General features: G+C 37.0%; 47 protein-coding genes, 2 rRNA genes and 2 pseudogenes (1 of these 51 running past the window's edge). 35 read left to right on the forward strand and 16 right to left on the reverse strand.

Going from position 1 to position 57,671, the window contains the following annotated elements; all coding sequences use genetic code 11:
- Positions 1 to 127: ribosomal RNA gene (locus J7Q84_RS15825) — 23S ribosomal RNA — on the forward strand; the annotation flags it as partial.
- Positions 128 to 175: 48 nt separating this feature from the next.
- A 5S ribosomal RNA gene (rrf, locus tag J7Q84_RS15830) occupies positions 176 to 291 on the forward strand.
- Between the two features lie 111 nt (positions 292 to 402).
- Here the strand turns inward: rrf and J7Q84_RS15835 are convergent.
- Entirely contained in the window at positions 403 to 2,052 is a 1,650-nt protein-coding gene (locus J7Q84_RS15835) for a glutamine--tRNA ligase/YqeY domain fusion protein (protein WP_209095872.1), read from the reverse strand.
- 288 nt (positions 2,053 to 2,340) lie between these two features.
- Between J7Q84_RS15835 and J7Q84_RS15840 the strand changes: the two genes are divergently transcribed.
- Positions 2,341 to 2,790 carry a hypothetical protein gene (locus J7Q84_RS15840; RefSeq protein WP_209095874.1) on the forward strand — a complete coding sequence of 150 codons (450 nt, stop codon included), beginning with the start codon at positions 2,341 to 2,343 and terminating at the stop codon, positions 2,788 to 2,790.
- Positions 2,791 to 3,085: 295 nt separating this feature from the next.
- Here the strand turns inward: J7Q84_RS15840 and J7Q84_RS15845 are convergent, their stop codons facing one another.
- Both J7Q84_RS15845 and J7Q84_RS15850 read right to left on the reverse strand, forming a co-directional pair.
- On the reverse strand, positions 3,086 to 3,919 hold the full coding sequence (locus J7Q84_RS15845; protein ID WP_247739317.1) for a thermonuclease family protein: 834 nt from the start codon (positions 3,917 to 3,919) through the stop codon (positions 3,086 to 3,088).
- A 176-nt stretch (positions 3,920 to 4,095) separates the two neighbouring features.
- Positions 4,096 to 4,386 (reverse strand): SAV0927 family protein, encoded by a 291-nt coding sequence (locus J7Q84_RS15850; protein WP_209095876.1) that lies wholly within the window; start codon positions 4,384 to 4,386, stop codon positions 4,096 to 4,098.
- A 258-nt stretch (positions 4,387 to 4,644) separates the two neighbouring features.
- On the opposite strand from J7Q84_RS15850, the gene J7Q84_RS15855 reads away from it, so the two are divergent.
- The 3 genes from J7Q84_RS15855 to J7Q84_RS15865 all read left to right on the forward strand — a co-directional run bounded on the left by J7Q84_RS15855 (position 4,645) and on the right by J7Q84_RS15865 (position 6,791).
- Entirely contained in the window at positions 4,645 to 4,815 is a 171-nt protein-coding gene (locus J7Q84_RS15855) for a hypothetical protein (RefSeq protein ID WP_209095878.1), read from the forward strand.
- 203 nt (positions 4,816 to 5,018) lie between these two features.
- A complete protein-coding gene (locus J7Q84_RS15860) occupies positions 5,019 to 6,071 on the forward strand; it encodes a M42 family metallopeptidase (RefSeq protein ID WP_209095880.1) in 1,053 nt (350 codons plus the stop codon).
- Positions 6,072 to 6,176: 105 nt separating this feature from the next.
- Positions 6,177 to 6,791, forward strand: a complete 615-nt coding sequence (locus tag J7Q84_RS15865) for an NAD(P)-dependent oxidoreductase (RefSeq protein WP_209095882.1) — start codon at positions 6,177 to 6,179, stop codon at positions 6,789 to 6,791.
- A 40-nt stretch (positions 6,792 to 6,831) separates the two neighbouring features.
- Here J7Q84_RS15865 and speB read toward each other — a convergent pair whose 3' ends face one another.
- Positions 6,832 to 7,770, reverse strand: a complete 939-nt coding sequence (gene speB / locus J7Q84_RS15870; protein ID WP_209095884.1) for an agmatinase — start codon at positions 7,768 to 7,770, stop codon at positions 6,832 to 6,834.
- Positions 7,771 to 8,310: 540 nt separating this feature from the next.
- Here speB and J7Q84_RS15875 point away from each other — a divergent pair.
- From J7Q84_RS15875 to J7Q84_RS15965, 19 genes and pseudogenes are all read left to right on the forward strand, one after another.
- Positions 8,311 to 9,657 carry an APC family permease gene (locus J7Q84_RS15875; RefSeq protein ID WP_209095886.1) on the forward strand — a complete coding sequence of 449 codons (1,347 nt, stop codon included), beginning with the start codon at positions 8,311 to 8,313 and terminating at the stop codon, positions 9,655 to 9,657.
- Between the two features lie 172 nt (positions 9,658 to 9,829).
- The gene (locus tag J7Q84_RS15880; RefSeq protein WP_209095888.1) at positions 9,830 to 11,179 is read left to right on the forward strand and encodes an APC family permease; all 1,350 of its coding nucleotides are present in this window, start codon (positions 9,830 to 9,832) and stop codon (positions 11,177 to 11,179) included.
- A gap of 243 nt (positions 11,180 to 11,422) precedes the next feature.
- Entirely contained in the window at positions 11,423 to 12,700 is a 1,278-nt protein-coding gene (locus tag J7Q84_RS15885) for a Glu/Leu/Phe/Val family dehydrogenase (protein ID WP_348519868.1), read from the forward strand.
- A 193-nt stretch (positions 12,701 to 12,893) separates the two neighbouring features.
- Positions 12,894 to 13,184 carry an SAV0927 family protein gene (locus J7Q84_RS15890; protein ID WP_209095892.1) on the forward strand — a complete coding sequence of 97 codons (291 nt, stop codon included), beginning with the start codon at positions 12,894 to 12,896 and terminating at the stop codon, positions 13,182 to 13,184.
- A 26-nt stretch (positions 13,185 to 13,210) separates the two neighbouring features.
- Positions 13,211 to 13,459: a biotin/lipoyl attachment domain-containing protein gene (locus J7Q84_RS15895; RefSeq protein WP_209095894.1), complete on the forward strand. Its 249-nt coding sequence runs from the start codon at positions 13,211 to 13,213 to the stop codon at positions 13,457 to 13,459.
- Positions 13,460 to 13,578: 119 nt separating this feature from the next.
- Positions 13,579 to 15,699 carry a sigma 54-interacting transcriptional regulator gene (locus J7Q84_RS15900; RefSeq protein ID WP_209095902.1) on the forward strand — a complete coding sequence of 707 codons (2,121 nt, stop codon included), beginning with the start codon at positions 13,579 to 13,581 and terminating at the stop codon, positions 15,697 to 15,699.
- A 272-nt stretch (positions 15,700 to 15,971) separates the two neighbouring features.
- A pseudogene (locus J7Q84_RS15905) lies at positions 15,972 to 17,463 on the forward strand (aldehyde dehydrogenase family protein); the annotation flags it as partial.
- A 3-nt stretch (positions 17,464 to 17,466) separates the two neighbouring features.
- Complete coding sequence (locus J7Q84_RS15910; protein ID WP_209095904.1) at positions 17,467 to 18,846, forward strand: putrescine aminotransferase; 1,380 nt, start codon at positions 17,467 to 17,469, stop codon at positions 18,844 to 18,846.
- A gap of 65 nt (positions 18,847 to 18,911) precedes the next feature.
- Positions 18,912 to 20,276 (forward strand): 4-aminobutyrate--2-oxoglutarate transaminase, encoded by a 1,365-nt coding sequence (gene gabT / locus J7Q84_RS15915; RefSeq protein ID WP_209095906.1) that lies wholly within the window; start codon positions 18,912 to 18,914, stop codon positions 20,274 to 20,276.
- 46 nt (positions 20,277 to 20,322) lie between these two features.
- A complete protein-coding gene (locus tag J7Q84_RS15920; protein ID WP_247739323.1) occupies positions 20,323 to 21,747 on the forward strand; it encodes an NAD-dependent succinate-semialdehyde dehydrogenase in 1,425 nt (474 codons plus the stop codon).
- Between the two features lie 245 nt (positions 21,748 to 21,992).
- On the forward strand, positions 21,993 to 23,180 hold the full coding sequence (locus tag J7Q84_RS15925; RefSeq protein WP_209095910.1) for a CaiB/BaiF CoA transferase family protein: 1,188 nt from the start codon (positions 21,993 to 21,995) through the stop codon (positions 23,178 to 23,180).
- Between the two features lie 13 nt (positions 23,181 to 23,193).
- Positions 23,194 to 24,402 carry an acyl-CoA dehydrogenase family protein gene (locus tag J7Q84_RS15930; protein WP_209095913.1) on the forward strand — a complete coding sequence of 403 codons (1,209 nt, stop codon included), beginning with the start codon at positions 23,194 to 23,196 and terminating at the stop codon, positions 24,400 to 24,402.
- Positions 24,403 to 24,475: 73 nt separating this feature from the next.
- Complete coding sequence (locus J7Q84_RS15935; protein WP_209095915.1) at positions 24,476 to 24,787, forward strand: DUF3870 domain-containing protein; 312 nt, start codon at positions 24,476 to 24,478, stop codon at positions 24,785 to 24,787.
- A gap of 699 nt (positions 24,788 to 25,486) precedes the next feature.
- Positions 25,487 to 26,929 carry a GntP family permease gene (locus tag J7Q84_RS15940; RefSeq protein ID WP_209095917.1) on the forward strand — a complete coding sequence of 481 codons (1,443 nt, stop codon included), beginning with the start codon at positions 25,487 to 25,489 and terminating at the stop codon, positions 26,927 to 26,929.
- A 77-nt stretch (positions 26,930 to 27,006) separates the two neighbouring features.
- Positions 27,007 to 27,708 carry a CoA transferase subunit A gene (locus tag J7Q84_RS15945; protein ID WP_209095919.1) on the forward strand — a complete coding sequence of 234 codons (702 nt, stop codon included), beginning with the start codon at positions 27,007 to 27,009 and terminating at the stop codon, positions 27,706 to 27,708.
- A gap of 19 nt (positions 27,709 to 27,727) precedes the next feature.
- Positions 27,728 to 28,384 (forward strand): 3-oxoacid CoA-transferase subunit B, encoded by a 657-nt coding sequence (locus J7Q84_RS15950; RefSeq protein ID WP_209095921.1) that lies wholly within the window; start codon positions 27,728 to 27,730, stop codon positions 28,382 to 28,384.
- A 21-nt stretch (positions 28,385 to 28,405) separates the two neighbouring features.
- Positions 28,406 to 29,224, forward strand: a complete 819-nt coding sequence (locus J7Q84_RS15955) for a 3-hydroxybutyrate dehydrogenase (protein ID WP_481747561.1) — start codon at positions 28,406 to 28,408, stop codon at positions 29,222 to 29,224.
- A gap of 552 nt (positions 29,225 to 29,776) precedes the next feature.
- A complete protein-coding gene (locus J7Q84_RS15960) occupies positions 29,777 to 30,967 on the forward strand; it encodes an acetyl-CoA C-acetyltransferase (protein ID WP_209095923.1) in 1,191 nt (396 codons plus the stop codon).
- Positions 30,968 to 31,189: 222 nt separating this feature from the next.
- Positions 31,190 to 32,602 (forward strand): sigma-54 interaction domain-containing protein, encoded by a 1,413-nt coding sequence (locus J7Q84_RS15965; protein ID WP_209095931.1) that lies wholly within the window; start codon positions 31,190 to 31,192, stop codon positions 32,600 to 32,602.
- Between the two features lie 61 nt (positions 32,603 to 32,663).
- On the opposite strand, the gene J7Q84_RS15970 is transcribed toward J7Q84_RS15965, so the two are convergent.
- Entirely contained in the window at positions 32,664 to 32,957 is a 294-nt protein-coding gene (locus J7Q84_RS15970) for a DUF3817 domain-containing protein (RefSeq protein WP_209095933.1), read from the reverse strand.
- Between the two features lie 348 nt (positions 32,958 to 33,305).
- Between J7Q84_RS15970 and J7Q84_RS15975 the strand changes: the two genes are divergently transcribed.
- From J7Q84_RS15975 to J7Q84_RS15985, 3 genes and pseudogenes are all read left to right on the forward strand, one after another.
- Complete coding sequence (locus tag J7Q84_RS15975; RefSeq protein ID WP_209095935.1) at positions 33,306 to 34,949, forward strand: PAS domain S-box protein; 1,644 nt, start codon at positions 33,306 to 33,308, stop codon at positions 34,947 to 34,949.
- Positions 34,950 to 35,695: 746 nt separating this feature from the next.
- Positions 35,696 to 37,015: a hemolysin family protein gene (locus tag J7Q84_RS15980; RefSeq protein ID WP_209095937.1), complete on the forward strand. Its 1,320-nt coding sequence runs from the start codon at positions 35,696 to 35,698 to the stop codon at positions 37,013 to 37,015.
- A gap of 276 nt (positions 37,016 to 37,291) precedes the next feature.
- Positions 37,292 to 37,448 (forward strand): annotated as a pseudogene (locus J7Q84_RS15985) (FAD-binding protein); the annotation flags it as partial.
- 39 nt (positions 37,449 to 37,487) lie between these two features.
- Here the strand turns inward: J7Q84_RS15985 and J7Q84_RS15990 are convergent.
- From J7Q84_RS15990 to J7Q84_RS16000, 3 genes are all read right to left on the reverse strand, one after another.
- Positions 37,488 to 38,978, reverse strand: a complete 1,491-nt coding sequence (locus J7Q84_RS15990) for a peptide MFS transporter (protein WP_209095939.1) — start codon at positions 38,976 to 38,978, stop codon at positions 37,488 to 37,490.
- A gap of 435 nt (positions 38,979 to 39,413) precedes the next feature.
- A complete protein-coding gene (locus J7Q84_RS15995) occupies positions 39,414 to 39,605 on the reverse strand; it encodes a cold-inducible protein YdjO-related protein (RefSeq protein WP_209095940.1) in 192 nt (63 codons plus the stop codon).
- 71 nt (positions 39,606 to 39,676) lie between these two features.
- Positions 39,677 to 39,880, reverse strand: a complete 204-nt coding sequence (locus J7Q84_RS16000; RefSeq protein ID WP_209095941.1) for a cold-shock protein — start codon at positions 39,878 to 39,880, stop codon at positions 39,677 to 39,679.
- A 463-nt stretch (positions 39,881 to 40,343) separates the two neighbouring features.
- Between J7Q84_RS16000 and J7Q84_RS16005 the strand changes: the two genes are divergently transcribed.
- From J7Q84_RS16005 to J7Q84_RS16015, 3 genes are read left to right on the forward strand one after another with little or no spacing between them, the layout of a single operon-like run.
- A complete protein-coding gene (locus J7Q84_RS16005; RefSeq protein ID WP_348519867.1) occupies positions 40,344 to 40,874 on the forward strand; it encodes a class I SAM-dependent methyltransferase in 531 nt (176 codons plus the stop codon).
- A gap of 15 nt (positions 40,875 to 40,889) precedes the next feature.
- On the forward strand, positions 40,890 to 41,576 hold the full coding sequence (locus J7Q84_RS16010; protein ID WP_209095942.1) for a response regulator transcription factor: 687 nt from the start codon (positions 40,890 to 40,892) through the stop codon (positions 41,574 to 41,576).
- The gene (locus tag J7Q84_RS16015; RefSeq protein ID WP_209095943.1) at positions 41,573 to 42,997 is read left to right on the forward strand and encodes a HAMP domain-containing sensor histidine kinase; all 1,425 of its coding nucleotides are present in this window, start codon (positions 41,573 to 41,575) and stop codon (positions 42,995 to 42,997) included. The genes J7Q84_RS16010 and J7Q84_RS16015 overlap by 4 nt, the downstream gene beginning before the upstream one ends.
- Before the next feature lie 27 nt (positions 42,998 to 43,024).
- On the opposite strand, the gene J7Q84_RS16020 is transcribed toward J7Q84_RS16015, so the two are convergent.
- The 5 genes from J7Q84_RS16020 to qoxA all read right to left on the reverse strand — a co-directional run bounded on the left by J7Q84_RS16020 (position 43,025) and on the right by qoxA (position 48,971).
- Entirely contained in the window at positions 43,025 to 44,893 is a 1,869-nt protein-coding gene (locus J7Q84_RS16020) for a hypothetical protein (protein ID WP_209095944.1), read from the reverse strand.
- Positions 44,894 to 45,219: 326 nt separating this feature from the next.
- Complete coding sequence (gene qoxD, locus J7Q84_RS16025) at positions 45,220 to 45,519, reverse strand: cytochrome aa3 quinol oxidase subunit IV (protein ID WP_209095946.1); 300 nt, start codon at positions 45,517 to 45,519, stop codon at positions 45,220 to 45,222.
- Positions 45,519 to 46,124, reverse strand: a complete 606-nt coding sequence (gene qoxC, locus J7Q84_RS16030; RefSeq protein WP_209095948.1) for a cytochrome aa3 quinol oxidase subunit III — start codon at positions 46,122 to 46,124, stop codon at positions 45,519 to 45,521. The genes qoxD and qoxC overlap by 1 nt, the downstream gene beginning before the upstream one ends.
- A 13-nt stretch (positions 46,125 to 46,137) precedes the next feature.
- On the reverse strand, positions 46,138 to 48,072 hold the full coding sequence (gene qoxB, locus J7Q84_RS16035) for a cytochrome aa3 quinol oxidase subunit I (RefSeq protein ID WP_209095950.1): 1,935 nt from the start codon (positions 48,070 to 48,072) through the stop codon (positions 46,138 to 46,140).
- 17 nt (positions 48,073 to 48,089) lie between these two features.
- Entirely contained in the window at positions 48,090 to 48,971 is an 882-nt protein-coding gene (qoxA, locus tag J7Q84_RS16040; protein ID WP_247739324.1) for a cytochrome aa3 quinol oxidase subunit II, read from the reverse strand.
- Positions 48,972 to 49,489: 518 nt separating this feature from the next.
- On the opposite strand from qoxA, the gene J7Q84_RS16045 reads away from it, so the two are divergent.
- Positions 49,490 to 50,329: a PIG-L deacetylase family protein gene (locus tag J7Q84_RS16045; RefSeq protein ID WP_209095954.1), complete on the forward strand. Its 840-nt coding sequence runs from the start codon at positions 49,490 to 49,492 to the stop codon at positions 50,327 to 50,329.
- A gap of 386 nt (positions 50,330 to 50,715) precedes the next feature.
- Here J7Q84_RS16045 and J7Q84_RS16050 read toward each other — a convergent pair whose 3' ends face one another.
- The 3 genes from J7Q84_RS16050 to J7Q84_RS16060 form a co-directional block, all read right to left on the reverse strand.
- A complete protein-coding gene (locus J7Q84_RS16050; protein WP_209095956.1) occupies positions 50,716 to 51,024 on the reverse strand; it encodes a 4a-hydroxytetrahydrobiopterin dehydratase in 309 nt (102 codons plus the stop codon).
- 4 nt (positions 51,025 to 51,028) lie between these two features.
- Entirely contained in the window at positions 51,029 to 52,771 is a 1,743-nt protein-coding gene (locus tag J7Q84_RS16055) for an aromatic amino acid hydroxylase (protein ID WP_209095958.1), read from the reverse strand.
- A 399-nt stretch (positions 52,772 to 53,170) separates the two neighbouring features.
- The gene (locus J7Q84_RS16060; RefSeq protein ID WP_247739318.1) at positions 53,171 to 54,088 is read right to left on the reverse strand and encodes an alpha/beta hydrolase; all 918 of its coding nucleotides are present in this window, start codon (positions 54,086 to 54,088) and stop codon (positions 53,171 to 53,173) included.
- A gap of 884 nt (positions 54,089 to 54,972) precedes the next feature.
- Between J7Q84_RS16060 and J7Q84_RS16065 the strand changes: the two genes are divergently transcribed.
- The 3 genes from J7Q84_RS16065 to J7Q84_RS16075 form a co-directional block, all read left to right on the forward strand.
- Complete coding sequence (locus tag J7Q84_RS16065; RefSeq protein ID WP_209095962.1) at positions 54,973 to 56,334, forward strand: PTS transporter subunit EIIC; 1,362 nt, start codon at positions 54,973 to 54,975, stop codon at positions 56,332 to 56,334.
- Positions 56,331 to 57,347: a MupG family TIM beta-alpha barrel fold protein gene (locus tag J7Q84_RS16070; protein ID WP_209095964.1), complete on the forward strand. Its 1,017-nt coding sequence runs from the start codon at positions 56,331 to 56,333 to the stop codon at positions 57,345 to 57,347. The genes J7Q84_RS16065 and J7Q84_RS16070 overlap by 4 nt, the downstream gene beginning before the upstream one ends.
- 145 nt (positions 57,348 to 57,492) lie before the next feature.
- A protein-coding gene (locus J7Q84_RS16075; protein WP_209095966.1) for an N-acetylglucosamine kinase crosses the window boundary here: on the forward strand, positions 57,493 to 57,671 show its beginning. The gene runs 718 nt beyond the window's last position; the window shows 179 of its 897 coding nt (coding positions 1-179); the start codon lies at positions 57,493 to 57,495; the stop codon falls past the right edge of the window.

Here is a 57,671-nt window from a genome sequence, read left to right on the forward strand (position 1 = left end):
CAAGATGAGATTTCCCATAGCGTCAAGCTAGTAAGATCCCTGAAAGATGATCAGGTTGATAGGTCCGAGGTGGAAGTGCGGCGACGTATGGAGCTGACGGATACTAATCGATCGAGGACTTAACCAAGATGATGACGTTATCTAGTTTTGAGAGAACGAAGTTTTCTCTAATAGGTCTAGTGATGATGGCGAAGAGGTCACACCCGTTCCCATTCCGAACACGGAAGTTAAGCTCTTCAGCGCCGATGGTAGTTGGGACCTTGTCCCTGTGAGAGTAGGACGTCGCTAGGCGAGCAAAAACCAGTCAAATCGACTGGTTTTTTTGTGTTGTAAACAAATACTCACATATCAGGGTAAACAAATAAAGACCTAAGACATGGTTAATCTTAGGTCTTTATTTGTTTATAATTTAAAAGAGCTCTTTAGTGAAACGATACGGTTAAAGACAATGTTGTCTTGTGTTGTAAATTTAGAATCAACATTAAAATAGCCATGTCTGAAGAATTGAAACTTATCCTGAGGCTGTACTTCTTTCATATTAGGTTCAACAAATCCTTGTAAGATTTCTAAAGAATTTGGATTTACTTGATCGAGAAAAGTTTTTCCTTCCTCTTCAATCTCTTCATCTAAAATAAGTGGTTCATATAAACGGAATTCTGCTGGTACTGCATGCTTTGCATCTACCCAGTGAATAGTTCCTTTTACTTTACGTCCTGTAAAGCCTGTACCGCTTTTTGTTTCTGGATCATATGTGCAATGAAGCTCAATTACATTGCCGTTTTCATCCTTAATGACTTCTTCACATTTAATGAAGTAAGCATGTTTTAAGCGCACCTCGTTACCAGGGAACAAACGGAAATATTTTTTTGGTGGGTTTTCCATAAAGTCATCTTGTTCAATATAAATTTCCTTTGAGAATGGAATTTGTCTTACTCCCATTTCCGGATTCTCTGGGTTGATTTCCGCATCTAGCATTTCTACTTGGTCTTCAGGATAATTTGTAATCACAACTTTTAGAGGTTTAACGACACCCATTGTACGAGGTACTTTTAATTTTAAGTCTTCTCTGACAAAATGCTCAAGCATTTGAGAATCCACGACACCTGTTGTTTTGGCTACCCCGATTTCACGGCAAAATGAACGAATAGACTCAGGTGTATATCCCTTCCTTCTTAACCCTGAAATAGTGGGCATACGAGGATCGTCCCAACCATCTACAAGCCCTTCATCCACTAATTGCTTCAATTTCCGCTTACTCATAACAGTATTTGTTACATTTAAACGACCGAACTCAATTTGTTGAGGCTTGCTTTCCATTTCACATTGTTCGATGATCCAATCATATAACGGACGTTGATCTTCAAATTCTAACGTACAAATGGAATGTGTAACATCTTCAATCGCATCCTCAATTGGATGAGCAAAAGCATACATAGGATAAATGCACCATTTATCTCCCGTATTATGATGAGTTGCATGGGCAATTCGGTAGACTACAGGATCTCGTAAGTTAATGTTTGGAGATGACATATCGATTTTAGCGCGCAATACTTTTTGGCCATTTTCAAATTCACCGTTACGCATACGTTCAAACAAGTCAAGGTTTTCTTCTACAGAGCGATTACGATAAGGGCTTTCTTTTCCTGGTGCTGTCAAAGTTCCACGGTATTCACGAATTTCATCTGCGGATAGATCGTCTACATATGCTAGTCCTTTGTTAATTAATAAGACTGCTCGCTCGTACATTTCCTCGAAATAGTCGGAAGCAAAGAATAAACCGTCCCAATCATATCCCAGCCATTTTACATCTTCTTTAATGGAGTTGACGTATTCAATATCTTCTTTTAAAGGATTTGTGTCATCAAAACGTAAATTCGTTTTTCCCTTAAACTCATCAGCTAACTCAAAATTTAATACGATGGATTTGGCATGGCCGATATGTAAATATCCATTTGGCTCTGGAGGAAAGCGAGTAATTACGTAATCACGTTTACCTGTTTCTAAATCTTCCTTCACAATGTTTCTAATAAAATTAGAATGGTTAGATTCCACTTGCTTCAATTCCTTTCTTATTCAAAAATCATTATTTATCATATAACATAAGTATAGATGATTTTGCAATTCACGTTAAGAATTGCAGCAAAATAAGAGTATATGATTTTTATTTAAATAATTTCTATTATCACCGAATTTACGAGATATGACAACTATATTGACGATAGTTTTCATAGAATAATTACAAATGTCAGAAATAAAAGGGTTCTTAGCTGTTTTATTAGTATTAAAATAATACATAAAATTACACTAAGCAGAAATATTTTTGAAAGGAGGTAATGCCAAATGAGTTTTTTTGCCATCATTATTGTCATTCTATTGGTACATTTTCTTATTATCCGTCCCCTTACTAATCGAAATCGTCCTTATTATAACCACAGATATGAATCAAGAGGATATAATAAGTCCTTACCTAGTGTTGGAGGGTTTGGGAAGTTTGGAGCAGTTGCTGGGGGAGCTATGACTGGAGTTATACTAACATATCTTTTGGATCAAGGGAGAATTGATTTAGATCAATATAGTTATTTTCAACAGTTGGGAGATCATCAAGCGATTCAAGAGCTGATGGATCAAAACATTATTCAGGAACACGAGATTAACGATTTAGAGGAAGAGTTAACCGAGCAGGATTCGTATATGAATGATGATTGGGATGATGACAATCAAGATAATTTTGAAAGTAATGATCAGGATTTCGGAGGTTCAGATGATTTTACGGGCGGCGGTGATGACTAGATCTGATAAATAAGATTAGGTGCAACCGACAGAAAATAGTTAAGAAGAAGTTGAGAACATCCACGTTAGTATAGGTTTTTGATGAAGGACCCGAATAAATCGTTTGTATATGATTTGTAGGCGTTAATATTAAGCTAAAGCTACTATCAGAGTAAGCAGATAGTAGCCTTATTTGATAGATAGCCCCCATTTCAACATTGAAGGCAAGAAATGGGGAAGCTATTTGTAAAATATAATGAGATTCATTATTTATCCATAGAGCAAGGAGAAAGCCAGTACTAATAAGAGTGACATTTTATTTCATGCTAGGACGATAACCTGCAGCTTCCGCCTCTGCACGTGAGCAGAACATCTCTTCTGGCTTTGTTATATTGTAAAATTGCTGATTGGGCATATGATAAATCTTTTCCCCTTTGCTGGAAATATTCCCTTTTATGTTACACTCACTAGACGGTACAGAAGGACTTGATGAAGAATTCTGCGCTGCCTCTGGATTGAATCCATTCTCAGTCGCATAATTTTCAATAGACCATATTCCTTTTTTTCTCGTTTGGGCTTGTTGTTGTATACTGTAAAATTGATCAACGTAACGGGTATTGGGGACGTATACATAAGCAACACGAGCTAATCCTTTTTCCAACAACAATTCGTTAAACATTTTCCCCTCAACATATAGATAACAAAGTAAACGTCCGTATTTATCTCTTTCACTGCTATCCAGTTCGATTTCTACTTTTGTTCCTGGTGTTAAAGTCTGTTTTGCCAAATTAGAGGCTTCTGGGCCAAATGGTTGGACAGGCTTAGAAGGGTGTTTGGTTTCTGGAGTATCTACTAGTAACAACCGAATTGTTTCCTCTTTTCCATTCAAGTTAATATGCATTGTATCGCCGTCAACAACTCTAACGATAACAGCAGGTAACACTTTTCCACGGGGGATTCCTGTATAATACTGGTTTGATGAATTTTCTTTAGACTGACTATCTAAGGATATAGCTTGTTGTGTATTGCTTTGACTAACTTGTACAGGTGCGGAGATTGAATCCTTCTCGTTGTGGTAATTGACTGAGCATCCTGTTGACAATGTCATAGTCAATGTTAAGAGGATCAATAGCCTTAATGATTTCATCATAAATTTATCTCCTTTAAATACAATGCTTTATTAGTGCATGGCTTCACTATAAACCTGCTTGTTATATTATAAACTGCACATGTCATATGTAAAGGAGAAAATATAACATAAAATAGCCAGCCCTTATGTAAAGGAACTGGCTATTTTTATAAAGAAATATTAAATTAATAGCTAATTTAATACTGATCGGTGAAAAGTTTCTGCTCTAACCGTCCGTGCAGAAAATGTTCTATGTCAGGCACATCCTCAGGTTTAATATCAAGTTTAGGTGCCCAGTAGCTCGTATTCGCAATATCTTCTTGACAAAGCAGTACCATACGTTCGCTTTGAATAGAAATGACCATAGCCTTCCCTAAAAACTTTGCTGAATAAATTACGGTTAAATCATAGCGATGATTATTTGTTGCAATACAGTAATAATAAATATTTTGTTTTTCTTGCTCCTCTAATAAAATTTCAAAGTTCATTTTTTATCACTCCTTGTTATACGATCTATTCTATTAGAAAGGGATATTATAAAGAGTGTTGCTGTTTATCAGCACCTGTCTAAAAGAGGAAAAGCAAGTAATTTCATGGTACATATATTATTCGGCATCTTCTATAGAAAACTCCTTCTTTGTAACATATTTGGAATAAAGTAATAAAAAATTTCAAGATTTGGTTGTATGAAGGCTCTCTAATATGGAAATTCTATGGAGAAAGAGTGTGCATAGGAGTGTATGGAGATGAGAGAAGAGTTTGTAGATAATCGTTATTTAACAGATATGTTGTCAGTTGTCTTATCCTTTGATAAGGAAAGCATTAAACAACTGTCTCCTGAGCAGCAAATAGAAGTGTTCAGACAACTAGAAAGTATTAATAATGAATTCAATAGGGTACATGATCAAATAGGATGAAAATTTGATCTTTATATGTAAGAAAGGACAAACATTCGTTTGTCCTTTCTTTTTAAGGTTCTCTCATGTTTGTTTAACACTTTCTTAGGCCAAAAACTTCTGCTGTTTTACAGCAGGTATGATACTATATTAAAGAACTTGTAATATAGGATACGATAAGTAAAAATAAAAAGTTTGATTACTTTAAGGCAGGAGCGGAGAAAATGGGTTCATTCATTCGAGAAGAAGAAATTGTACAGTACATAAAAGAGCTTGTCTCTATTCCAAGCCCTTCTGGTTATACAGAAGAGGTAATGTCACATGTTGCTACGTTTATGGAAGAGAACGGTATATCTTTTCAGCGAACAAATAAAGGGGCTCTTTTGGCTACAATCAAAGGAAAAGATGACAGCAAACATCGATTGTTAACAGCTCATGTAGATACTTTAGGGGCGATGGTAAAAGAAATTAAAGGAAGCGGCCGTTTAAAGTTAACTATGGTGGGAGGGTTCCGCTGGAATTCAGTTGAAGGGGAATACTGTAAAATTCATACGGCTGATGGTAAAACCTATACAGGAACTATTCTTATTCATCAAACATCTATCCATGTTTATAAAAATATGGGTGAAATAAAACGTGATGAAGATAATATCGAGGTAAGAATCGACGAGATTGTGAAATCAAAAGCAGATACAGAAAAATTAGGTGTTTCTGTTGGAGATTTCGTCTCATTCGAGCCAAGAGTAGAAGTAACAGAAAGCGGATTTATCAAATCCAGACATTTAGATGATAAAGCAAGTGTAGGTATATTAATGCATCTTATCAAGCTAATAAAACAGCAAAACATTACACTTCCATACACAACACATTTCCTTATCTCAAATAATGAGGAAATTGGATACGGAGGTAATTCTAATATTCCTCAAGAAACTATGGAATATATTGCTGTAGATATGGGAGCGATGGGAGACGGGCAAGCGACAGATGAGTATAGTGTATCAATTTGTGCGAAGGATTCAAGCGGCCCGTATCATTATAAGCTTCGACAGCATTTAGTAGAACTATGTAAAAGGAACGATATTGATTATCGTGTGGATATTTATCCATACTATGGTTCTGATGCTTCTGCTGCAATTCGAGCAGGCTATGATATTATACACGGTCTAGTTGGACCGGGAATTGAATCGTCTCATGCGTTTGAACGTACCCATATCAGTTCGTTAAAGCATACAGCCAATTTATTATGGCTGTACTTACAGTCAGAGTTAATTAAATAAGTTTGATGTCCCCCGTTCTTTATAGATTGGGGGATTTTATAAATATATACAATTTAAGGGTTGAGAATATATTTTTAATACAAAAATATAGAGAGGATGAAAGGTATGAAAATCATTGTCTTCGGAGCAGCGGGAAGGACAGGAAAACAGTTTGTGCAGCAGGCATTAGATATGGGATATATTGTTACCGCATTTGTGCGTACGCCTTCAAAATTGGGAATTATTCATGAGAATTTGAAAGTAGTGCAAGGAGATGCTTTAAATCAAGAATCAGTCGTGAAGGCGATTAGTTCACATGATGCAGTGATTTCTTGTCTTGGGGGGCAAGGACTAGGGCCCACAACTGAATTAGAAGAAATGACGGCAAATATTGTGGCAGGGATGAAACAGCATAATGTAGAGCGTGTTTTGTATGTAGCATCAGCTGGAATCTATAAAGAGATTTCAGGAATTGTCGGATGGTTAGCACAGCGGTTTTTAAAGAATGTACTGGCAGACCACCGCCATGCAGTAAACTTGCTAGAGCAAAGTGAATTAGCATGGACTATCGCGCGGCCTATGGGGCTAATTGATAAGCCTGTTACAGGTCAGTATCGTATTACACAAGAAGGTGTACCAAAAAGAGGAAGACAAATTGCTCGTGCTGACGTCGCTCATTTTTTACTTTATGCATTGAGTAAGCAGGAATATATAAAAGAATCTATTGGATTAGCCTACTAGTAAAATGCCTTCCTTTTTCAAAAGGAAGGCATTTTACTTTTTATTTTTCTTGATTTACTTTTAATGCTACTAAGCTCGCGAAATCATGAACAATAGTTGCCGCTAATAATGATGTAATTTGGGCTGGATCGTAAGGAGGAAGAACTTCTACTAAATCAAATCCTACAAAATTAAAATCTGTTAATAAACGGATCATTTGCAATGTTTCGAAGCTGTTTAAACCGCCAACCTCTAACGTACCGGTCCCCGGCGCACAGGAAGGATCTACAAAATCAATATCAAAGCTTAGGAAGCAAGGAGTATCTCCAATTGTTTGCCTTACTTGCTGCAGTACATCAGCTATGCCTCGTTCTTTCAGCTCAGGGGTTGTAATAACGTGATATCCTAGCTCTGTACTGGAATCAATATCACCAGGATGATTCAATGTGCCTCGAATTCCGATTTGGAATACTTTATCTGATTGCAAAAGACCTTCTTCGTAGGCGCGGATAAAAGGCGATCCGTGCCAATATTTTTCTTCATAGTATGTATCCCATGTATCTGTGTGAGAGTCGAAGTGAATTAATGCCACCGGACCATATACCTTTGCAGCTGCGCGAAGATTGGCAAGTGTTACAGAATGATCGCCGCCTAGGCCAATTGGAGTTATACCTTTTGCCATTAAATCATGAACCGCACATTCAATTAATTCATAGCTTCGGTGAATGTTGTGAGGAATAACAGGTACATCTCCAATATCAATTGCGTTGCAATCATCAAAAGGATACACCTTATGGATGGGATGGTATGGAAATAGTGTCATCGATGCTTGTCGGATTGCTTGTGGTGCGAATCGAGCACCTACACGAAAGGATGCTGCCGTATCAAATGGCATTCCTACAATAGCTATCTTTGCATTTTCACGTGAAGATGGTAAACGCATAAAAGAACCAGTTGTACAAAATTCAGGTTTTACATCAGGTGATAGCGGATACTGCATATTTAATTCCTCCATTTTTTATATATTTCTTATTAAAAATGCAAGATATGTGCCAAGTAAATATATTGCCAGAATAGCTGATTTTACTGATAAGAATTGAGTTCAAATTATGAAAAAGAGAATAACGTATGCGGTTTTGCATAATGTTCTATTTTATTTGAAACCTATCATTTTTATATAAAGCTTTATATTAATGATAAAAAAATCAGAGAATGTGTGAATTTTTATTCGTATGTTGTAATTATGCTGCTATTGCCGTATATCAAATTGATTGAGAATGGAAGCTTACGTCTCGATTTTTAAAATAAAGGGGATGTGTTTTATAAAACTTAATTATATTTTTAAAAAATGAATTGAGTATACACTCCTTAAGGTAAATATAGTAGAGGTCATATTTTTATAATTCTTCTGTCGCATTTTGTGTGGATGGCACGTAAATTGCAAGAATATATTTATGAATTGTTAAGTTTTCGTAAAGAAAGGAGGCTTAGTCAGCAGATTCTTTTAGTATTTAAAGAATGATTCGAGGAGGTAGGATACGTGAGTAATGGTGTACAGTTGAAGAAATCTTTAAAGCTATGGCAAGTTGTCATGATGGGGTTGGCCTATATGACCCCGATGGTTGTATTTGATACGTTTGGTATTGTGTCTGGTATAACAGAGGGACATGTTCCAACAGCATATATCATTGCATTAGCGGGGATGCTGTTTACCGCTGCAAGCTATGGAAAGCTAGTAAAGGTGTACCCAACTGCAGGGTCAGCTTATACGTACACACAAAAAGCGATCAATCCGCATCTTGGTTTTCTGGTTGGATGGTCTTCATTACTAGATTACTTATTTTTACCTATGATTAATGCGTTACTGACAAAAATTTACCTTTCCGCGCTGTTTCCTGAAGTGCCATCTTGGATTTGGGTAATTGGTTTTGTCGCACTTGTAACGTTTCTTAATTTACGAAGTGTAAATGTACTCGCAAACTTTAACACATTATTCGTTATTATACAGCTTGTGATTATGGTTGTTTTTGTTATTTTAGTAGTCAAAGGGCTTCAACAGGGAGAGGGGACGGGAGAGGTGTTTACGCTTCAGCCGTTTGCTTCAGATAATATGCAAATTTCAGCATTGATAGCTGGTGCCACTGTTCTTTGTTTTTCATTTCTTGGGTTTGATGCTGTTACTACACTTTCTGAAGAAACACCAAATGCAGTGAAAACAATTCCTCGTGCTATTTTTCTTACTGCGCTTTGGGGAGGAGTTATTTTTATTTCAGCATCATTCTTTATTCAACTATTTTTTCCTGACATGTCTCGGTTTAAAGAACCGGATGCAGCTTTGCCGGAAATTGCTCTTTATGTCGGTGGAAAGTTATTTCAATCGATTTTCTTATGTACAACTTTTATCAATACCCTCGCTTCCGGACTAGCTTCGCATGCAAGTGTATCTCGCTTGTTGTATGTAATGGGGCGGGATAATGTATTTCCTCAAAAATGGTTTGGTTACGTACATCCAAAATGGAAAACTCCTGCATTCAATGCTATTCTCGTGGGGGCTGTATCCCTATCAGCAATCTTTTTTGATTTAGTAACTGCAGCCTCTTTAATTAATTTTGGTGCCTTGATTGCTTTTACCTTTGTTAATTTATCTGTAATTAGTCACTTTGTCATTCGAAAAAAGCAGTACAAAACTGTAAAAGATTTCTTTAAATATCTTATCATGCCATTACTTGGTGCAGGTTCAGTAGCTGTGCTGTGGATCAACCTTGAATTTAGCTCTTTTATAATGGGTCTTGTGTGGGCTGTATTTGGGTTTTGCTACCTTCTGTATATTACAAAAACATTTCGTTCGGTTCCTCCTAAATATAAGGTAGAAGAAGTACAGATGTAAGAAATACACTTTTTATATTCTGAATATTCTATGAAGTTAAAAAATATTAAAAATAATTTGGTATAGTAAATATATTGAAACAATTCCTTACTTTTGTAACATGGTCCACCGAGGAGAAAATAAACTGATAAAAGTATTATTCTATAAAGGTCTTCATATGGAGGTATGATACGTGGGGCAAACGGTTCGTTTGAAAAGGTCGTTAGGGCTTTGGTCAATTGTAATGCTTGGTCTAGGATATATGACACCTATGGTAGTATTCGATACGTTTGGAATTGTATCTGAAGAAACTGGTGGACATGTTCCGACTTCTTATTTAATTGCATTGACAGGAATGCTATTTACAGCAGCAAGCTATGGAAAAATGGTGAAGGTGTTCCCAATGGCAGGTTCGGCTTACACATATACGCAAAAAACAATCGGTTCAAAAATAGGTTTTATAGTCGGTTGGTCAGCATTATTAGACTATTTATTTTTGCCTATGATTAATGCTTTATTAACAAAAATCTATTTTTCTGCTTTGTTTCCCAATGTACCTTCTTGGATTTGGGTAATTGGGTTTGTTGCACTGATTACATTGGTGAATATTGTAAGTGTAAATGTCACTGCGAACTTTAATACGTTTTTGGTGCTTTTTCAGATGATGGTAATCGTCATTTTTATTGTTCTTGTAATAAAAGGCTTACTTCAAGGAGAAGGGACTGGAGAGGTAGCTTCTATTGCACCATTCTTTCAAGTAGATATGCATATTTCACCATTGGTGGCTGGAGCAACTGTTCTATGTTTTTCTTTTTTAGGATTTGACGCAGTTACTACCTTTTCTGAAGAAACACCAAATGCAACTAAAACTATCCCGCGAGCGATTTTTCTTACGGCTCTTCTTGGGGGGATACTATTTATTGCGACCTCATATTTTACGCAGTCTTTCTTTCCAGATATATCGAGATTTAAGCATCCGGATGCAGCCTCGCCTGAAATTGCTTTATATGTAGGAGGCAAATTATTTCAAGCCTTCTTTTTAGCAGGGACATTTACCGGAACATTAGCTTCAGGATTAGCCTCTCATACGAGTGTGTCTCGCCTGCTGTATGTAATGGGACGAGATAACGTCATTCCAGAAAAGCTGTTTGGCTACATACACCCGCGTTGGAGAACACCAGTTTATAATGTCTTATTAGTTGGAGTTATCGGTCTGTCAGCTGTTTTTCTTGACTTGGGAACTGCGACGTCTTTAATAAACTTTGGAGCATTGATTGCTTTTACTTTTGTAAACTTATCTGTAGTTGCTTACTATGCTGGAAAGAAAAAGAGATATAAGACTGTAAAAGACCTTTTTAATTATGTTATCACTCCTGTTATTGGGGCCTCGATAGTAGCGGTACTATGGATTAATTTGGATATCCATTCTCTTATTCTCGGACTAGTGTGGGCGCTTATTGGAGCAGGATATTTATTGTATATTACAAATATGTTCCGTGTTGCTCCTCCTCAAATTCATTTTGACGAAGTACAAGAGTTATAGAGATTGCCGGATAAATATCCGGCAATTTTTTGTTATTCACGAAAAAATATAAAGTTTTAGAAGTAGACCAGACTAAGTTTGTTTCTGTTAAAAAACATGCAAACTTGAATACATCATGCATCTATTCATAGAAGAAGGTATATTCTGATGCTAGAAATAGCTGAAAAATCAACAATAGTAATCTTGGCACAGATATTGCTTAATTACATAAGTAAAATCATTTAATGAGGTGTTAATGTGAGCATAGAATCTATTCGTTCAGTGCAAGAAGATACAGTTGTTGATAATCCCTTGGAGGAATTTCAAGCAACATTAAAAGAGGCAGTAGAAATTTTACATTATCCAGATGAAGTATTCGAATTTTTAAAGAAGCCTATGCGATTTCTCGAGGTTAGTATCCCTGTTCAGATGGATAATGGCAAAACAAAAGTATTTCAAGGATATCGTGCGCAGCATAATGATGCAACAGGACCGACAAAAGGAGGTATTCGATTTCATCCAGATGTAACGCCTGACGAAGTAAAAGCATTAGCAGGATGGATGAGCTTAAAATGCGGTATCACTGATTTGCCGTATGGAGGGGCAAAAGGAGGCATTGTTTGTGATCCCCGAACAATGAGCTTTGGGGAACTAGAGAGGCTAAGCCGAGGATATGTAAGGGCAGTTAGTCAAATTGTAGGCCCAACAAAAGATATCCCTGCTCCCGATATGTATACAAATTCTCAAATTATGGCATGGATGCTTGATGAATACGATCATATTCGAGAATTTGACTCTCCTGGTTTTATTACAGGCAAGCCGCTGGTTCTGGGGGGATCACAGGGAAGAGAAACAGCTACGTCAAAAGGAGTGCTCTATTCACTGCAAATGCTGAGTGAATTAAAAAATATTCCAATTGAGAAAATGAGTGTCATCGTGCAAGGGTTTGGAAATGTAGGAAGCTATTTAGCTCAATATTTGTATGAATTAGGAGTCAAAGTAGTGGGAGTATCTGATGTTCTTGGAGGAATTTACGATGCGGATGGATTGGATATTCCTTACTTGCTGGAAAATAGAGATTCTTTTGGAGTAGTATCTAATTTATTTACAAATACCATTTCTAATCAAGAGCTGTTAGAAAAAGAATGTGATGTACTAATACCGGCGGCAATTGGAGGAGTTATTACTAAAAAGAATGCTAGTCGTCTTAACTGTAAAATTGTCATTGAGGCTGCGAACGGTCCCACGACAAAAGAAGCCCTTACCATTCTAGACGAGCGAGATATAGTAGTGGTGCCAGATATTCTTGCAAATGCAGGAGGTGTGATCGTTTCATACTTTGAATGGTGTCAAAATAATCAAGGATTCTATTGGAGTGAAGAGCTTGTAGATGAGCGACTAAAAGAGAAGATTACATCTAGCTTTTTAAATGTTTATCATACATCTCAAAATTACGGAGTAAGCATGAAGGTTGCGGCGTATATTGAAGGAATTCGTAAGCTTGCGGAAGCTGCCCGCTTGCGTGGATGGCTTCGATTTTAATTGAATATGGTGTTGTCAATGAATAAGGTTGCAAGTAAATTGAGGACATTTAACATATAGGGAGCTTTTGCTAGATTAATGGATTATTAATATAAGTATAGCAAAGATAACTATTAGCAAGAAGATACGTGTAACCTTCCCATATATTATATTCTGAAGAAATGTAAATAAAGTGAAGATAGGAGGAGATTGCATGACATTAGATATTTTATTAGAACAAACAGAAAAGCAGATAACTCAGTATTACTGTATTGTATCTAATAATCATCGCTATGATTTAGTGATTAACCATTCAGAGCAATTTTTTGGAAAAGCCATGGTAACCTCTATTCAAAGCGGTAGAATGGTACTTTTATGCCCGGAAGATATTGAAGAACATCAATACTGGGCGCTAAAGCTTGGGATTGAGCAGGATGATCTACATGACATTAAACATTTTTTTTACGATGTGTTACAACCGAAAGTACTGAGTGATCAATACTAATTTGATAAAAGAAAGGATGAATGGCATTGTATTATGAGATTATTACAAGTCCTTGTCATGGAACAATAGAAAAGGTAGCTATTCATGAGGAGGCTAGAATTTATGAATGGGAAACCCTCTTTTCAATTCAAACCTCTTACGGAGACAAAAGAATTATCCGTACAAGCTGCAGCGGTGAAATTCAATCTGTAGAAGTACAAGAAGGAGACAAAGTGATTCCAGGAATGGTTTTAGCTTACGTAAAAGAAGATCTATTTGTGAGCGGAAGTGATTAATAAGAAAAAGAAGATGAATTGTTCATCTTCTTTTTCTGTGCGAGGGATCAATATAATTTTTTAATTAATTAAAAAATTCTGTCGAAAGTGATACAATACACTTTAAAGGGGGCGACACAATGTTTTCCATTGCTAACGAAAAGATTAGACCCATTATTACGGTATCTGTCAATGAAGAACATACGGTAGATGTAAGCGGAATCAAAGAGCCGTTTATCTTTTTGAAAAAAGAAAATGAATTATTTGCATATGTGAACTTGAAAGAATCCCTGTTTGGAAGTGAAGTGGTGGGTACTCACCAGCTGCTGTCTAAAGCAGTTCCTATAGATAATGTATGTCAGTTAAGTCAGCATATTTCTCTTCCTTCGCTATTCCAAATTATTGGGGAGCCCATTGCCATTATAAAAGATGAAACACGGGAATCAGGTGGTTACATACGAAGAGAAGATGTAATGGCTGAGCTGTTTAAACAAGAGAATAAAAGCTTGGATTTATTGAAAGTCATTTTAGCTTCCATTCCAATGGGGATGTTTGTTGTAGACCGTGAAAAAAAAATAGTCAACTGTAACGATGCCGGGTTAAAAATGATTAAGGCTGAGAGAGAGCAGGTGATAAATACTCCTGCTGCAAATATCTTTCATGCAAAGCATATTGAAAATGTCTTTGCAACGGGAAAAACGATTTTAAATCAGCTGCAAATTACAGATGAAATGGGAGTGTTAGTTGACTACAGCCCTATTACAAACTTTGAACAGCAAGTTGAAGGAATCGCCATTGTTGTACAAGATTTGCCGATGGTGGAAGAAATGGCGATGGAAATAGAATATATTAAGGATTTAAATAAGGACTTAAATGCTATTTTATCAAGTATTTATGACGAAATCCTTGTCGTCAATCATAAAGGTGAACTTATCCGTTTTAGCGACAGCGTTATTCCAGGTTTTTGGGATGTGGACTTGAAAGAGCTCATTGGTAAGAATATATTAGAGCTTGAAGATAAAGGATTGTTTAATCCATCTGTCACAAGATTAGTGATGGAAAAAAAGAAAAAGGTATCGATTGTACAAGAGACGAAAAATGGGCGTAAAATTTTGGCTGTTGGAAATCCTGTATTCAATGAAGAGGGGGGTATTGATCGTATCATTGTAGCGTCAAGGGATATTACAGAAGCGGCGCGTTTGAAAACTGAGCTGAAAGCCATGAAAGAAATATCGGAAAAGTACAAGCAAGAGTTGGATACGTTCAAAAATAAGGACCGAATTTTAAAAAAAATGATTTATGCCAGCCCAAAAATGGAGCAAATTATAAATCAAGCTAAGAAAATTGCTGATTTTTCGTCCAATGTGCTCATTTATGGTGAATCGGGTGTGGGAAAAGAAGTTATTGCACAAGCTATTCATCAATTAGGGAATAGATCTGCAGGACCATTCTTGAAATTAAATTGCGGTGCAATTCCAGAAAATCTTCTTGAGAGTGAGTTGTTTGGGTATATAAAGGGAGCATTTACCGGAGCAGATAAGAATGGAAAGGATGGTTATTTTAAACAAGCAGATAAGGGTATTTTATTTTTAGATGAAATTGGTGAAATGCCCCTGCACCTTCAAGTAAAATTACTTCGAGTATTACAAGAGCAGGAAGTAATACCGATTGGAAGTACTATGCCTATTAAAATAAATGTTCAGATTATAGCTGCAACGAATAAAAAGCTGGAAAAGATGGTAGAGAAGGGTGTGTTTCGCGAGGATTTATTTTACCGCTTAAATGTTATTCCAATCCATATACCTGCGTTGAGAGAACGGCCAGAGGATATTTCAGTACTAGCTTTTCATTTTCTTCAGCAACTTAACGAAAAGTATAATAAACATTATCATTTTACTTCGGATGCCCTTAATTTGCTTGAATTTCATTCATGGCCGGGAAATGTAAGAGAATTACAAAATATGATTGAGAGGTTAGTAGTGTCAGCTGACGATGATACTCTTGATGCTGAATTTGTCAGTCAATTTTTGACTGCAGGATATGATTTTAAAAAGGCAAAACCCATTATCACAAGGGTCATACCGCTTCAAGAAGCACTTGATCATGTAGAAGAGCAGTTGATTCTTTTAGCAATGAAGCAGCATAAAACAACCACTAAAGCCGCAAAGGTGCTGGGAATCAGTCAGTCTTCTGTTAGTAGAAAGTATCAAAAAATATTGAGCGAAAAAGAAATGCATGCAGATGCTATTTCTTTTTCGTAACAGCCGCCGCACTAGGAAACCTAGTGCGTTTTTTTTACTTTGAGAACAAGCAGCTTTAAGTGTATGCGTAAATTAATAATCTATGCAAAACTGCATAGATTCTTTACAGTTGTATGTCCCAGTGCGTGATTTTTATGCAGATTTTAAGAGTTTTGGATGTTGGCACACATCTTGCATTTATAAATAAGTGAAAGGTTCGAATAAAGGAGGATGCAATAGGGATGATCGATGTGCAAAACAAAGGTGACATGAATAAAGAGGAACAAGATAGAATCTTCGAATTAAAGATGTATGTCAATGGTGAATGGTGCGAAGCCAGTACTTTAGAAAAAAGAACCATTGTAAATCCTGCGACCGGTAAAGTCATTGCGTATGCTCCCGAGGGAACCGTAGCTGATGCGAGAGAGGCAATAGATGCAGCGAAATCAGCATTTGAAAGCGGTATTTGGTCTGAGCTATCTGCACAAGAAAGAGCAGCTTACTTATTTAAAATTGCAGATAAAATTGAAGAATATGGTGAGGAGTTAACCCGCCTTGAAACGATGGATAATGGAAAAACACTCCGGGAAGCTGGATTTGATGTAAGTGATGCAGCAGCTTGTTTCCGTTATTATGCAGGATTGATTACAAAACCAGATGGCTACACTTATCATGTTGCAGATCCAATGCAAGCGATGGTTGTGCGTGAGCCTGTAGGGGTTTGTGGTTTGATTGTACCGTGGAATTATCCTCTATTGATGAGTGTATGGAAAATCGCACCTGCATTGGCAGCTGGGAACTCCATTGTGTTTAAGCCGTCGGAAGTAACACCAGTTACTCCAACAAAGCTGTTCCAAATCTTAGACGAAGTAGGATTGCCAAAGGGCGTTGCCAATCTGGTTATGGGCGTAGGTCCCGTTGTTGGGAATGAAATTGCAGAAAGTGCTTATGTAGATATGGTTTCTTTTACAGGAGGTACAAAAACCGGAAAGCATATTATGAGAGTAGCAGCAGGTAATATGAAAAAAATCTCTTTGGAGCTTGGAGGAAAATCACCAAACATTATTTTTGCAGATGCTGATTTTGAGACAGCTGTAGATTACGCATTGTTTGGAATTTATGCAGGTGCTGGACAAGTTTGTTCTGCAGGTTCACGAATTTTAGTTGAAGAAAGCATATACGACAAGTTTGTAGAACGATTTGTAGAACGTGCAAAGCAAATTAATGTAGGTCCTGGGAATGAGGAAGGATCAGAAATGGGACCGCTCGTCAGTCAAGAGCACTTAGAAAAAGTATTAGGCTATATTGAAATTGGGAAAGCAGAAGGAGCTCGTCTTGCTTGCGGAGGAAACCGTATCATCAAAAAAGGATATGAAAAGGGATACTTTGTCGAGCCAACCGTTTTCGTTGATGTAACACCAGATATGCGCATAGTGCAAGAAGAAATTTTCGGACCGGTTGTTGTCATTCAGAAATTCAAGGATGAGGCAGAAGCTATTAAACTTGCAAACTATACGGATTATGGTCTTGCTGGTGGTGTCTTCACTGTTGATGGTGCAAAAGCGATGCGTGTCATTCGCAAGCTTCGTGCAGGAATTACATGGGTCAATTCCTATCATCCAACATATAACGAAGCACCTTGGGGCGGATATAAGCAAAGTGGAATTGGACGCAGTCTAGGGACCTTTGGTTTAGAAGAATTCCAAGAAATTAAACAAATTAACATTAATCTGCAAGTAGAGCCAATCGGTTGGTTTTCAAAATAAAACAAATATAGGAGTGAAAAATATGAGTACAAATACGAAGCATGAGATCCAAACAGTAAAAAGCTATAGTGAAATCAATGAGTATATTAAAAAGGTGCTTGCTTTAATAGAAAAAGAGGAAGTAACAGAAGAAGATGCAAAATGGATTACAACAGAAACAGTAGAAGGCTTTCGTGAACACGTCAATCCAGGATTCCTTGCTTACAGGAAAACGGTAACAAAGGATGGCCAGTTCGCAGCTGTAGAATGGTCTGATGAAGGCTCTTGTTTTACAGACGTGCATGGCAAGAAGTATATTGATTGCTTAGGTGGTTTCGGAATTTATAATGTCGGCCACCGTAATCCTAAGGTAGTTAAAGCCGTTACAGATCAATTAAAGCGTCAAGCGTTACATAGTCAAGATTTACTCGATCCGCTGCGTGCCATTCTAGCAAAAATTTTGGCAGATATTACACCTGGAGATTTAAAGTATGCCTTTTTTACAAATAGCGGAACGGAAAGTGTAGAAGCGGCATTGAAGCTTGCGAAAATGTACAGTGAACGTACAACATTCATTTCAACAACACGCGCATTCCATGGTAAGAGCTTAGGTTCCCTATCCGGAACAGCAAAAGGAATGTTCCGTAAACCATTTCTTCCGTTAATCCCAGGGTTCCGTCATGTACCATTTGGCGATATAGAGATGATGAGGAAGACATTTGAAACGTGTGCACTAGTAGGAGAAGATGTAGCAGCTGTTATTTTGGAACCGATTCAAGGTGAAGGTGGTATCATCCTCCCTCCTGAAGGCTATTTAAAGCAGGTAAGAGAATTGTGCGATGAATACGAGGCATTATTGATCTTTGATGAAGTACAAACGGGTATGGGACGTACAGGTAAAATGTTTGCTGCAGATTTATATGACGTTGTTCCAGATATCATTTGTTTAGCGAAAGCGTTTGGCGGTGGGGTTATGCCTGCTGGTGCGATTGTTGCAAAGGAAAAGGTGTTTAAAAGCTGGTTCCCAAATCCATTTATGCATACGACAACATTTGGAGGTAACCCACTTGCGTGTGCGGCTGCCATTGCGACAATTAATGTTTTAATTGAAGAAAATCTACCTGCGAGGGCAGCAGAAGTAGGTGAATATTTCTTACAGGGACTACGAGAAGCAGCAGAAGGGCATGAGGACAAAGTCCTTGAAATTCGCGGACAAGGCTTGATGATTGGAATTGAGTTTCATAAAGATGAAATTGGATATGAAGTTTCCAAAGCGATGTTTGATCGAGGGATTCTAGTTGCGGGTACACTGATTAATTCGAAAACGATTCGTATTGAACCTTCTTTAACAATAAGCCTTGATGAGGTTAATGTAGTTATCAACGCATTTAAAGAAGTGTTATCACAAGTAAATTGTAAATAATGAGGTTGCAGCGTGGCAAACAGGTTTGTTTGCTGCGCTGACCAATATAGGATGGTGCCTTTAAGATGACTAAGAAATTTGTAATGTTAAATACAGCTGTTCCAGGACCGAAGTCTGATAGATTATTAGAAAGACGACAAAGGGTCGTACCAAAAGGGATCAGCAATAATTGTACCGCCTTTGTCAAAAGAGCACAGGGTGCTCTTGTAGAGGACGTAGATGATAATATTTATATTGATTTTGCGGGAGCAATCGGAACATTAAATGTAGGGCATTCTCATCCTCAGGTGGTGCAAGCACTTAAAGAGCAGGCGGAAGCATTTGTTCATACAGGATTCAATGTCATGATGTATGAATCCTATATAGAATTAGCAGAAAAGTTGACAAAGCTTGCCCCTGGAGCGTTTCCGAAGCAAGCTGCCTTTTTCAACAGCGGAGCAGAAGCGGTAGAAAATGCAGTGAAAATTGCTCGTAAGTATACAAAGCGTCAAGGTATTGTTTCTTTTACAAGAGGTTTTCACGGAAGAACTCTTATGACGATGACGATGACAAGTAAAGTAAAGCCATATAAATATGGATTTGGTCCATTTGCTCCAGAAGTATATAAAGCGCCTTATCCGTATGTATATAGACGTCCTGAAGAGATGAGTGAAATACAATATAGTAAATTTATGATTGAGCAATTTGAACAATTTTTGATTTCTGAGGTTGCACCAGAAACGATTGCAGCTGTTGTGATGGAACCGGTCCAAGGCGAAGGTGGCTTTATCATTCCAGATCAATCATTCGTCCAACGCGTATATGAAATTTGTAAACAATACGGTATTTTGTTTGTGGCTGATGAAATTCAAACAGGATTCTCCAGAACAGGAAAATACTTTGCTATCGAACATTTTGGGGTAGAACCAGATTTAATCACAATTTCAAAGTCGATGGGAGCAGGAGTACCGATCAGTGGTGTGATTGGCCGAACTGAGATTATGAATGCAGCTGATGTAGGAGAGCTTGGGGGGACGTATGCAGGAAGTCCTCTCGGGTGTCGGGCTGCATTAGCTGTATTGGAAATTATTGAAAAAGAACAACTAAATACACGTGCAGAACAGCTAGGTGAGAGAGTAAGAGAAAAAATGCAGCAAATTGCCGGACGGTTTGATCAAGTAGGAGATGTTCGAGGCCTCGGTGCGATGTGTGCGATGGAGATTGTCAAAGATACAAATAGTAAAACACCGGATAAAGAAACTACCAGCCGGATTATAAAAGAAGCAAATAAGCGGGGGCTGCTGCTATTAAGTGCAGGAATTTTTGGCAATGTGATTCGTGTATTGATGCCTCTCACTATTACCGATGAGCAGCTAGAGGAAGGATTAATCATTTTAGAAGAATCTATTGAAGCGGTCATGGCTCCACAATATATGGAAATCGAGAGGTGAAAACATGCAGACGAGTAAAATTGCACATAAATATGAATTATTTCCTATGTATATAGATGGAAAATGGATAGGGAATGAGTATGAATCCTTTACCAAAGTTATAAATCCTGCAACAAGTGAAGTAGTAGGAGCCGTGCCTGTAGGAGGAACATTAGAAGCCAAGCAGGCAGTAGACGCCGCTTATCGAGCTTTCAAGGCTTGGTCAAAAAAACCAGCGGAAGAGCGCTACGCTATTTTGATGAAATGGCATTATTTAATAGAAGAACAGAAAGAAGAAATTGCTAAAATCATGACGCTTGAGCAAGGCAAACCATTCAAAGAAGCTATAGGCGAGGTAACGTATGCCAATGGTTTTATATCGTGGTATGCAGAGGAAGGAAAGCGAGTATATGGAGAAACCATTCCAGCATCGCATCCTAATAAACGCATTCTTGTCCGAAAAGAACCTATAGGGGTAGTAGCTGCAATTACTCCATGGAATTTTCCAGCGGCTATGATTACCAGAAAGGTAGCACCTGCTCTTGCAGCTGGATGCACGGCAGTGGTAAAGCCGGCAACTCAAACTCCATTAACTGCTTTGAAGCTAGCAGAACTGGCAGAAAAAGCTGGAGTGCCAAAAGGAGTATTAAATATTGTGACAGGCAAGTCCAGTGAAATCGGTGATGCTTGGTTAAAGGATTCACGCGTGACAAAAATTACATTTACAGGGTCTACAGAAGTAGGGAAAGTATTAATGAGAGGTGCTGCTGAAACGGTTAAAAAGGTGTCTCTAGAATTAGGAGGAAATGCACCGTTCATCGTGATGGATGATGCAGATTTGGAAAAAGCGGCTAAAGGATTGGTACAATCAAAGTTTCGCAATGCAGGACAAACTTGTATTTGTACAAATCGTGTATACGTACATGAAGCAGTTAAGGATCAATTTATTAATGTGTTCCAAAAAGAACTTGCTAAGCTTAAGGTAGGGAACGGATTGGAAGAGGGAGTAGATGTTGGCCCATTGATTGATAAAGCAGCGCTAGAAAAAGTAGACACTCTCGTTGAAGATGCTTTGCAAAAGGGAGCAAAGATTATTTACAGAGGACAAAAGCCAAACACTGAAACAGGCTTTTATTATCCGCCTGCTATTTTATCTGATACAAATGATGACATGCTCTGCATGAAAGAAGAAATCTTTGGTCCTATCGCTCCTATTTCAACATTTAAATCAGAGCAAGAGGTCATTCAGCGTGCTAACCATTCGAACTTCGGATTGGCTGCCTATGTATATACTGAAAATCTAAGCCGCTCTTTTAGAATTACAGAAGAGTTAGAATATGGAATTATAGGATTAAATGACGCTCTTCCATCAGCAGTACAAGTTCCGTTTGGGGGATATAAAGAAAGTGGGCTTGGCAGAGAGGGTGGACATTACGGTATCGAAGAATTTTTAGAAGTTAAATATATTTCAATTGGGCTGGATGAATGTTAAAAACAACAATTTTACTTTCAAATAGTAGTAAGTAATTCTGTAGATCTCGGTAATTGGAATCTATTTTGCTGCTGAGGGATAAAGGTTAATTTAAGAGAGCGAAAGCATTAATAGGATAAAGGATACTGACTGTATTTGTTTGATTTTCCTGTCCGGAAAACAAGACACAAGTATAGGCCAGTAAAACAATTGGTATAATTACTAATTGTTTTACTGGCTTTTTGTGTAGAAGGGAGGGCTTTTAGTTGGAGGGTATTTTGCATGGCGTGAAAATTATAGATTTATCTCGTGTACTTGCCGGTCCATTTTGCACTATGATTCTTGGGGATTTGGGTGCTGAAGTTATAAAAATTGAGAATCTATCGAATGGAGATGATACGAGAGGATGGGGACCGCCTTTTATAGAAGGAGAAAGTGCTTATTATCTATGTGCCAACCGTAATAAGAAAGGAATGACTATAAACCTCAAGTCAGAAAAAGGAAAAGAGATTTTGAAAAAGCTCATTTCGACCGCTGATATTGTTGTGCAAAATTTTAAACCGGGAACGCTAGATAGAATGGGATTAGGATATTCACAGCTAAAGAAAGTAAAAGAAGATATTATTGTAGCTTCTGTTAGCGGATTTGGTACCAATGGTCCATATGCTCATCTCCCAGGCTATGATTATATCATTCAAGCGATGAGTGGGCTAATGAGTATTACGGGAGACAAAGAAAGTGACCCTGTAAAGACAGGGGTAGCTATTTCGGATGTACTAACCGGACTTTTTACTTGCATTGGAATTTTAGGGGCATTACATCATCGAAATAGAACGGGAGAAGGGCAAGAGCTTGATATTTCCTTATTTGATTCTCAGCTCGCAGCAATGGTGAATGTAGCAAGCAACTATCTATGTTCAGGGAGTATTCCAAACAGAATGGGAAATCAGCATCCTAATATAGTTCCTTATCAAACATTTTCTGCAAGTGATGGAGACTTGGTCATAGCAGTTGGAAACGATGAACAATTTCGCAAGTTTAGTCGTTTACTAGGTAGAGAGGAGCTCTCATCTTCTAAACGCTACGGGACAAATGCTGCAAGGCTTCAGAATAAAGCTGAATTGGTTTTTATAATTGCAGCAGAAATGAAAAAGAAGAGTAAAAAAGAATGGAAATATTTGTTGGATAAGGAAGGCATTCCAAATGGTCCTATTTATAACATAAAAGAGGCATTGGAAAGTGAGCAAGCAAAAGCAAGGGATATGGTAGTTTCTATGAAGCATCCGAAAATTCCTGATTTAAAATTGGTTGGTTCACCGTTGAAGTTTTCAAAAACACCAGTTTTTATGAAACTGTCCCCTCCATTACATGGAGAACATACAGAGGAGATTTTGGAAGGGCTTGGGTATTCACAAGACGAAATTATAGCTATGCAACATAATCAATGGATATAAGGAGGAAGCAGAGATGAATTTTTCATTAACGTCAGAACAAAAGAGTGTAAGAAAAGTAGTGAGGGCATTTGTAGATCGTGAAATCATGCCATATATTAAGGAATGGGATGAGAATGGTCATTTTGAAATCAATATTTTAAAACGATTAGCAGAGTTGGAGTTAATGGGAGTGTGTATTCCTGAGCGGTATGGTGGTGTTGGTATGGATTACAATACTCTGGCTATAGTGTGTGAAGAATTAGAGAGAGGGGATACAGCCTTTCGTACAGCAGTATCCGTTCATACTGGATTAAATAGTTTAACACTATTGCAATGGGGAACAGAAGAACAAAAGCAAAAATATCTTGTTTCACAAGCAAAAGGACAAAAAATTGGCGCATTCGGTCTTACAGAACCTAATGCAGGATCAGATGTGGCAGCTATGCAGACGACTGCCAAGCGTGAAGGAGACCACTATATTTTAAATGGTTCTAAAACATGGATTTCTCTATGTGATGTGGCGGATCATTTCCTGATTTTTGCTAAAACAAATCTTGAAGCAAAGCATCACGGCATTTCTTGCTTCATTGTTGAACGGAAGTTTGAAGGGGTAAAAACAAAAGCAATTAAAGGAAAGCTTGGTATTCGTGCAGGTAATACAGGCGAAGTTTTTTTAGATGAAGTAAGGGTACCCGCAGCAAATTTGATAGGGGAAGAGGGAGATGGGTTTAAAATTGCTATGTCTGCTTTGGATAACGGACGATTTACTGTTGCTGCAGGTGCATGTGGTTTAATTCAAGCATCACTAGAAGCCAGTGTAAAGTATTGTAATGAGAGAAAAACATTCGGAAAAGAAATAGGCAAACATCAGCTTGTTCAGCAAATGATTGCCAAAATGGCTGCAAATTTGGAAATCTCTCGTCTATTAGTCTATAAAGCGGGTTCGTTAAAAAATGAAGGGAAGCGTAATACACGCGAAACATCTTTAGCAAAGTGGATTGCTTGCGATGCAGCATTTGAGGCAGCAAACGATGCAGTTCAAGTGCATGGAGCATACGGCTATTCAAATGAGTTTCCAGTCGAAAGGTATCTGCGCAATGCTAAGGCACCGGTTATTTATGAAGGAACACGGGAGATTCATACTATAATGCAGGCAGAATATGCACTAGGGTACCGTGAAGATAAACCTCTGCGCAACATGCTCCCAGCTTGGCCGTTTGAAGAAAGTTCTGTTGAGGTGTAAAAGCGAACAAATTAGAAACAGAGAAAAGACAATTTTTCACTTCTTACTCTTATTAAGAAAGGGGGAAAGAAATATGTATACATATTTCTTAGCGGGGCATTCACGATTACCGCAAGGGATGGCAGCTCAAAATATTTTAACGATTACGGTTGAAATTGATAAAAAATATGGGGTCATTGTAGAAGCATCCTGTACGTTAGCGACAGAACATGGACGAGATTACGTTGGAAAACTGCTGAAGGGATACAGCTTACAGGATGGAATCCAAGATGTGGTTGAGCATGTGCAAGCTTACTATCGCGGTAAAGCCGCACATGCTTTATCCGCAGCTTTGCGGGACTTATATATCCAATATGAAAACAGTGTGTTAGGTCTAAGAGCATGAAAAAAGAGCGCCATAACTTAAATGAGATGGCGCTCTTGTTGTAGGTAAAAGCTATCTGAAGGATTCAATTAGTTTCTTTATGTTCTGGTAGAAGAATGGTATAAGAGAAAACGTAAGGGCTTGACCTTCGCGATATTCGATGGGATCCTCCTCATAAGGATGAAACATAATAGTTTTCAGCGGTAGGCTTGTATTAAACGTTAAAATTAACTAAATATTGTACCAATTTTAAATTGATGTATAATTTTAAGTAGTAAGTGAAAGGAGGTAACATAATACAGCAGTGACACTTTCCAAACAAGAAGGAGGAGAGTGCTCTTATCACATTATAAGATTGTATTAACAGTTATCAGTTTCAGATAATCGTTAATTAGATTAAAATAATTCCGAAAAATTGAACTATTCCGCTATTACGGAAACAATAGAGTGCAATATATTCCGAAAAAACGGAAAAGAAGCCCCTTTTCAACGATATGTTTAAACATAGACAGTAGATGAAGCCTGATGTTTATTGCTATCGTAAGAAAAATGAAATTTCTATTACTTTTGGCATAGAATTTGCTTATGTAATTAGTAGATTCATAACTTAATTGGGAGGAGTACATAGAAATTATTCATTTTTATTTTGAAAGCGTTTGCTAGTTAGGTTTCTAAAAGGCTCTATGTTTACTTATTATGATTGAAAAAAGGGGGATATCAATGGAATTTATCGTTATTCTTTTGGCATTAGGGTTATTGATGTTTGTTGCGTATCGTGGGTTTTCAGTTATTCTATTCGCACCGATTTGTGCATTGTTTGCGGTATTATTGACTGAACCTAACTTTGTTTTACCATTTTTTTCTAATATCTTTATGGAAAAAATGGTCGGTTTTATTAAGCTATATTTTCCGGTTTTTTTACTTGGAGCAATTTTTGGTAAAGTAGTAGAAATGTCTGGTTTGGCAGAATCCATCGCTAAAACTATCGTGCAGGTGGTGGGAGCGAAAAGAGCTATTTTAGCTATCGTATTGATGGGAGCAATTTTAACGTATAGTGGTGTAAGTTTATTTGTTGTAGTGTTTGCTGTGTATCCATTTGCGCAGAAGTTATTTCAAGCTGCGGACATTCCGAAACGTTTGATTCCGGGGACAATTGCATTAGGAGCCTTTACATTCACAATGGACGCAATGCCGGGAACTCCGCAAATTCAAAATGTAATTCCGACAACCTTCTTTAAAACGGACATTTATGCTGCGCCAACTTTAGGTATTATCGGAGGCTTGTTTGTCTTAATTATGGGCCTTCTGTATCTTGAATCTCGCCGCAAAAAAGCAGAAAAAGAAGGAGAAGGATACTTTGGTTTCGAAGGCTCGGAAATTGCTGCGAGCTCGGAAGCATTAGCTGAAAATGATGCACCAGAATTAAAAAATACAGGTACACAACAAAAGCTTTCACGTCAATTATTAGCATTTGTTCCATTAATTTTGGTGGGCGTCATGAATAAGTTTTTCACGCTTTCTCTTCCTAAATGGTATCCGAACGGTTTTGATTTCGCTTCAATAGGGTTACCTGCATTCGGGCAAGTGCAATTGCCGTCCGTTCTTGCTATATGGTCTGTAGAGATGGCGCTTCTAATTGGTATTATTACTACCATTTTATATGATTGGAAACGCGTCACAGCAAACTTTCAAGCAGGAATTAACATGAGTATTGGAGGAGCTTTGTTAGCTGCAATGAATACAGGAGCAGAATATGGATTTGGAGGCGTTATTTCTTCTCTCCCAGGCTTTGGAGTAGTGAGTAAGGGCATTTCAGAAACATTTACAAATCCGCTTGTCAATGGTGCTGTAACAACAACTACGCTTGCTGGTATTACAGGATCAGCATCCGGTGGTATGGGAATTGCATTAAGTGCCATGTCAGAAAAGTATTTAGAAGCGATTGCAAAGTATAATATTCCTCCGGAAGTTATGCACCGTGTTATTTCCATGGCGTCCGGCGGTATGGATACACTTCCGCACAACGGAGCTGTTATCACACTGTTGGCAGTGACAGGACTTACTCATCGTCAGTCTTACAGAGATATTTTTGCAGTGACAATTATTAAAACATTAGCAGTATTCTTTATTATTGGCGTATATAGTTTAACTGGTCTTGTATAAAAATGTACATTGCCTGTCCCTATGTGAAGGGGGCAGGCGTTCTACAGAGTCTATATGAAATAGGAGGAGAACTCGTTATGAAAAAAGGAAAAGTACTACATTCATTTGAAGAAGCGATTGCTGATATCCAAGATGGCTCCACTCTTGCAGTAGGGGGATTTGGGTTGTGTGGAATACCTGAAAAAGCAATTTTAACTTTATGTGATAAAGGAGTAAAGGATTTAACAGTTGTAAGTAACAACTGTGGGGTAGATGACTGGGGATTAGGACTTTTATTGGCTAATAAACAAATTAAAAAAATGGTTTCTTCTTATGTGGGGGAAAACAAAATTTTTGAACAACAATTTCTAAGTGGTGAGTTAGAAGTAGAATTAGTGCCTCAAGGAACACTGGCAGAGCGTTTAAGGGCTGGTGGCGCTGGTATTCCAGGATTTTATACAGCTACAGGAGTGGGAACACCAATTGCTGAAGGAAAAGAGCATAAAGAGTTTGATGGGCGTACCTATATTTTAGAACGTGGTATTGTTGCAGATTTCGCTCTTGTAAAAGCATGGAAAGCGGATCCGCTTGGGAATCTCGTATTCCGTAAAACAGCTCGAAACTTTAACCCGCTGGCTGCTATGGCAGGCAAAATTACCATTGTAGAAGCAGAAGAGATTGTTGAGGTCGGCGAATTACATCCAGATGAAATTCATACACCAGGTATTTATGTACAACGTGTGCTTCTTGGAACAAACTATGAAAAACGCATTGAGCGTCGTACGGTTATTCAAGCTTAATTAGGGAGGAGTAATAAAGATGGATATTCGATTAAAAATTGTAAAGCGTGCAGTACAAGAAATACAAGATGGAATGAATGTAAACCTTGGTATCGGAATGCCAACATTGATAGCTAACGAAATTCCAAAAGAGTATAACGTGTTATTGCAATCAGAAAACGGTTTACTAGGAATTGGGCCGTACCCTGTTCAAGGAACAGAGGATGCCGATTTAATCAACGCAGGGAAAGAAACAGTAACAGCTGTACCAGGAGCTTCTTATTTTGACAGTGCAGAATCCTTTGCAATGATCCGAGGAGGGCATATTGATTTAGCCATTCTAGGAGGAATGGAAGTTTCAGAGGAAGGTGACCTAGCGAATTGGATGATTCCGGGGAAAATGGTAAAGGGTATGGGAGGTGCCATGGACCTTGTTAATGGCGCTAAGCGCATTGTTGTTATCATGGAACACGTAAATAAGTATGGAGAATCCAAAATAAAAAAACAATGTACATTACCATTAACAGGAAAGAATGTTGTTCATCGCTTAATTACTGATTTAGCTGTATTCGATTTCACCTCTGAAGGAATGGTATTAGTGGAGGTTCAGGAAGGTACTACTGTAGAAGAGGTTATTGCAAAAACAGAGGCTACTTTTAAAGTAAGCCCGCATCTTTTAGCTGATCATACTAATTAAATGTAAGGAGGGGCCATACCAATGGGAAAGGCAATAGAGCAAAACACACACACTGTACAAAGATTGCTGGAGAACAAGGTAGCGCTTATTACGGGGGCTGCAAGCGGAATTGGTCTTGAAATCGCTCGGCAATTTGCTAACGAAGGTGCTAAGGTTGTAATTTCAGATTTAAATAGAGAAGCAGGTAAGGCAGCTGCAGAGCAATTAGAAGAAGAAGGACATGAAGCTATAGCTGTAGTATGTGATGTGACAAATGAATATCAAGTACAAAGCAGCTTTGAAGCGGTCCTAAATAAATTCGGCAGATTAGATGTATTAGTAAATAATGCAGGACTTCAATACGTATCACCTATTGAAGATTTTCCGACTGAAAAATTTGAGCTGCTTATTAAAGTTATGCTAACGGCACCTTTCGTAGCAATTAAACATGCCTTTCCTATTATGAAGCAACAGGGTTATGGGCGCATCATTAATATGGCATCTATTAATGGTCTTATCGGTTTTGCTGGAAAGGCAGCATACAATAGTGCCAAGCATGGAGTGATCGGCTTAACAAAAGTAGCTGCTTTGGAAGGGGCTGTACATGGAATCACAGTGAATGCTCTTTGCCCAGGATATGTTGATACACCACTGGTACAAAATCAATTAGCAGACTTAGCAAAAACTCGGAATGTGCCTCTTGAAAGTGTGTTAGAGCAAGTAATTTATCCGCTTGTTCCGCAACAACGGTTGTTATCTGTTAAGGAGATTGCTGATTATGCTGTTTTTCTAGCAAGCGAAAAGGCTAAGGGAATCACTGGACAGGCGGCTGTGTTAGACGGCGGATATACAGTACAATAAAGAAAAAACTAGCTATGTCTCTGCTGTACGAAAAATTGTATAGCAGAGAATAAGGCTTAGTATGGATTAAGCTGATAGATTGCCAAACAGAAAGGGACAGAATGCTATGAAACTTTTCGGTGGAATATATATAAGTGTTATCATGGTATCGTTCTCATGTATTTAGTCACCATCGATATATGAATGCCCTCACCAATAATTGTAAATGATATATAATTCCTCTTTAAAATCCTATAAACCATATATATGGACTATTAATAATTGTTTTACGAGACAAGCACTAGAACATAAAACGGATGTATATGCGATTATATCTTCAAAAGGATCACCAATAATATTGAGCTTTTTTGCACTTTGGCAAAATGCAATAGCATCATTAATAGAGACAACCGAATTTATCTTTCAGAGAAGCAAGATGCTAAAGTAAGCATAATAAGTTGGGAGAGCTTTGTATAAAGTTTAATTAATCAGTTTTTACCAGAGGCAACAGAAGTGACCTAAATAATGAAAGTGAAGACAATGTTATCTAAAAAATATGGGGAGGAATATAGTATGACAAAGAAACAAGCAGTAATAGTAAGTGCGGTCAGAACACCTATTGGGAGCTTTGGCGGTTCGCTGCACAACGTTTCAGCACCAGAATTAGGAGCCGTTGTTATTCAAGCAGCGTTAGAGAGAGCCGGGGTTCATGTAAATACAGTCGATGAAGTTATTATGGGGAATGTTTTACAGGCTGGACTAGGACAAAATTCTGCGCGTCAAGCAGCCATAAAAGCAGGATTACCGGAATCATGCTCTGCTATGACAATTAATAAGGTATGCGGCTCTGGTTTGAAAGCCGTACATTTAGCTGTTCAAGCTATTTTAGCCGGGGATGCAGAGGTTATAGTGGCGGGAGGGATGGAAAATATGAGCCAAGCTCCTTATTTATTGCAAGGAGCACGTGATGGATATAGAATGGGGCATCAAAAAATAGTAGATAGTATGATAGAAGATGGTTTGTGGTGTGCGTTTCATAATTATCATATGGGTATAACTGCAGAAAACCTTGTAGACAAATATGAAATTACAAGAGAAGAACAGGATGAATTTGCGGCATGGAGTCAGAAAAAAGCAGAAGTGTCTATTAAGGCAGGGAGGTTTAAGGATGAACTTGTACCCGTTGTAATTCCACAGAAAAAGGGAGAGCCAGTTATTTTTGATACAGATGAATATCCGAAGTTTGGAACAACAAAAGAGTCGTTAGAACGTCTCAAACCGGCGTTTAAAAAAGGTGGCAGTGTGACGGCGGCAAATGCTTCTGGAATTAACGACGGTGCTGCTGCGGTAGTAGTAATGAGTAAAGAGAAAGCTGAGCAGCTTGGAATTAAACCTTTAGTTATTTTAACTGCCCAAGCAAGTGCAGGAGTAGATCCAAGTATTATGGGTATAGGTCCTGTTTCTGCAGTAAGGAAAGCGTTAGATAAAGCTGGGATGTCACTTGAACAAATTGACTTAATCGAAGCCAATGAGGCATTTGCAGCACAAGCACTAGCTGTAGATAGGGAATTGTGTTTTAATCATGAAAAATTAAATGTAAATGGTGGTGCAATCGCGTTAGGCCATCCAATAGGAGCGAGCGGCACAAGAGTATTAGTAACGCTTATTCACGAGATGAAGAAAAGGAAAGCAAAGTATGGATTAGCTACTTTATGTATTGGCGGTGGGCAAGGCGTTGCAAGTATTATTGAAAATGCAGAATAATGAAACTAAACCCCTTTAAGCGATTACTCAAAACACGCTTAAAGGGGTTTTTTAGAATTTGTATATTATTATTTGTGTATTAAGGTGATAATGTACCTCATGATTTTTTTACATTTATTTTTAGTGATTTAATATATTTGAACAAATTAACTATATCTGTAAAAAAATGCGTTGATTTTGGTATAATGGTAATTAAAAGCTAGAGAAAACGGGGGAGAGAAAATGAAAGTAGGAATTGATGCTCTTCCATATGAATGGATAAAGGAAATTATCAATATTGTAGCCGAACGAATTGTGGTAGTGGATTATGAAGGGATTATCCGATATATTAATCCAGCATATTGTCAATTTCTAGGAACTACTGTAGAAGCAGCTGTTGGAAAGAATGTACAGACAGTTATCGAAAATACTCGAATGCATATAGTGGTTAAAACAGGACAACCCGAAGTAGCTTCTGTACAGCCTATTAATGGCAGTGAAATGATTGCGAATCGGTATCCATTGTATGTTGACAATGAAATAGTAGGAGCAGTGGGAACTGTTACATTTCGGAATCCCGAAGAATGGGTAGATTATTTAAAAAAACTGCAGCCCTTGTTAGATGAATTGAAATATTATAAAAAGAAGTTTGAAAAAGAATTGAGAAGTAAATATCAATTTAGTGATTTAATTGGCAGCAGTATAAAGTTTTGTGAGGCAAAACGATTAGCAGAACGAGCAGCGGGAAGTCAATCCTCTGTATTATTGCTTGGAGAATCAGGAACGGGAAAGGAATTATTTGCACATGCAATTCATCAAGCTAGTTCACGAAGCTTATTTCCTTTTGTTCGGGTAAATTGCGCTTCAATTCCTGAACATTTATTAGAATCAGAGTTGTTTGGCTATGAGGAAGGCGCTTTTACAGGAGCAAGAAAAGGGGGAAAAAAAGGGAAATTTGAATTGGCACAGCGCGGGACAGTGTTTCTTGATGAAATTGGGGACATGCCTCTTCAAATGCAAAGCAAGCTTCTTAGAGTATTACAAGAGAGAGAAATTGAGAGAGTAGGAGGCCAGGCTCCAATACCGGTCGATGTCCGCATTATTGCAGCAACACACCGAAATCTAGAAGAGATGGTGCAGAATGGCAAGTTTCGCAAAGACTTGTATTATCGCCTTAACGTAATAAAAATTGAGATTCCTTCTTTGAAAAAAAGAAAAGAAGATATTCTACCTATAGCAGAGATTTTGTTACAGAAGTTAGAACGAAAATTTCATCGGCAAGGTATTGTGCTGTCTGCTGAAGTTATAGCACAATTACAAAACCATACCTGGCCAGGTAATATACGTGAGTTAGAGAATGTGCTTGAACGTGCAGTTAATGTTTTAGACGGCAACATAATTCAGCTAATCCACTTACCTTTATACCTTCAAGATGATATAAGACCTGTTTCTGATAAACAAATATGTAAACAAAGGAATGAGGATACGGTTGTACCGTTGAAAGAACTGTTGTCTTCCGTGGAGAAAGATGCACTTATAAAAGCACTGCGGATTACAAATGGAAATAAACAACAAGCTGCCAAGTTATTAGGAGTTGGAAAAACCAGCTTTTATGATAAGTGTAAATTGTATGGTTTAGGATTAGAAACTGTTTAAGAATAAATAAAATAAGGAAAAGAAGAAGGTGCAGAGAGAATGCACCTTCTTACTTCGTTTGTTACCATTTATGATGGCGAATACGAGAGTCAAGAATAAATGTACCGAATGGAAGCAAAGATGCAACAAATGCCCCTGTAACTTGTCCAAAAGACCATCGGCGAGTAATGGTAACATTAACAAGAGCTAATAGATACAATATAAAGAGAAAGCCATGAGCAGCACCGACAATGGTAACAGCTAATGAAAAGCCTGCAGCATATTTTAAAGGCATAGCAATTCCCAATAATATAAGAAATGAAATACCTTCAAAAAAGCCAACGGCACGCAATCTTCCAACTGCAGTTCTTAACATAAGCAAATCCCCCAATAGAGATGAATTCTAATTCTATAAATATATGTACTAATTTTACTATTCATACTAGTTTCTATTTGATAGAGGAAAACAACTATATACATATTATAATGTAAGAAGCTACTAAAAACAGAAATTATAGGTTTTGTTTGAAAAAATGTCATAAATTGAAATTATTATCAGTCCATATTTCTTCTTCTTTCATTTCTTCTTCATGTTTTACTCAGAGAGCCTTATTTATTGTTAGTTAATCTCGAATAAATTATCATGAAACAAATTCTCATTGTTGATTTAAGAAGAGTAGGTTAGAATCAATACATATGGATAGAGACAAAAGGTGGAGAATAGATGAGTAAAAGGGGAATTGTTACAATATATATATTGTTTAGTGCTGTATGGCTGTATATTACAGACTTAGTGCTTAATATATGGATTGATAGTGTGACAACTTTGCTTACAGTGCAAACAATAAAAGGAACCTTATATATTATCATAACAAGTTGTTTATTATATTATGTTTTAACCAAACAAGATGAATATAAAACAGTTAAGCAAGAAGAGGAGCATCTGTCTACTTTGATCAACTCCATGGTGGATTTCGTGAATTTTAAAGATGGAGAGGGCAGATGGATTGAAGCAAATAAATTTGGATTAAAGCTATTTCAATTAGAAAGCATACCTTACAAAGGGAAAACAGATTCAGAGCTTGCTCAATATACTCCCTTTTATAGGGATGCCTTGTTATATTGTGAAGAGTCTGATGAAAGAACATGGAAAGCTGGAAAGATAACACGCTGTGAAGAAACGATATTAACACAGACAAACGAAATGAAGACGTTCGATACTATTAAAGTCCCTTTGTTTTATGAAGATGGAAGCCGTAAAGGTTTGGTCGTGATAGGGCGGGACATTTCAAAAAGAAAAATTGCTGAGCAGAAGCTTTGCGAAAGTGAACAGCGCTATAAGTCATTATTTGAATATAATCCTGATCTTGTATATATGTTAGATTTGAAGGGAAATATTACAAATTTGAATTCACAATTTGAAGTGTTTACAGGACACAAGAGGGAAAAGTATATAGGAAGGTCCATCTTTGAATTTATACCTGAGGAGCATAAACAACGATTAAAACAATCCTTTTATGCGGTGATAAACAGCGCTTCGGGAGTAAATAATGCAGAATTTAAATTTGAGCGAAAAAATGGGCAAAAGATAATTTTAAATTGTACTTCAGTTCCTATGATTATCAATAATCAAGTTGTAGGAATTATAGGATACAGCAAGGATATCACTAAAATAAAAGAAACAGAAGAACGATTAAGACGAACGGAAAAGCTATCAGTTGCGGGAGAATTGGCGGCAGGCGTTGCACATGAAATCAGAAATCCGCTTACTGCGCTCAAAGGGTTTGTCCAGCTTTTACAAACGAGCAATCCTGTTCATAAGCATTACTACGATATAATGTCGAAGGAACTCGATCGAATTAATCATATTGTAGGGGAATTACTAGTATTAGCAAAACCACAAGAAATTACCTTTCAAAAGGGTAATGTAGTTGAAATTATGAATGATGTGATTGCTCTTTTGGAGTCACAAGCGAATTTTTGCGGTATAACAATCGACATAACAGTGCAAGACAGCATTCCTTTACTCGACTGTGAGAAGAATCAATTAAAGCAGCTATTTATAAATATTATTAAAAATTCCATCGAGGCTTCTTCTACGAAGATAAATATTCTATTAGCACACAAAAATGATGATGTATTAATTATAATAGAGGATAATGGTTGCGGGATACCAGAAGAACGAATCAAGCATTTAGGAGAACCATTTTTTACCTACAAAGAAAAAGGAACAGGACTTGGACTCACTGTAAGTTATCGAATACTTGAATCGCATCAAGGTCAAATTAAATTTGATAGTACAGTACAGAAAGGGACCACAGTTGAAATTACGTTGCCAGTTATTAAAAAGCAACAGATTGTTTTTTAAGATCAACACACCCTGTACAGGGTGTGTTTTTATTATGTTATTTGATGAATAGAGCAGAAAAAGTAATGGTTATTTCCCTAGATATAATCAATCATTGGTTTGTATTCTCTTTTTGTATAATCTTACTGTTAGCTAATATTCGGTAGTAGGTAAATACATGTGAGTAGGCTGTAATATACGAAATAAAAGTCCAAATAACATTCTATCCTCTATAGTACTTCAACTTTTTCGTTTTTAAGTAAATCCACTCAAGTATAGTTGTAATTAAGCTAAATATTGATACAAATAGAACCGGCTTTGTGTATTTTTCAATAAAATAAATCATGTATCCTGAAAATAACGGGTAAATCCCTAGATGAATTGGTAAATCATGAAAAATATCCCGATTCCAAAAAGGTTTAATAGGCTAAAGCTTAAAATGAGTTCCAAGGATATCGAAAACAAAAGCCAGTGTTGCTGCAACAGGAAAAAATAAGAAGCAATGTACGTTTACTTCTTGCGTAAAGAAAAAGTCCGATTGTTGCATTTAGTAACATAACAAAGGCTGTTAATTTCAATTATAGACCCTCCTTTAGGGCTGTCATTAGTTTACGAAGGCATCATATAAATTATTCTTAAGTCTTCTTACTAGGAAAATTGGCTAAATATGTGATGGTTATATATTAACGTAACGAAAAACAATATTTAATAAGCATTGCTCGCACTGGAGGTGAAAACCTTAGTTCTTGCAGGATTAAGGGAATTATTTGGTGATATTTAATTTATTTATGGTTGTAGTTTTAATTGGATTTACAGCATTTTTTGTGGCAGCAGAATTTGCCATAGTAAAAGTACGTTCTAGTCGAATTGATCAGCTTGTAGCGGAAAACTATCGTGGTGCACTTGCTGCCAAAAAACTAATCTCTAACCTTGATGAGTACTTATCAGCATGTCAATTAGGGATTACAATCACGGCTTTAGGGCTTGGATGGTTAGGAGAACCGACTGTTCATCACTTATTAACTCCTTTATTTGAAGAATGGAATTTATCACCGCCATTGGCTAATACAATAGCATTTATGATTGCATTTGCTTCTATTACCTTTTTACATGTGGTTATTGGAGAGCTTGCACCAAAAACATTTGCTATTCAAAAGGCAGAACAAATTAGTTTATTATTTGCAAAGCCTTTAATTTTCTTTTATAAAATTATGTATCCATTTATTTGGGCACTCAATGGTTCTGCTCGTATTGTAACAGGCTTATTTGGATTACAACCAGCTTCGGAGCATGAGGTTGCCCATTCTGAGGAAGAATTAAGGCTGATTCTTTCAGAAAGCTATGAAAGCGGAGAAATTAACCAGGCTGAATATAAATATGTAGAAAATATTTTTGAATTTGATAATCGGCTTGCTAAGGAGATTATGGTACCTCGAACAGAGATTGTAGGGTTATATGCCGATGAAGATGTAGAAACGCATATGGCTATTATTCGAAATGAAAGATATACTCGCTATCCAGTGTTTGGAGAGGATAAAGATGATATCCTTGGTATGGTAAATGTAAAAGATTTTTTTATCCGTTATATGAGCGGAGAACGGGAACAAATTGAGTCTCTTGAAACGTATACACGCCCCGTTATTGAGGTCATGGAAACTATCCCGATTCATGATTTATTGCTACAAATGCAAAAAAGACGTATACCATTGGCTATTTTGTATGATGAATACGGAGGTACGGCAGGTTTAGTAACACTTGAAGATATTCTTGAAGAAATTGTAGGAGAAATTCGTGATGAATATGATGAGGATGAGTTGGCTCCTATTCAACATATGAGCAATACGCATAAAATCTTTGATGGAAAAGTTCGTGTAAGTGAAGTGAATGATCTCCTCAATCTTGCTCTGGATGATGAGGCTGTAGATACCATTGGTGGCTGGGTTATGATGCAGAAACAACCCATTGCAGAAGGAGACTCTGTAGAAATGGATGGTTATCAGTTTATTGTAGTTAAAAAAGACACTCATCAAATTAAAACAGTTGAAATAAAAAAAATACAAAGGGAAGAAAAAACAGCGACGGTATAGTTGCTGTTTTTTTGTGGGAAATTTTTTCGTTTTAAGAATATATAATATAACGTACCTAAAAGTGTGAGATTACATTTTTAGAAGGAGAGAGAGTTTGAAAAGGAGTGTCAGTATTTTAGTGGCTGTTATATATGGAATTTTTCTTAAATTGTCTATAAATGTTTATCAAACCACATTACTTCATCCTATAGCTGATGATATAGGACGCTTGCTTCTAACACATATGATGGGGAGAGAAAATTACAGTAACTTGTAAAAGAAGAGATGGAAACTGATGAAAAGCTCTCCATTGCAGGAAGGCAGTATAGTCAAGGAGGACAAACCTATTATCCAAACGGAGTTATGCTGGAAATGAAGGGATTTAATAAAATATTAGAGTTTAATCCTGAAAAAACAATTCATGTTCAAAGGGGGGCCTACCTGGAATGATATAGTATAAAAAAAACCGGACATGTTCTGTCCGGTTTTTTTATTAATTTATACCCTTCATTAAGCCTTGAATTTTTGGTGACAGTGCAAGAAGTATAATACCAAGAACGATAGAAGCAGTACCAATTACACCAAAGTACAACATTTCATTTTCAAGTGTATAGAATTTAACAAGTTGAGCATTAAGTGCTTGTGCACCAGCGCTTGTTAAGAACCATAAACTCATTGTTTGTGCAGAGAAAGCTTTTGGCGCTAATTTTGTAGTTGCTGAAAGTCCTACAGGAGAAAGACATAGTTCGCCAAGTACAACAATGAAATAACTTAATACAAGCCATAATGGGTTTACTAATGAATCAGTTCCACCAAAGTATGCTGGTAGAAGAATAACTAGGAATGATAAACCCGCGAATAATAGTGCTAAAGCGAATTTTTTTGGAATTGACGGTTGACGTGTTCCAAGTTTAACCCATAACCAAGCGAACACAGGTGCTAAAGTAATAATAAATAATGGATTTAATGATTGGAACCAAGCAGGTGAAATTGTAATTCCTGCAAATTCTAATTGTGTACGTTTATCTGCATAGTTTGCAAGGATAGTTGAACCTTGCTCTTGAATTGCCCAGAACATAACACCTGCAATGAATAGTGGAACATAAGCAATAACGCGTGAACGTTCTGTTGCAGTTGTTTTTGGACTACGGTACATAACAATAAAATACGCTGTTGGAAGTACAAGACCTAAAATCCCTACTAGGTTGATAAATGCACCGAATGTAAGATAACCAGCTGGAATTGCAATTGCAACTAAAGCTCCTAATCCTACAATAACTATACCAACAGTAGTAAAAAACTTTTTCTTTTCAGCAGGTGAAAGCGGGTTTGCTATATACGTACCTGCAAGTCCAAGATTCTTTTTCTTTGTAAATACAAACACTAATAATCCAAAGAACATACCGATAGCTGCAATACTGAATCCTAAGTGGAAGCTAATATCCATCAAAGATCCTAAAATTAATGGTGAAAGGAACGCGCCAAGGTTGATTGCCATGTAGAAAATGCTGAATCCGGCATCACGACGGCTGTCTTCTTCACTGTAAATGTCACCAACAACACTAGAAACATTTGGTTTTAATAATCCTGTACCTAGGACAATCAATACCATAGACATGAAGAACATCGCTACATTTCCAGGAATCGCTAATACTAAATGACCAAACATTATAAGAATTCCACCATATAAAACAGCTCTAGAGGTACCTACTAATCTGTCGGCTAACCAGCCTCCGATGATACCAGACATATATACTAATGATCCATAAATCGACATAATTGCAAGTGCAAGGTTCTCATCAATCCCTAATCCGCCTTTAGACACTTCATAGTACATATAGTAAACAAGAATAGCTCTCATTCCATAATACGAGAAGCGTTCCCAAAACTCTGTGAAGAATAGAGTTGATAGTCCCTTAGGATGTCCAAAGAATCCTTTTTGAGGGACACTTGCTACAATCTTTTGCTTATCCAAACCAGCCATAAAAAAAACCTCACTTATTTCTAGTATCGTTTTGCAGTGTCAAAATCTTTTATTAAAAAATAATCATTAAAGCGCTCTCAATTTGCATCTTTAGGTAATTATTTCCTAACTGTGAAGATTCAGACATTTTATTTTACACCAGATTGTGTACCACCAATTTGCATGACACGTTTACCATATTAAATATTTTTTGAAAATTCGTCAATACTTTAACTAAAAAATATAATATTCTAAAAAAATATATTTTAATAACAATTTAGAAATTTCATCATTCTTATGTTTATTATTACTAAATCACACCCAATATAAGGTATTTATCGGTGTTATTATTATTATTTTATTATAATTCATTCCAGATAATGGACTATACATAATAGAGAATATGTAAATATTAACATAAAAAAGCGTTTGGCAATGTTGCCAAACGCTTTTTTATTAATTAGATAGAACGTAAAGTAATCGCTCGCCGCTCTTCATTTTAGTGCCGCATAATGGACATTTTGGCTCTTCTGTAAAGGAAAAGTCCTTACGCATCCATCCTAAACAACTTTCAGCTGGACATTCCCAAACCTCAGTTTGTACCTGTTGACGTTCTTGTTGTAAATCGCTTTTCTTACTCCAACGCATAGAATCACTCCTTTTGTTTGGAATGGAAAAAGGCTGCTAGCCTTTATTGGTAACAACCTCTTGTTCAGCAATTATAGCTTTACAACGTTTTTCGCTTGAGGCCCACGGTTGCTATCTTCTACTTCGAAGCCAACTTCTTGACCTTCTTCTAATGTTTTAAAGCCTTCTCCGCTAATAGCAGAGAAATGTACGAAGATATCTTTTCCGCCTGGAACTTCGATAAATCCAAAACCTTTTTCACCGTTAAACCATTTTACTTTTCCTGTTAATGTCATGTGAATTCCCTCCTTGGAAAGTAGATATAATATGTCAGCCCTTAGTTGGGATAAAAAAGAATTCACACATTAGCGAACATCATAGGCGTTCATATCATCCTTTGATGCTTGATAATATGTGAATTCTGGACCGGAAATATTATTTTATAACTTTATTATACAACAGTATGGGTCTGAACACAAGTTCAGCAAGGGTGACCTAAAATATAGAAGAATATCAGTGTGTCCTTTTGGATGTAGGGTGTACGTTACCATAGAAAGGAAACGATTTGTTTATCCCACAATAAGAAAAGGCTTAGAGAAAGTTATGAATTTTGATTCGGTGAGGAAAGAAATTCTCCTACTGATAGACGTTTCACTTTATATCAAGTTCACACTTCTTAAGAATTTTTAAGTTTTTTCTATACAAGATCTTAAGAATTACTTTGTATAGTGAACACTGTCATACATTAGGAGGGATATTGTGAAGCACTTTCTATATTTTATAAAAGAGTTTGTTAGAACACCGAGAACAATAGGCTCAATAATTCCTAGTTCAAGAACACTAGCCAAACAAATGATTCTACCAATTAATTTTTCAACCACCAATTGCATTATTGAATATGGTCGGGGAACAGGCATATTTACTGAACAACTGATTCAACATAAAAAGGAAGAAACTGTATTATTGTTGTTAGAATCAAATAAAGAGTGTTATGACATACTTCAACAACGATATAGGCACATAAAAAACATTTATATTGTTCATGATTCCGCAGAATATGTGCAGAACTATATACAACGGTATGGAATCGAAAAAGTCGACTACATTGTATCAGGGGTTCCGTTTGCCTGCTTGTCGACAGCTGAGATATTACAAGGAAAAGGGGTGTTTATTACTTTTCAATACACTCAACTGAAATTGGAGATGTTTCGATCTTTTTTTGCTTCTATTAATAAGAAGAGAGTTGTACTAAATTTTCCTCCAGCATATGTCTTCAGTTGTCAGTTATAAGGAAGAAGGAGAAGAATGGCAGAAGAAACGATTTTAGTTGTAGATGATGATGAAAAAATCTGTAATCTTGTATCAATTTATCTGCAAAATGATGGTTATAAAGTAATTACAGTGCACTCGGGAAAAGCAGCTGTGCAAGTTGTAAATGAACAGGATATTGCATTAATTGTGTTGGATGTAATGATGCCAGAGAAGGACGGGATTGAAACATGTCTTGCTATTCGTGAACAGCACCATATGCCGATTATTTTCTTATCTGCCAAGGCAGAGGATATGGATAAGATCCATGGCTTATCGACTGGAGCAGATGATTATATTACCAAGCCGTTCAATCCATTAGAATTGTTGGCACGTGTGAAATCTCAGTTGCGGCGTTATAGGAAGTATAATGATGAAGATAAATACTCCTCTTATACCGAAATTGGAAACTTGAAAGTAAATGAAGATACAAGGCAAGTGTTTGTAGGAGATAAGGAAATAAGGCTTACCCCAAAAGAATTTGATATTCTGTCCTTATTGGTGAGAAATAAAGGGAAGGTATTTAGCCTTGAGAAAATTTATGAAATGGTGTGGCAAGAAGAGTTCTACAAATCTGATAATACAATTATGGTTCACATCACAAGAATTAGGGAGAAAATAGAAGAAGATCCGAAGCGGCCTATTTATATTAAAACCGTATGGGGAGTAGGGTACAAAATTTGAAAAGTTTTAAGAAAACAATCGTAACACGATTGAATATGAAGCTTATTGTTATTTTTATTATTTGTTTCTTTTTTTCTGTTACAACTGTTTCTATTGCTTCACGAAATGTTTCTTTCTTCTATAAAGAATACGTTGAAAAACAACAAAACCTATCGTTTACTGTGAATCAGGCGGGGCAGCAAATCGAAGAGTCTCTCATACATTCTCAAAATAAAGAGGCTATTAATCACATTCTCAAACCTTACGCTCAAGATACAACAATTATTTTAGCAGACGGGCAAGGAAATATTCTCTATAAAACGAAGAATGTTACGGAAGATAAAGTCGATATTTCACGTATTTTAAAGCAAGAGCTTGGTATAAAGCAAAAATATGAGGGGATAGATAACAGTCTCATGGCTGTATATCCGATTAGTTTTTCAAAGAATATCCTTTACTTGATTATGAAATCTGCCTATGCAGGCGAATATACAAGTGTTGAAAAAATCCAGGAATATAATAGGAGTATTTTTTTACTTGTTGGATTAGGTGTATTAGTATTTATGGCCTCTTTTTTTCTATTAATGAACCCGACTGTTAGATATATAAAAGAAATTGAATTAGGGATACGTACAATTGCAATGAAAAATTGGGATTATACAATACGTATCAGAGGGAAAGACGAGTTGTCTTCTTTAGCAAAAAATATTAACTATATGGCGAACGAACTACAAGAGAAATTTCAAAAAGAACGTCAAATTGAACAGACGAAAACAGAGTTAATAGCCAATATGTCTCATGATTTACGCACCCCGCTGACGTCCATTATCGGATATTTGAATCTATTGCAAATGAAGCAATATAAAAGTGAAAAGGAGCAAGAAGAATATATTTTTATTGCCTATAATACAGCTCAAAAGCTAAAACATTTAATGAATGAGTTATTTGAGTATACGAAACTGTCACAACCCGATATAACAATGGACATCCAAGAGGTTGAACTGGGAGTATTGCTCCATCAATTTGTAGGGGAGTATGTACCGATATTTGAGAAAAAGGATTTGTATATGAGGATTAACATCCCTGAACACCCTGTTATGGTGATGTTAGATATAGAAAAAATGGTTCGAGTGTTGGATAATTTACTATCTAATGCAGAAAAATATAGCCACAGGCCTTCCGAGCTTATTCTAGAGATGAAGGAAAAAGAGGAAGAGGTTATCATATCCTTATCTAACCAAACAGATTCTATGGATACAGAAGAAGTGGAGAAACTGTTTGAAAGGTTTTACCGCCGAGATCGTTCGCGATCAGAGAACATATCTGGCTCTGGAATTGGACTGGCCGTTGCTAAACGCATCATCGATTTGCACGGAGGAAAAATTTGGGCGGAAAGTCATCATAATGTATTTAGTGTCTATATTACACTCTGTAAACAATAAGAATCACTATTTAGTGATTCTTATTGTTTACTCTATGATATTTAATTGTTTTAGAGTTCCATTTTCGTCTCTCACATATTGAATTTTTACAGATGTATGGGGGAGAAGTACAGGGAAATCCTTATATACGGTATTACCATCTTGCGACACTGTAGTATTTGTAATAACGGGTACACTTTGCGCTGCATTTAAGCATTGGAAAAGACTGTCTGCATCCATGTTTTTATATTGCTCTTCTAGTAGTATCTTACCTGTAGATGACAACCAATCAAGTATATTAGTTTGTACCTCTATTTGTTTCAAATATTGCTCAATTCTTGTAATAAAATCAATGTCCCCTTCGAATAAGGCTGAGGCAAGTTGTACTTCTGCGGATGCCTCTTCTACTGAACGAAAACGATTTTTAGCATGCAGCATATCAAGGATGGCAGTGCTAGTTATCTTATCTGTAAACCAATAATAAGTATCAGGTGCGCCACCTCCAACAGGATGGGAAGGAATCAAGTATGTTCCTGTCTCATCTATTTGAGGGGGAGAAATTGTATCTGCCATAAAACTAAAAGAGTCTTGTTCATTGTGTTTAGGATGTTGGTATAAAAATATATTTTTACCATTGCCGCTTACAATCATTTCTACATCACTTAGAAGGCCCGCGTCTCTGCTGAACGATAGGAAGGAAGCGTAGCCGCCATTTTCAGTAGTATAGTATGTAGTATCGTTAATAGATGAAGGGTGTAGACGGTAAAAGAAACGGACATCTTTAATATTTTGGTTCCAATCATAAGAAAAGTTGCGTTGTCCATACACCTTTGGTAAAGCGAGCTTCACAGTACCGGTTCCATAAATAGTATCGTATTTTTTTTTCATATTAGGAAGAGATAATTGAATATAGGAACGCTGACTATTGTTCCATTGATATGTAGTATAGTTCCTGTCTGATGAATCATAGTAATTGTTAAAGTTGTATGAGATTCCTTTTATTGTTTCTTTTTTTGATATATCCAAATAGTAAAGATGAACTCCGGTTACACTGAAAGCTCCAAACAGAGAAATGATAAAGAGAAATAAGTAAGAAAAGGTGGTGTGAATAATACTTGGGTTTTGTACACTTTCTTCAGAAAGAATTGTAAAATACCGTTGATTGCTGATCTTATCCATGACAACCATAATGGCTGCTGTACCAAGGATAGGATAAATAATGATAATTATGCTGTAACGAAGAGTTTCTAGCGGCAACATAATTACGATAGCGGTCAAAGCGAGTGTTAGAATCATAAACAACACGGCGAATCCAAATAGAAAGCTGAACTGTTTTTTTAACCGTTTTGGTGCATCGGAAAACGCTTCAGTAAAGCTGCTGTCATCTAAGACAATAAGATAAGGCGTGAGAGCATACCTCAAATAGAGCAATAGTAATAAGAAAGAGAATGGTCCAACAATGGACATGATAAGAAGTATTAAAAATAAAAAGAGTATTTGGACAATAGAAACGGTTATCATTCTTATAAAATAGTATTTGCCAGTTGCTATCCATGAATATCGTTCATGCCGAAGAGTTGATTGTATTCCTCCTAAGTAGCTTCCTAAGCAAAAGCTCCGCAAAATAAGAAAAAGGATTGTGAAAGCAATAGAAATGGGGAAATTCACATCAGTGACGTCGAATAAGGTATACGGAATTTTTAAATCTGATAGTTGCGGCATACCAATAGGGATTGCACCGGTGGCTTGCCATAAAGAGGAAGGATTGCCGAAATTAAAAGTGACATTAAAAAATATAGTAAAGCCGTAATAAGCACCAAGACTAACAAGAAATATAGCCAAAATATCAAGAAATATAGGAATCCAAATGAGCATGGGATAACGGCATACAATATAAATAGCGCGGATGAAAGACATACTAGCCCTCCTTTTTATAAAGTATATCATGGAACAAAATATTAAATGAAATATTTACCAAGATTACAAAAAGAAAATAATACTTTATTAAATAATATTTGAAGCAAATGGATTTGAAAGCAGGACTGTCGGTAATTTGGGAGTGTGGGTTATTTTTGCTGGCAGCTATTTTTGTTAGAAGAAATTATTGTTACAAAACAACTTTTAAGGGGACTATTCATGTTTTGTTGTTTTAATAAAGGGGTATTAGAAAGTTAGAAATGGTTAGGTAAGAAAATATTAGGATGCAAAAAAGCGGCCCTTTTATAAGGAACCGCTGCTTTTTACTACATCGCAAATACAATCCAAACAGTTCCTGCCACAATCGTTACGGCGATAAAGAAACTATATGCCATTGTACCTGTTTGAATTTTCGCATTTTCACTTTCTGTCATATGCATAAACATAAACAATTGTAATCCAGCTTGTAAAACAGCTAAGCCGGTAATAATTGCGACAATCGTTAATGCAGGAAGGGATGTGTATAATACTAAAAATAAGGCTGCGAACGTTAGTATTAAAGACATAGCGAAACCGACAACATGACCCCAAGGGAAGCCTTTATGATGATTTGTTTGACTTGACATTACAGCATCACCATCCCTGTCATATAAACTAGCGTATAAATAAAGATCCATACAACATCAAGAAAATGCCAATACAAGCTGATAATGAACACTTTACGTGCTGTTACAGGAGTCAGTCCACGCTGTAACAATTGAATAATAACCATGATTCCCCAAATAATACCACCCGTCACGTGAGCACCGTGTGTTCCAAGTAATGTAAAGAACCCGGAAAGGAAGGCACTGGTTTGCATAGTTGCACCTTCATGGACGTAATGAATAAATTCATCAACTTCCATGTAAAGGAAGCCTAGCCCTAATGCTAACGTAATGATGAACCATGTAAGAAGTCCTTTTAAGTTGTTACGGCGCATATGATAAATTGCAATCCCGCATGTGAAACTACTTGTTAAAAGCAGTAATGTTTCACCCATAACTGGACCAATTTCAAAAATTTCTGAAGGAATAGGGCCGTCAGCTGTTCTTCCGGCTAATACAAGGTAGGAAGCGAAAAGCGTTGCGAACAACGCGATTTCCGCTCCTAAGAAAATCCAGAAGCCAAGTATATTTAAACGTCCTTGTTCCGATTGGTATTCAAGCGGAAGGGACTTATCGAGTGCTGCCATTCGTTTTCACCTCTCATGCCACATGTTCTGATTTTTTTATTTCATCTACGCTGATGTAATACCCATCATCATAATCAAAGGAACGAAGAATCAATCCGAGTACAATACCGATACCGCCAAGAATAGCCATCCACCACCATGAAAATACTAAACCGAAACCAGCTATAAAGAAGGCAATGGAGATTATAAATGGACGTCCTGTATTACTTGGCATGTGAATAGGTTTTAAATCTTCTTCTTTTAGTGTCAAATCTTTATTGTTCTTTTTCATATACCAGAAATGATCAAGAGTTTTTACTTCTGGGATTTTTGCAAAGTTATAGTGCTGAGGTGGAGAAGAAGTCATCCATTCTAATGTTCTTCCATCCCATGGGTCACCTGTCATATCACGTTCACCGTAACGGGCACTCCAATAAATGTTATAGCACTGTACTACGAAGCCAATACCCATCATTACTGCGCCTACAGAAGCTAATTGGTTTAAACCTGTCCAACCAAGATTGTCAGCGTACGTGGACATACGTCTTGTCATACCGTCTAATCCCAAGAAGTACATTGGGAAGAAACAGATATTGAACCCGATACACCATAACCAGAATGATATTTTTCCTAATTTTTCGTTCAGCATATGACCGAACATTTTTGGATACCAGAAGTGTAATCCGGCAAAACATGCAAAAACTGTACCTGCAATTAATACATAGTGGAAGTGAGCAATAAGGAAGTAGCTATTATGATACTGGTAATCGGCTGCTGCCATTGCTAACATTACGCCTGTTACTCCACCAATAACAAAGTTCGGAATAAAAGCAAGAGACCAAAGCATTGCTACTGTGAATTTAATACGACCTTTATATAGAGTAAATAACCAGTTAAAGATTTTTACTCCTGTCGGAATGGCAATTGCCATTGTTGAAATTGAGAAAAATGAGTTAACAGCTGGTCCGGATCCCATTGTAAAGAAATGGTGAACCCAAACAAGGAAACTTAATAGCGCTATTGCAACCATAGAGAATACCATTGCGCTATAACCAAATAGGCGCTTACGGGCAAATGTACTTACTACTTCAGAGAAAATACCGAAAGCAGGTAAGATAACAATATATACTTCAGGGTGACCCCAAATCCAGAACAGGTTTGCCCAAAGCATTGGCATCCCTTCGTTTGCCATTGTAAAGAACGCTGTACCGAATAAACGGTCAAAGGACATTAATGCTAATGCTACTGTTAATACAGGGAATGCAAAGATGATAATGATACAAGTAATTAAAATAGACCATGTGAACATAGGGATTTTCATTAGTGACATACCCGGTGCTCTCATTTTTAAAATGGTAACTAAGAAGTTAATACCGGTCATTAAGGTACCGAGACCAGCGATTTGCAGCGCAACTGCATAATAATTGTTTCCTACACCAGGGCTGAATTCTGTACCTGCAAGAGGAAAGTACATCGTCCAACCTGCGTCTGGAGAGCCGCCGATCACGAACGCTAAATTAAATAGCATCGCGCCCATAAAGAACAACCAGAAGCTTAAGGCGTTCAAATAAGGATAGGCAACGTCACGAGCCCCAATTTGAAGCGGAACGACGATATTCATAAGCCCCATAATAAACGGCATCGCCATGAAAAGAATCATAACTGTACCATGTGTTGTAAAAACACCGTTAAAGTGTTCTGATGTTAAATAAGGTGAATTTGGAAAAGTTAATTGCGCACGAATCATCAATCCGTCCACTCCACCGCGGAATAACATTAATACGGCAGCGAGAATATACATAACACCAATTTTTTTATGATCTACAGTTGTTAACCATTCAGTCCAAAGCCATTTCCATTTTTTATATTTCGTTAAAAAGAATACAATGGCCAAGGAGGCAAGAACGATGGAGGCATCGGCCCCATATATAATCGGATCGCCCGTGACAAAAAATTCATCAAGCTTCACTGTTTTCACTCCAATCGTTATTTATCTTTGTTTAAACGGTTTTTAAAATAGTTATAGTCACAATACTCAATGTTGTGTTGATCTACCCACAATAAGTGGTTGCTAGAATAAGTTTGTCGACCTACTACCGTTGGTTCGATAAGATCTAAAAATTTCTTTTCTGTTAATCTTGGAGCAGTATCTTGTACTTCTTTTACCCAGTTTTTATAATCTTCTGGTGATTGAGAGGTAACGGTGAATTCCATGTCAGTAAAGTGTTCACCAGAAAAGTTTGCACTTCGTCCAAGATAATCTCCCTCATAATCGGCTTGAAGAATTAGATCCATAACCATGCCGTTCATTGTATACTTTTGCCCCCCAAGCTCTGGTACCCAGAACGAGTTCATTGGTCCAAGTGAGGTAAGCTTAAAGTTAACTGGTACACCTTTAGGAATATTTACGTAGTTAACGGTTTCAATATCTTCCTCTGGATAGCTAAAAATCCATTTCCAGTTTGCAGATGTAACATAAATAGTTACAGGCTCCACATGAGCCGTTTCTTTTGGCGCTTTTTCCAATGCATACGTTGTTTTTACAGTTGGAATTGCTAAAGCGATAACAATTAATACTGGAAACGCAGTCCATAAAATTTCTAAAAGTGTATTACCTTCCTGTTCAGGTGGCTCGTAGTCCATATTATCAGGTCTTTCGCGATAACGAATAACAATAATTGTAAATAAAATAAATACTACTGCAATAACCGTTAACATGAGTGCAAAAGACCAAACTATTAGGTTATATTGACTTTTCGCTACCGGACCTTGTGGGTTTAATACTGCGATTTTCTCGCTGCAGCCACTAAGGAACAAAACGAAAGAAGCCGGAAGAAGCAAAAAAAGCTTGTACAATTTCCCTTTCAGTTCCACTGAGCAGTCTCCTCTCTTTATTTTCACTAATAATCATTATGAGTATGATTTTACTAGAACGCTATGCTAACAAAATAATTAAAATCTATTCTTCTATTGTTTTCAATACAAGTCACCGAATTGTTGAAAATTCGACACAAAAAAGACATAAAATAATAAGGTTGATAGGACAAGTTATACAGCGTTATATGGGGACTATAATGACATGTTGATTTTATGTAATTAAGGTAGATGAAACGAAAAATAAAATTATATTAAAATAATAAAAAAACCGAGAGTTTCTTTGAGGGATTTACAGAATAAATGAATAGGATACAAAAAACAAAGGAAAATTCCTGTGTTTTTTCACTAATTCAATTCAGTTATGGCGATTTATATTATGTGTTCCTTTTTAGTTTTTGTACTTCACGTATATTATGAAGGTTTTTTATCTGAATAGACGAAATAGATTGCGTAATCTAATGGTAGTAGAATAATATATTGGATAAGAAAATAGTGTGGGAGGGAAGAAGATGAAGAAGGTTATTTTTATTTTTATTGCTATTATTATGTTTATTCTTATAGGTAGTGTTTTCGCAGCAAATCATTATGTCAATGATGAGAGTGTACAAGGCAGTGATACACTATTTAGAGATAGTAAGCCGAAAAGGGCGATGTTTATTTTTGCTCACCCTGATGACGAAATTACATCTGCAGGGACAATTAGTAAAATGAGTAAAGAGCCTGGTGCTGAAATTACACTTGTATATATGACTAAAGGAGAAGCAGGGCCGACAGCTGGATTAGTGCCTCAAGCGCAGCTAGGAGAAGTAAGGGCTCAAGAAGCGAAGCAGGCAGGAAAAACATTGGGAGCTGATAGAGTAGAGATACTCTCATATCCAGATGGAGGATTGCCTGCTATCGATGATCAAGAGGCAAAAGAAAGCATTCGGCAGTTAATAAAAAAATACAATCCTAGTGTTATTATCACTTTTGATGAACGAGTAGGATTTTATGGGCATCTTGATCATGCAACAACAGGCCGATGGGTAAAAGAGGCTACAGCTGAAGATAAAGGTAAAACTTCTGTAACAGCTGTGTATCAAGCAACATTACCACAGCCAATGATTGATTTAGCTCTACAGCTTTCTCAAACCTTTAAAGAAAAGTACCCAATTGAGCCAGACGAGGGGCTGCCTGCTGCAACAGTGGCGATTTCAATGTCATCGGAGTATAAAGAGAAACGAGAGTTGTTAGATGTTCATAAAACGCAAGTAGATGTAATAGGTGATGTGCAGCCGTATTACAATAAGCTCCCGAGTTGGGTATACTATCATATTTTCAGCAAGGAGTACTATACGAGGATTTTATAAATGAAAAGCTCACCTTCGGGTGAGCTTTCATTTTCAGGCTGTGGGGAAATTTCCGACAGCTTAATTTTTGTACTACATATAGGTTATTCTAAAAAATTCCATATTTTGTATGTCGGAGTGGTTTTTTCTATCGGAAATTTAGTTTCTCCACGAGCTTTTCATTTTAAGATTGTACGGAGGAGAAGTGAAGAAAGTCGTTAATGCTCGTTTTGTTTTATAATTCTAATTTTGTTTCGGGAGTTTATCACGTTGAACTTTTTCAATTAAGAAGTTTCTCTATTTTCATGTTTCGTACTTTTATAAAAGTAGATAATTAAGTCTTTTGAGATAGTTATTGAAGATGTAACAAAAAACCTCTTCCTAAAATATGGGAAGAGGTCTATTTACTAAGAGAGTGAACCGATTGTTGTTTCCTCATAAATTTGATCAAATTTCTTAGCCAAATCTATGTCAAGCTGAGTTAAACCTTTGGCGTTCCAAGAGGTCAGAGAGACAAAGATAGATTTATATTGAATATTGATAAACGGATGATGATTTGTTTCTTCTGATAGATGAGCAATTTTTGATACGAATGTAATACCTTGCAAATAATCTTTAAATAGATAGCGGCGTTCGATCCATTTTTCTTCTTTGATTGACCATTTTGGCAAATTAGTAAGGTGCATTTGTACTTCTTGATCTGATAATACGCTCATTTTTTTACAACTCCTGTGCAAGCGGCAACAGTTGCAAGCCGTTTTGAATTAAATTTCGTACTTTTTCATGTTTAGCTAGTTCAAGCAATTCTTCTTGAAGCTTATGTGTTTCTGTAGTTTCGACATTATACATATGGAATAGCTCCAATATTTCTAGGCGCAACAGCCACTCAGTTTTGTGCGATACACGAAGAGTGTCTAAAATAGAAGCGACAAGTGTTGCGCTATTTTCGTTCCATTCCTTTTGTTCACGAAGAGCACGAACGTGTAGATAAAGTTGTTCTAGTTGAGATAAAGTTCGTTGTGAAGAGGTTTTGTTTTCTAACATTTCTACAGGTTGGAAATAGGATTGCGGGTCAGCAGCACCAGCAAATACAGAAATAATAGATGAACCCACTGTCATATCATACGTACCCCAGCTGCTTTCAAATAAAACAATATCTTGTAGGCTGACATTACAGTCTGTAAAAGATATTAACGCAACTTTGTTTTCGTGTTTTACGATATGTTTTACAATACCGTTCACTTTTACACCACTTTTGAACGGCAGACAAACTTGTTTTCCTACAACAATACCGAGTGCTTCTAGTAGCTCATCGCTGCATTCCTCTAAAGAGATATCTCCTTGTAATAACCCAACTGGAGTTCCAAATCCATCTGCATGAACAGCTTTAGAATGGCCTACTAGTTCTTTCCCATTAATAGAAAGAGCTGTTGGTCCAGCTGTCTTTATATAAATAGCTTCACCATTCTCATCATTTAACAGCTCATGAATGATCCCAGTTACTTGAATGCCTGAGTTAAATACTGCTGTAGCGGTATTTTGAGAGCGCACGGCTTTATTCAAACCTGCTGTCCCGCCTGTGCGTACAGCGAGTGTGTCTGCAAATTTTTCAATAGATTCAATCAGTTCATCAAAAGATTGACATACAAAGAGCTGCGGCTGCATTGTAGTTACATCATAAGGAGTATTAATACAAGCTTCAATGGAGAATGGGATTTTTTTGACTGAATCTGTTAGGCATTGTTTACTTTCGCCCACAGAGGAAAGTAAACCTGCTCCATAAATTTTGGGATTATTGACATCCCCTATTAAGCCATATTCTACGGTCCACCAGAATAATCTTGAGATTTGTTCAGCTTCTGAAATATCAGTTATAGCAGTTTGCTTTTCTTCTACTAATCTTTTGGCTTCTGCAATTTCTTCTTCAGTAGAATTGCGGTCTTCCATTACAATTGTTAAATGGCGAACTGCTTCGAAAGCTTCGTGTTCTTCTTTAGTTGCAAATGCTTTTGCACCGATTTTTCCAAAGAGCTTTACATACTCAGCATACTTTGCGTCAAATAAAATCGGAGCATGACCTGCAGCTTCATGTATAATATCAGGAGCCGGAGTATATTCAATATGTTCCACGCGGCGAATATCTGTCGCTATCGGTAAAATACCGTGACCTTGAAAATCGAAAAATGCAACCCCCGGAATCAAACCGTCAATTGTAGCTGCGCCCCAGCCGCTCCTTGCTAAACAAGCGTTCATTTCTTCTACTCGCGGAATAGCTTCAATGTTAATACCAGATGAAAGTAATCCTTCAACATAGGCAGGATGAGCAACGTCTTTTAGAAAATGGTGGTTTTGTCGCATTACGTATCGCCATACTGCATGATCGATAGGTGAGTATTGGTCGTAATGCTGCTCACACACATATTGCTGCAAATGAGCTGGAACTGATTTTTCAGATTGCTTCATGTATAAATCCCCCTTAATAAGTACAATATGTAAACGCATACAACTTATATAAATTCTGATTATTTTGTATATTACCTTCTTAAGTACAAATAAAAAAAACGACAAAAAATGCACAAGATGAAAAGTAGTTATTTTTTGGAGAGTGAATAGGGTTATAGTGTGATAGTAGATAAGATGAAGCAAACAATGAAGATAACAAGTAAGAAAAAATCAGCATTTATGCTTCCTTTTTTCATACAGTTCAGAAGTACTTGCTATCTTCACAGTATTGAGTTACGTAAAGCATGGAGAAGCTAAATTTAGTAATGAGACAAGAGACGAAAAGCAGCGAATGAAATAGTAATGTTCAAATTGTAATAGATGGACGGGTATCTTCGTGAGCTAAGGATAATTTTTGATTTATCTAAGCTGAGCTTTAATCCAGTTTATTATGTCTGTATATACCTCTTCTTGATTTATTTCATTCAACATCTCATGACGGCCACCTTCATAAAGCTTAAATGTGATGTTTGTAACTCCAGCCCTCTGAAAGGTGTTACATACTTGTTGCACACCTTTTGTATTATTCCCTACCGGGTCCTGAGAACCTGAGAAAATATAGATAGGGAGAGCCGAGGGGACTAATTGAATATTTTTCTTCTTATTAATAATTTTCAATCCAGTTAACAAATCATGAAAAAAACCAGCTGTAAATATACCTCCGCATAAAGAATCTTCTATATACTTATCTACTTCTGCGTCGTTGCGTGTCAACCATTCGAATTGTGTACGGGCAGGCTGGAATTGCTTATTAAAGTTTCCAAATGTAAGCTTATCCAGCAGAGGGCTGGGAGATGTGCGTCCGTTGCGCTTACATTCCCATTTTGCTATTGTACGTCCAATCTTTCCTAAAATCCCAGGATTCCCACCTGTTCCCGACAATAATACGCCTCTAATTTCGTTACCGTATAGTTGGATATATCGTCTTGCCAAGAAAGAACCCATGCTGTGACCGAACAGGAAGATCGAAACATTTCCTTGTTCCTCACGTATTAAATTTGTTAATTCGTACATATCATTGACGACTTTTTCAAAGCCGTTCTCCTCACTGAAATACCTGGGGGTACCTGATGTTTGCCCATGGCCACGATGGTCATTTCCATATACATAAATATCATGCTTCAGAAGTTCATTAGCAAAGGCATTGTAACGCTCGATATGTTCGGCCATGCCGTGAGCAATTTGAACAATTGCTTTAGGTGATTTGCCTTCAATCCATTTTTTTGTATGGATTTTATGACCATCTGTAGTATGAAAATAGAATGTTGAAGCAGGCAAGATAATCCCTCTTTTCTTGATGAAATAAATACTCATTCTTTTTTCAATATACATGTTTTTGAGAATGTTATCATTACCCTCTACTATTAGTGGTTCGAAATTGTTGTTTTTTAATGTAAGAGAGAAAGAAGGGAAGAAAGTTTCATGTAGAAGGTCCTTAGTACAGGAAAGACATTACACTGTTAATTATTGTAAAAGAAGGCCGGATTTGAGAATAGTGTACCAGCAAGAATAACGTTGAAGCGTTTCTTGGTTGCTGTACTACATATTTTCTTAATCATAATGTACTACTGGATGCTTGTCTGTATGTGATTTTTGTATACTCCTATGTGGATTTATAATAACTCAAAAGTTTTGATTGTAATGAAAGTACTGCCTTTTGAATTATTTTGAGAGAAGAGTTGGGATTTTTGCTTTACGCTATAAAAAGACAATGAACGAAGAAAGATAAAATAAAGGTTATTTACTATCTTTAAAATTAAATTTCATAAATAAGTATTTTTATATTGAAATTTTAATTCATGAATTCTATAATTAACATGTAATACTTGGTTTGCTTTTTTATAGAACTAGTCAAAAGGTATGGTTGGAGTACTTTGTTCTTAAAGAAAAGCAAGTAAGTGATAAACTTTTTAGCCGACCTGTTGGACGGGCTTTATTTGAAGATTTATTAAAGCGTTTTCATTGAGGTATTAACTTTATCTTGTATTAATGTGGCTTGTGTACTTTGTTGTAATATTGCAAGGGGAGCAAAGAGGTTCGTTCAAGCCTAATTGATAGGAGTTCTATTAAGTGAGGAAAGAGCCACTAATAGAAGCTTCATTTTATATCTCATTTGGAAATGTTGCACATGAACTTTTAACATAAAAGAAGGGGGATTCAGAATGTCTGGAGAAAATCAAGCTTTAGCCAAACAGATATTAAAATACCTTGGCGGAGCAGAAAATGTTGTATCTTATACGCACTGTATGACACGTCTTCGTGTAACACCAAAAGATGGAATGCTTGTGAACAAACAGGAGATTAAGAAGCTCGAAGGTGTTTTGGGACTTGTTGAAGAAGAAACCTTACAAATTATTTTAGGACCAGGTAAGGTAAATAAGGTAACAGAGGAATTTGGTATTCTTATAAAAAATGCTGGCGGTATTAATTTAGAAGAACGTGCTGCACAGAAAAAATCCGAATTAAAGCAAAAAAATGCAACTCCATTTAAGTTGTTGTTACGTCGCATTGCAAGCATTTTTATCCCGCTAATTCCCGCGCTCGTCGCATCAGGATTGATTACAGGGGTTACAAAAGCGGTTGTGCAGGCTGGATGGTTGCCGGCAGATTCTCAAATTGCTTCGATCTTAACAGTTATTGGAAGTGGATTGTTTGCTTACCTTGGAATTTTAGTTGGGATAAATGCTGCGAAGGAATTCGGTGGCTCTCCTGCATTAGGTGGATTAGCTGGTATTTTAATTATTAACCCAGCTGTTGCGGGAATAAAGCTATTTGGTGAAGAGTTATTACCAGGTCGTGGCGGATTGATTGGAGTTTTGTTTGCGGCAATTTTTATGGCAATTGTTGAAAAGCGCATTCGTCGTGTTGTTCCTCAATCACTTGATATTATTATCACGCCAACTATAACTTTATTGATTACAGGTATTGTTACTTATCTTGTGTTTATGCCAATTGGTGGATTTATTTCTGATGGGATTACAAAAGGATTGCTTTCCGTTTTAGATATGGGAGGTATTTTTGCAGGCTTTGTGTTAGGGGCAACCTTCCTTCCTCTTGTTGTAACTGGATTGCATCAAGGTCTAACACCAGTTCACTTGGAACTAATTAATTCTATTGGCGATGACCCGCTTCTTCCAATTTTAGCAATGGGTGGTGCAGGGCAGGTTGGTGCAGCATTTGCTATATATGTAAAAACGAAAAAGCCACGTTTAAAACGAGCAATTGGCGGTGCGCTTCCTTCGGGAATGCTTGGTATTGGCGAACCGTTAATTTTTGGGGTTACGCTTCCGCTTGGACGTCCGTTTTTGACAGCATGTCTTGGTGCAGGAGTTGGCGGTGCATTTCAGGCTTTCTTTAAAATTGCAACAGTTGCGGTTGGTGTATCTGGATTACCATTGACTTTCCTTGTACATGCTCATCAGATTCTTTTATATTTGCTGGGTCTGCTAATTGCTTATGCAGCAGGATTTATCTTTACGTATTTATTTGGTTTTAAAGATGAGATGGCGAGTGAGTTTGAATGATTGGGATTTCCTTTTATCTAAATGATCCTCTAGCTGAGCGTCGAATTATAGAAGCAAGCAAAAAGGGGGTGAAGCGGGCATTCACCTCGCTTCACATTCCTGAAGAGGCGGGAGACTTAGCGAAACGTGCAAAACAACTGATGGAAATAGCAAAGAACCATGGAATTGAAGTGTATGCAGATGTTTCTTTGAAAACGCCTCGGCATTTGGGTATTGAAAGGTTAGATGATTTAAAGGTACTTGGGGTTGCTGGTATTCGATTAGATGATTTTTTTGACTATGAAACAATTATCAGGCTATCAAAGCAATTTCATATTGCTCTCAACGCAAGTATTATTTTGGAGAATGATTTGGAGGCTTTGCTTGCAAAAGGTATCGATTGTAATCGTTTGATTGCTTGGCATAATTTTTATCCACGCCGTGAAACGGGACTTAGTAATGCTTTTTTTCTTAGACAATCGGAATTATTTAAACGATTTAATATCCCAGTATCTGCGTATATTCCAGGACGTGGAGAGAAACGAGGTCCTGTTTTTGATGGTCTTCCTACGCTGGAATGTCATCGTGATATTGATCCGTTTATAGCAGCTGTTGAGTTGTTTTATTATGATATTACGGATGTTTATATCGGGGACCCCGATCCAGGAGAAACACTTTTGGAACAACTGGTTAAATACGATCGGGATAGGATTCTTCCAATTCGCATACAATCATCTATATTACAAAAAAATGAATATCGTCTTCGCCCTGATTTTGCAAGGGATGTGCTTCGTTTGATGGATACAAGACGTGTCGGAACAGTTCAGCCAGAAAATACAGTCGAACGTCCGTGTGGAAGTATTACGATGGACAATGATTTGTATGGGCGTTATCGTGGTGAAATTCAAATTACTTTATGTGATCTTCCTGCGGATGAACGAGTCAATGTAATCGGAGAAGTGCTTTCGCAAGATCTATCACTCCTTCCTTTGATTCAACCTGGTCAAAGTTTGGAGTTAAAGCAGGGAAGATGATAATTACCGAAGAAATTAAATAAATATAGTACAGAAAGTGATGAGGTTTATAACGAAATCCACATTCAACTAAATATAGATTAGTGCAGGGAGTTGTATAGAAACAGCTTCCTTTTTTTATTTTAGAGAGCGGAGGAATGATGGGATGAAGTATGTTATTGGTGTAGATGGGGGCGGTACAAAAACCGAAGCAGTTGCTTATAATTTGGAAGGGGAAGAAATAAGCAGAGGTTATGGCGGTTATGCAAATGTGGTAATCAATGTGAGAGAAGCGATTGATAATATCATAAGTGCTATTAAACAATGCCAAGCATCAGTTACAGG

This window comes from Bacillus sp. 165, from assembly GCF_017742235.1.
Classification (GTDB): Bacteria; Bacillota; Bacilli; order Bacillales; family Bacillaceae_G; genus JAGHKQ01.

What these genes read in the sequence shown, in the direction of transcription:
- J7Q84_RS15910 (WP_209095904.1), top strand. Translation starts at nt 17,467, where the DNA reads ATGAGTACAAATACGAAGCATGAGATCCAAACAGTAAAAAGCTATAGT.
- J7Q84_RS15900 (WP_209095902.1), top strand. Translation starts at nt 13,579, where the DNA reads ATGTTTTCCATTGCTAACGAAAAGATTAGACCCATTATTACGGTATCT.
- J7Q84_RS15855 (WP_209095878.1), top strand. Translation starts at nt 4,645, where the DNA reads ATGAGAGAAGAGTTTGTAGATAATCGTTATTTAACAGATATGTTGTCA.
- J7Q84_RS16020 (WP_209095944.1), bottom strand. Translation starts at nt 44,893, where the DNA reads ATGTCTTTCATCCGCGCTATTTATATTGTATGCCGTTATCCCATGCTC.
- J7Q84_RS15945 (WP_209095919.1), top strand. Translation starts at nt 27,007, where the DNA reads ATGAAAAAAGGAAAAGTACTACATTCATTTGAAGAAGCGATTGCTGAT.
- gabT (WP_209095906.1), top strand. Translation starts at nt 18,912, where the DNA reads ATGACTAAGAAATTTGTAATGTTAAATACAGCTGTTCCAGGACCGAAG.
- J7Q84_RS15940 (WP_209095917.1), top strand. Translation starts at nt 25,487, where the DNA reads ATGGAATTTATCGTTATTCTTTTGGCATTAGGGTTATTGATGTTTGTT.
- J7Q84_RS15995 (WP_209095940.1), bottom strand. Translation starts at nt 39,605, where the DNA reads ATGCGTTGGAGTAAGAAAAGCGATTTACAACAAGAACGTCAACAGGTA.
- speB (WP_209095884.1), bottom strand. Translation starts at nt 7,770, where the DNA reads ATGCAGTATCCGCTATCACCTGATGTAAAACCTGAATTTTGTACAACT.
- J7Q84_RS15970 (WP_209095933.1), bottom strand. Translation starts at nt 32,957, where the DNA reads ATGTTAAGAACTGCAGTTGGAAGATTGCGTGCCGTTGGCTTTTTTGAA.
- J7Q84_RS15975 (WP_209095935.1), top strand. Translation starts at nt 33,306, where the DNA reads ATGAGTAAAAGGGGAATTGTTACAATATATATATTGTTTAGTGCTGTA.
- J7Q84_RS16010 (WP_209095942.1), top strand. Translation starts at nt 40,890, where the DNA reads ATGGCAGAAGAAACGATTTTAGTTGTAGATGATGATGAAAAAATCTGT.
- J7Q84_RS15840 (WP_209095874.1), top strand. Translation starts at nt 2,341, where the DNA reads ATGAGTTTTTTTGCCATCATTATTGTCATTCTATTGGTACATTTTCTT.
- J7Q84_RS16070 (WP_209095964.1), top strand. Translation starts at nt 56,331, where the DNA reads ATGATTGGGATTTCCTTTTATCTAAATGATCCTCTAGCTGAGCGTCGA.
- J7Q84_RS15845 (WP_247739317.1), bottom strand. Translation starts at nt 3,919, where the DNA reads ATGATGAAATCATTAAGGCTATTGATCCTCTTAACATTGACTATGACA.
- qoxD (WP_209095946.1), bottom strand. Translation starts at nt 45,519, where the DNA reads ATGTCAAGTCAAACAAATCATCATAAAGGCTTCCCTTGGGGTCATGTT.
- J7Q84_RS15920 (WP_247739323.1), top strand. Translation starts at nt 20,323, where the DNA reads ATGTATATAGATGGAAAATGGATAGGGAATGAGTATGAATCCTTTACC.
- J7Q84_RS15955 (WP_481747561.1), top strand. Translation starts at nt 28,406, where the DNA reads ATGGGAAAGGCAATAGAGCAAAACACACACACTGTACAAAGATTGCTG.
- J7Q84_RS15935 (WP_209095915.1), top strand. Translation starts at nt 24,476, where the DNA reads ATGTATACATATTTCTTAGCGGGGCATTCACGATTACCGCAAGGGATG.
- J7Q84_RS16055 (WP_209095958.1), bottom strand. Translation starts at nt 52,771, where the DNA reads ATGAAGCAATCTGAAAAATCAGTTCCAGCTCATTTGCAGCAATATGTG.
- J7Q84_RS15990 (WP_209095939.1), bottom strand. Translation starts at nt 38,978, where the DNA reads ATGGCTGGTTTGGATAAGCAAAAGATTGTAGCAAGTGTCCCTCAAAAA.
- J7Q84_RS15890 (WP_209095892.1), top strand. Translation starts at nt 12,894, where the DNA reads ATGACATTAGATATTTTATTAGAACAAACAGAAAAGCAGATAACTCAG.
- J7Q84_RS15965 (WP_209095931.1), top strand. Translation starts at nt 31,190, where the DNA reads ATGAAAGTAGGAATTGATGCTCTTCCATATGAATGGATAAAGGAAATT.
- J7Q84_RS16050 (WP_209095956.1), bottom strand. Translation starts at nt 51,024, where the DNA reads ATGAGCGTATTATCAGATCAAGAAGTACAAATGCACCTTACTAATTTG.
- J7Q84_RS16045 (WP_209095954.1), top strand. Translation starts at nt 49,490, where the DNA reads ATGAAGAAGGTTATTTTTATTTTTATTGCTATTATTATGTTTATTCTT.
- J7Q84_RS15860 (WP_209095880.1), top strand. Translation starts at nt 5,019, where the DNA reads ATGGGTTCATTCATTCGAGAAGAAGAAATTGTACAGTACATAAAAGAG.
- J7Q84_RS16065 (WP_209095962.1), top strand. Translation starts at nt 54,973, where the DNA reads ATGTCTGGAGAAAATCAAGCTTTAGCCAAACAGATATTAAAATACCTT.
- J7Q84_RS15950 (WP_209095921.1), top strand. Translation starts at nt 27,728, where the DNA reads ATGGATATTCGATTAAAAATTGTAAAGCGTGCAGTACAAGAAATACAA.
- J7Q84_RS15850 (WP_209095876.1), bottom strand. Translation starts at nt 4,386, where the DNA reads ATGAACTTTGAAATTTTATTAGAGGAGCAAGAAAAACAAAATATTTAT.
- qoxC (WP_209095948.1), bottom strand. Translation starts at nt 46,124, where the DNA reads ATGGCAGCACTCGATAAGTCCCTTCCGCTTGAATACCAATCGGAACAA.
- J7Q84_RS16000 (WP_209095941.1), bottom strand. Translation starts at nt 39,880, where the DNA reads ATGACATTAACAGGAAAAGTAAAATGGTTTAACGGTGAAAAAGGTTTT.
- J7Q84_RS15960 (WP_209095923.1), top strand. Translation starts at nt 29,777, where the DNA reads ATGACAAAGAAACAAGCAGTAATAGTAAGTGCGGTCAGAACACCTATT.
- J7Q84_RS15865 (WP_209095882.1), top strand. Translation starts at nt 6,177, where the DNA reads ATGAAAATCATTGTCTTCGGAGCAGCGGGAAGGACAGGAAAACAGTTT.
- J7Q84_RS15930 (WP_209095913.1), top strand. Translation starts at nt 23,194, where the DNA reads ATGAATTTTTCATTAACGTCAGAACAAAAGAGTGTAAGAAAAGTAGTG.